General features: G+C 53.1%; 43 protein-coding genes and 1 pseudogene (1 of these 44 running past the window's edge). 21 read left to right on the top strand and 23 right to left on the bottom strand.

All coding sequences use genetic code 11. The features are described 5' to 3' along the window. Positions 1-589, bottom strand: the 5' portion of a protein-coding gene (locus tag KKG35_16270) for a M20 family metallopeptidase (GenBank protein MBU1739684.1). Its footprint begins 542 nt before the window's first position; 589 of the gene's 1,131 nt are visible here — the first part of the coding sequence; the start codon lies at positions 587-589; the stop codon falls past the left edge of the window. Between the two features lie 162 nt (positions 590-751). Here KKG35_16270 and KKG35_16265 point away from each other — a divergent pair, with 162 nt between their 5' ends. Continuing rightward, a complete protein-coding gene (locus KKG35_16265; protein ID MBU1739683.1) occupies positions 752-1,069 on the top strand; it encodes a cupin domain-containing protein in 318 nt (105 codons plus the stop codon). A gap of 416 nt (positions 1,070-1,485) precedes the next feature. After that, positions 1,486-2,964 (top strand): hypothetical protein, encoded by a 1,479-nt coding sequence (locus tag KKG35_16260; GenBank protein ID MBU1739682.1) that lies wholly within the window; start codon positions 1,486-1,488, stop codon positions 2,962-2,964. A gap of 122 nt (positions 2,965-3,086) precedes the next feature. Here the strand turns inward: KKG35_16260 and KKG35_16255 are convergent, their stop codons facing one another. Next, on the bottom strand, positions 3,087-4,262 hold the full coding sequence (locus KKG35_16255) for an ATP-binding protein (GenBank protein ID MBU1739681.1): 1,176 nt from the start codon (positions 4,260-4,262) through the stop codon (positions 3,087-3,089). Between the two features lie 263 nt (positions 4,263-4,525). Here KKG35_16255 and KKG35_16250 point away from each other — a divergent pair, with 263 nt between their 5' ends. Further along, a complete protein-coding gene (locus tag KKG35_16250) occupies positions 4,526-6,094 on the top strand; it encodes a hypothetical protein (GenBank protein ID MBU1739680.1) in 1,569 nt (522 codons plus the stop codon). 87 nt (positions 6,095-6,181) lie between these two features. On the opposite strand, the gene KKG35_16245 is transcribed toward KKG35_16250, so the two are convergent. Further along, complete coding sequence (locus tag KKG35_16245) at positions 6,182-6,652, bottom strand: Smr/MutS family protein (GenBank protein MBU1739679.1); 471 nt, start codon at positions 6,650-6,652, stop codon at positions 6,182-6,184. Positions 6,653-6,825: 173 nt separating this feature from the next. Continuing rightward, the gene (locus tag KKG35_16240; GenBank protein ID MBU1739678.1) at positions 6,826-7,251 is read right to left on the bottom strand and encodes a cytochrome c family protein; all 426 of its coding nucleotides are present in this window, start codon (positions 7,249-7,251) and stop codon (positions 6,826-6,828) included. Positions 7,252-7,509: 258 nt separating this feature from the next. Between KKG35_16240 and KKG35_16235 the strand changes: the two genes are divergently transcribed. Together KKG35_16235 and KKG35_16230 are read left to right on the top strand one after the other, a co-directional pair. After that, on the top strand, positions 7,510-8,457 hold the full coding sequence (locus KKG35_16235; protein ID MBU1739677.1) for a helix-turn-helix domain-containing protein: 948 nt from the start codon (positions 7,510-7,512) through the stop codon (positions 8,455-8,457). Next, positions 8,454-8,867, top strand: coding sequence for a hypothetical protein (locus tag KKG35_16230; protein MBU1739676.1), 414 nt, complete (start codon positions 8,454-8,456; stop codon positions 8,865-8,867). Before KKG35_16235 ends, KKG35_16230 begins: the two co-directional genes overlap by 4 nt. An 11-nt stretch (positions 8,868-8,878) precedes the next feature. Here the strand turns inward: KKG35_16230 and KKG35_16225 are convergent, their stop codons facing one another. Further along, positions 8,879-11,593 carry a PAS domain S-box protein gene (locus KKG35_16225; GenBank protein ID MBU1739675.1) on the bottom strand — a complete coding sequence of 905 codons (2,715 nt, stop codon included), beginning with the start codon at positions 11,591-11,593 and terminating at the stop codon, positions 8,879-8,881. A 69-nt stretch (positions 11,594-11,662) separates the two neighbouring features. Continuing rightward, positions 11,663-12,667, bottom strand: a complete 1,005-nt coding sequence (locus KKG35_16220; GenBank protein MBU1739674.1) for a hypothetical protein — start codon at positions 12,665-12,667, stop codon at positions 11,663-11,665. Positions 12,668-13,053: 386 nt separating this feature from the next. Here KKG35_16220 and KKG35_16215 point away from each other — a divergent pair, with 386 nt between their 5' ends. After that, the gene (locus KKG35_16215) at positions 13,054-14,493 is read left to right on the top strand and encodes a hypothetical protein (GenBank protein ID MBU1739673.1); all 1,440 of its coding nucleotides are present in this window, start codon (positions 13,054-13,056) and stop codon (positions 14,491-14,493) included. Positions 14,494-14,573: 80 nt separating this feature from the next. Here the strand turns inward: KKG35_16215 and KKG35_16210 are convergent, their stop codons facing one another. Next, positions 14,574-15,797, bottom strand: coding sequence for a hypothetical protein (locus KKG35_16210; GenBank protein ID MBU1739672.1), 1,224 nt, complete (start codon positions 15,795-15,797; stop codon positions 14,574-14,576). Positions 15,798-15,957: 160 nt separating this feature from the next. Then, positions 15,958-18,075, bottom strand: a complete 2,118-nt coding sequence (locus KKG35_16205) for a patatin-like phospholipase family protein (GenBank protein ID MBU1739671.1) — start codon at positions 18,073-18,075, stop codon at positions 15,958-15,960. Between the two features lie 333 nt (positions 18,076-18,408). On the opposite strand from KKG35_16205, the gene KKG35_16200 reads away from it, so the two are divergent. Continuing rightward, positions 18,409-20,547 (top strand): mechanosensitive ion channel, encoded by a 2,139-nt coding sequence (locus KKG35_16200; GenBank protein ID MBU1739670.1) that lies wholly within the window; start codon positions 18,409-18,411, stop codon positions 20,545-20,547. A 19-nt stretch (positions 20,548-20,566) separates the two neighbouring features. Next, on the top strand, positions 20,567-21,541 hold the full coding sequence (locus KKG35_16195; protein MBU1739669.1) for a zinc transporter ZntB: 975 nt from the start codon (positions 20,567-20,569) through the stop codon (positions 21,539-21,541). A gap of 444 nt (positions 21,542-21,985) precedes the next feature. Here KKG35_16195 and KKG35_16190 read toward each other — a convergent pair whose 3' ends face one another. Next, complete coding sequence (locus KKG35_16190) at positions 21,986-23,329, bottom strand: TrpB-like pyridoxal phosphate-dependent enzyme (GenBank protein MBU1739668.1); 1,344 nt, start codon at positions 23,327-23,329, stop codon at positions 21,986-21,988. Positions 23,330-23,685: 356 nt separating this feature from the next. On the opposite strand from KKG35_16190, the gene KKG35_16185 reads away from it, so the two are divergent. Then, complete coding sequence (locus KKG35_16185; protein ID MBU1739667.1) at positions 23,686-24,474, top strand: amidohydrolase family protein; 789 nt, start codon at positions 23,686-23,688, stop codon at positions 24,472-24,474. 24 nt (positions 24,475-24,498) lie between these two features. On the opposite strand, the gene KKG35_16180 is transcribed toward KKG35_16185, so the two are convergent. The 3 genes from KKG35_16180 to KKG35_16170 are packed head-to-tail and all read right to left on the bottom strand — an operon-like array spanning position 24,499 to position 27,332. Beyond that, on the bottom strand, positions 24,499-24,822 hold the full coding sequence (locus KKG35_16180; protein ID MBU1739666.1) for an AF1514 family protein: 324 nt from the start codon (positions 24,820-24,822) through the stop codon (positions 24,499-24,501). Position 24,823: 1 nt separating this feature from the next. Then, complete coding sequence (locus KKG35_16175; GenBank protein MBU1739665.1) at positions 24,824-26,407, bottom strand: 4Fe-4S binding protein; 1,584 nt, start codon at positions 26,405-26,407, stop codon at positions 24,824-24,826. Between the two features lie 10 nt (positions 26,408-26,417). After that, positions 26,418-27,332 (bottom strand): DUF362 domain-containing protein, encoded by a 915-nt coding sequence (locus tag KKG35_16170; GenBank protein MBU1739664.1) that lies wholly within the window; start codon positions 27,330-27,332, stop codon positions 26,418-26,420. A gap of 416 nt (positions 27,333-27,748) precedes the next feature. Between KKG35_16170 and KKG35_16165 the strand changes: the two genes are divergently transcribed. The 4 genes from KKG35_16165 (at position 27,749) to KKG35_16150 (ending at position 32,136) form a co-directional block, all read left to right on the top strand. After that, positions 27,749-29,131 carry a sensor histidine kinase gene (locus tag KKG35_16165; protein MBU1739663.1) on the top strand — a complete coding sequence of 461 codons (1,383 nt, stop codon included), beginning with the start codon at positions 27,749-27,751 and terminating at the stop codon, positions 29,129-29,131. 141 nt (positions 29,132-29,272) lie between these two features. Beyond that, complete coding sequence (locus tag KKG35_16160; protein ID MBU1739662.1) at positions 29,273-29,929, top strand: response regulator transcription factor; 657 nt, start codon at positions 29,273-29,275, stop codon at positions 29,927-29,929. A 418-nt stretch (positions 29,930-30,347) separates the two neighbouring features. Continuing rightward, positions 30,348-31,112, top strand: coding sequence for a hypothetical protein (locus tag KKG35_16155; GenBank protein ID MBU1739661.1), 765 nt, complete (start codon positions 30,348-30,350; stop codon positions 31,110-31,112). Positions 31,113-31,326: 214 nt separating this feature from the next. Further along, entirely contained in the window at positions 31,327-32,136 is an 810-nt protein-coding gene (locus KKG35_16150) for a methyltransferase domain-containing protein (GenBank protein MBU1739660.1), read from the top strand. Between the two features lie 56 nt (positions 32,137-32,192). On the opposite strand, the gene KKG35_16145 is transcribed toward KKG35_16150, so the two are convergent. Both KKG35_16145 and KKG35_16140 read right to left on the bottom strand, forming a co-directional pair. Beyond that, a complete protein-coding gene (locus KKG35_16145) occupies positions 32,193-34,166 on the bottom strand; it encodes an HD-GYP domain-containing protein (protein MBU1739659.1) in 1,974 nt (657 codons plus the stop codon). Positions 34,167-34,169: 3 nt separating this feature from the next. Then, on the bottom strand, positions 34,170-36,227 hold the full coding sequence (locus KKG35_16140; GenBank protein ID MBU1739658.1) for a hypothetical protein: 2,058 nt from the start codon (positions 36,225-36,227) through the stop codon (positions 34,170-34,172). Between the two features lie 441 nt (positions 36,228-36,668). Here KKG35_16140 and KKG35_16135 point away from each other — a divergent pair, with 441 nt between their 5' ends. The 3 genes from KKG35_16135 (at position 36,669) to KKG35_16125 (ending at position 40,335) form a co-directional block, all read left to right on the top strand. After that, entirely contained in the window at positions 36,669-37,412 is a 744-nt protein-coding gene (locus tag KKG35_16135) for a hypothetical protein (protein MBU1739657.1), read from the top strand. A 318-nt stretch (positions 37,413-37,730) separates the two neighbouring features. Beyond that, positions 37,731-39,248, top strand: a complete 1,518-nt coding sequence (locus KKG35_16130) for a HAMP domain-containing protein (protein ID MBU1739656.1) — start codon at positions 37,731-37,733, stop codon at positions 39,246-39,248. A 10-nt stretch (positions 39,249-39,258) separates the two neighbouring features. After that, positions 39,259-40,335, top strand: coding sequence for a hypothetical protein (locus KKG35_16125; protein MBU1739655.1), 1,077 nt, complete (start codon positions 39,259-39,261; stop codon positions 40,333-40,335). 27 nt (positions 40,336-40,362) lie between these two features. Here KKG35_16125 and KKG35_16120 read toward each other — a convergent pair whose 3' ends face one another. Then, positions 40,363-41,757, bottom strand: coding sequence for a hypothetical protein (locus KKG35_16120; protein MBU1739654.1), 1,395 nt, complete (start codon positions 41,755-41,757; stop codon positions 40,363-40,365). Between the two features lie 495 nt (positions 41,758-42,252). Here KKG35_16120 and KKG35_16115 point away from each other — a divergent pair, with 495 nt between their 5' ends. Both KKG35_16115 and KKG35_16110 read left to right on the top strand, forming a co-directional pair. Beyond that, complete coding sequence (locus KKG35_16115) at positions 42,253-42,465, top strand: hypothetical protein (protein MBU1739653.1); 213 nt, start codon at positions 42,253-42,255, stop codon at positions 42,463-42,465. Positions 42,466-42,530: 65 nt separating this feature from the next. Beyond that, on the top strand, positions 42,531-43,145 hold the full coding sequence (locus KKG35_16110) for a YceI family protein (GenBank protein ID MBU1739652.1): 615 nt from the start codon (positions 42,531-42,533) through the stop codon (positions 43,143-43,145). A 258-nt stretch (positions 43,146-43,403) separates the two neighbouring features. Here KKG35_16110 and KKG35_16105 read toward each other — a convergent pair whose 3' ends face one another. Then, positions 43,404-44,417, bottom strand: coding sequence for a CsgG/HfaB family protein (locus KKG35_16105; protein ID MBU1739651.1), 1,014 nt, complete (start codon positions 44,415-44,417; stop codon positions 43,404-43,406). 263 nt (positions 44,418-44,680) lie between these two features. On the opposite strand from KKG35_16105, the gene KKG35_16100 reads away from it, so the two are divergent. After that, entirely contained in the window at positions 44,681-46,906 is a 2,226-nt protein-coding gene (locus tag KKG35_16100) for an NADP-dependent isocitrate dehydrogenase (GenBank protein ID MBU1739650.1), read from the top strand. A 374-nt stretch (positions 46,907-47,280) separates the two neighbouring features. On the opposite strand, the gene KKG35_16095 is transcribed toward KKG35_16100, so the two are convergent. The 6 genes from KKG35_16095 to KKG35_16070 all read right to left on the bottom strand — a co-directional run bounded on the left by KKG35_16095 (position 47,281) and on the right by KKG35_16070 (position 56,479). Continuing rightward, complete coding sequence (locus KKG35_16095) at positions 47,281-47,592, bottom strand: type II toxin-antitoxin system PemK/MazF family toxin (GenBank protein MBU1739649.1); 312 nt, start codon at positions 47,590-47,592, stop codon at positions 47,281-47,283. Beyond that, positions 47,589-47,822, bottom strand: a complete 234-nt coding sequence (locus KKG35_16090) for a ribbon-helix-helix domain-containing protein (GenBank protein ID MBU1739648.1) — start codon at positions 47,820-47,822, stop codon at positions 47,589-47,591. Before KKG35_16090 ends, KKG35_16095 begins: the two co-directional genes overlap by 4 nt. A 636-nt stretch (positions 47,823-48,458) precedes the next feature. Next, positions 48,459-50,048 (bottom strand): TolC family protein, encoded by a 1,590-nt coding sequence (locus tag KKG35_16085; GenBank protein MBU1739647.1) that lies wholly within the window; start codon positions 50,046-50,048, stop codon positions 48,459-48,461. A gap of 8 nt (positions 50,049-50,056) precedes the next feature. After that, on the bottom strand, positions 50,057-53,149 hold the full coding sequence (locus tag KKG35_16080) for an efflux RND transporter permease subunit (protein MBU1739646.1): 3,093 nt from the start codon (positions 53,147-53,149) through the stop codon (positions 50,057-50,059). Continuing rightward, positions 53,146-54,351: an efflux RND transporter periplasmic adaptor subunit gene (locus KKG35_16075; GenBank protein ID MBU1739645.1), complete on the bottom strand. Its 1,206-nt coding sequence runs from the start codon at positions 54,349-54,351 to the stop codon at positions 53,146-53,148. The genes KKG35_16080 and KKG35_16075 overlap by 4 nt, the downstream gene beginning before the upstream one ends. Before the next feature lie 169 nt (positions 54,352-54,520). After that, positions 54,521-56,479 (bottom strand): cation:proton antiporter, encoded by a 1,959-nt coding sequence (locus tag KKG35_16070; protein ID MBU1739644.1) that lies wholly within the window; start codon positions 56,477-56,479, stop codon positions 54,521-54,523. A gap of 200 nt (positions 56,480-56,679) precedes the next feature. Here KKG35_16070 and KKG35_16065 point away from each other — a divergent pair, with 200 nt between their 5' ends. Then, complete coding sequence (locus KKG35_16065; GenBank protein MBU1739643.1) at positions 56,680-56,931, top strand: type II toxin-antitoxin system Phd/YefM family antitoxin; 252 nt, start codon at positions 56,680-56,682, stop codon at positions 56,929-56,931. A 3-nt stretch (positions 56,932-56,934) separates the two neighbouring features. After that, entirely contained in the window at positions 56,935-57,201 is a 267-nt protein-coding gene (locus tag KKG35_16060) for a type II toxin-antitoxin system RelE/ParE family toxin (protein ID MBU1739642.1), read from the top strand. Between the two features lie 55 nt (positions 57,202-57,256). Here the strand turns inward: KKG35_16060 and KKG35_16055 are convergent. Beyond that, positions 57,257-57,529: pseudogene (locus KKG35_16055) on the bottom strand (type II toxin-antitoxin system RelE/ParE family toxin). Positions 57,530-57,671 lie beyond the last annotated feature (142 nt).

The following is a 57,671-nucleotide window of genomic DNA, read 5'->3' as shown; positions in this document are numbered from 1 at the left end:
GGTGAGATGAGTGGGCGGCAAGACCCCGGGTGATGATCCGGCACCGGTACACCCCCTTGTGGGCCCGGATGATCTGCAGATTGGTGGGTTCCAGGGCGATGCAGAGAGCGAAATCGTCGATCTCCCGGGCCAGGCTCTCTGCCCCGGACATCGTGCATTCCTCGTCGACGCTGGCGGCGAAGGTAACATCGTAGGCGGGGACAATCTTCTTCCCGTGCAGGGCAAGAAGCGCCGACAGGCCGGCGGCAAGCGGCCCCTTGTCGTCGCACGAACCGCGTCCCATGATTCTGCCGTCTTCCATCCTGCCGCTGAACGGTTCGTCCATGCCGCGCGCGCTGACCGTGTCCATATGGGCCACGATCAGTACTTTGGGCGCACCCGGATTCGGCAGCCGGACCAGCAGGTTGTCACGGCCCGGCAGGGCTTCTCTGGTGCAATGCTCAATCCCTGCCGCCAGGCAGAGTTGCCGCAGGTAGGCGACGACCATTTTTTCGGCAGAATTCGTGTCGGTTCCTACCGGGTCTGATGATTCGCTGGGGATTCCGACCAGTTCCCTGGTCATCGTGATTACATCGGGTATGGATGGCATGCGGTTTTCCGTTTATTTTAATTTCTCGGCTCAGGACTGATTCTGCCAGATGAGAACCCTTCTGGCAAACAGATAATTTCCGGATTTTCTTCACGATTGATCTGGGTCAAGGAATAATGAACACGGTGTGATAGGATAAAAAAAAACAAAGGAGTGATGAACATGAAAGTTACCGATCTGAACGAAACACGAGTTTTCGATGAAAAAGGCATGAAAAAGATGCTGATCCACGATTCCGCCTGGTTCCGGATCATCAACTTCAACCTGATGGCGGGGCACACCTTCCCGGTCCACTCCCACAGCCTTGACGGCCAGCTCTCCATCCAGGTCCTTGAGGGCAAGGGTGAATATCTCGGCGCCGACAATGCCGCCATCCCGGCAAAACCGGGCGACATTCTGGTCTGCGACATCAATGAGCCCCACGGGGTCAGGGCCGAAACGGATATGCGGATCCTGGTGACCATCGCCCCGCCGATCTGAGCGCTGTCGCTTGCCTTCCTCTTTGGTGCGGAGACGATTACCGGCCCGGATGGCTTCAGGCCGCTGTTTCCTCCGGTTCCTGCAAAAACTTGTGCCGAGAACAGGGCCGACTGTGGCCTCGAAGCATTTCCGGCATGCAAGGCCGGTTTATTCTGCCTGCTGCAGCTTCAAATCATCCCATTTCCACTTGTTTTCCCGCTCCCCCCCACTCCGTTTAACCCACCGAATCCACGAGATTTATAGGAGTTATTCCTGAAAAGAGATTTCTCTTGTCAGAGATTCGGAAATCTGATTAATAGTGCGAAAAAGGAGCGGGAGCATCAGCCCGACTCCGAAACTATATGATACATCTTTCACTTCCGTCCTTTTCCTGGTCGCAACAGTAGACGAAACATTTTACTTGTGGGTGGGGAATCATGAACAACGTCCGAAAATCATGCGTCACCGCGGTTATTACGCTCCTGGTCTCAACCCTGGCAACCGCCGCATGGGCGGCAACGCCCCAGATCAGCGTCGGCACGTTACACACCATAGCCCTGAAGAGCGACGGCACCCTCTGGGCCTGGGGAGAGAATTCATACGGTCAGCTCGGCGACGGCACGAGGGTACAGAAAATCGTTCCGGTCCAGATCGGAGCCGACCCCGATTGGACACAGATCTCATCAGGTGGTAACCACACCCTGGCTCTGATGAGCGACGGCAGCCTTTGGGCCTGGGGCTCGAATACTTTTGGCGAAATCGGCGACGGCTCATCCGGCAGCAACGCTTTCAAGACCACACCAACCCGAATCGGCAGCGATACCGACTGGACACAAATCTCGGCCGGAGGACAGCACTCAATCGCTCTGAAGAGTGACGGCTCTCTCTGGGCCTGGGGGTATAACTATTGGGGTCAGCTCGGCGACGGTACAAATGGCAATTATACTGACAAACTTACCCCAACTCCAATCGGCAGTGACACCGACTGGGTCCGGATATCAGCCGGAGTAGGATACACCTTGGCTCTGAAGAGCAACGGAACCCTCTGGGCATGGGGTCTTAACAGTTATGGACAACTTGGCGATGGCACGAATGTAAACAAAAATATTCCGGTCCGGATCGGCACCGACACCGACTGGGCCAGGATCGCGCCTGGTCATTTTCACACCTTGGCCCTGAAGAGCGACGGCAGCCTTTGGGCCTGGGGAAATAATGCAGCGGGACAGCTCGGTGACGGCACGAATGTTGACAAAAACACACCGGTCCGGATCGGCACCGACACCAACTGGACCAGAATCACAGCCGGCGGCAACCATTACTCCATAGCCCTGAAAAACGACGGCTCCCTCTGGGCATGGGGGCATAATCTATATGGTCAACTCGGCGACGGGACGAACATATGGAGAAACACTCCATTCCATATCGGTATCGACACCGACTGGTCTAGAATCGAGGCAAGTGGTGCTTGGAGCACCCTGGCCCTGAAAAACGACGGCTCCCTCTGGGCTTGGGGAGACAATCGTTATGGTACACTCGGCGACGGCACAACTATAGATAAATACATGCCACAGGAAATCATTTTCCATCTCGACTTCGATACCGACGGAGATAGCGTTTCAGACGGCTTTGACGCCTGTCCTCAAGCCATGCCGATCCGGATCGCCGGAAAAACCGACCACTGGCAGGGGCTCCAGTGGGTGTACGACAACCCTCCCCTGGCCTCGGGCGACACCATCCGGGTCCAGAGCTCCTTTGCCGACGGCCCGCTGGTCTTCGACCGGGCGCTCGCGGTCACGCTCCGGGGCGGTTTCGACTGCGACTTTACCACCAATTCCGGAGCGCCGACGGTCATCGAGTCTCTGACAATCTCCTCCGCAAGTTACGCGGTCACGATCGACAGCATCTCGATTGAGTAGACAAAGACGGGAGATAGGAAAAAAAAATTGAGTTCCGGCAAATGATCGCTCAATAATTTTTCCCGTCTCCTGAAAAAATCATAACCGGGTCCAGTAATAAGGATTCCCTGGGAAATTCGCTTTCAGACCAATATCTCCCCCGCATCTTTCCAGGCAATCACTCGGGCCGTGGAGCGTTGCTGCGAGGCTTCGCCGCCATAGACCACTATATTGTCAATATCCTTCGGCAGGGTGGTGTTGCTGATTCTCTCGGCAAAAGGGGCAAAACATTGAAGAAAATCACCAGCCACCGTGGCGCCCGACTTGACTTCAACGGCACTGAGTCGATCTCCGCGATTGACCAATAAATCCACCTCGACCCCTCGGCTTTCCCGGTAGTGATAGAGATCCGGTTGCTCTCCTCGGTGAACCAGCGTTTTATAGACTTCCGAGACAACCCAACTCTCGAAGACGGCCCCTCGCAACGGATGATGACGCAACTGCTCCGGCTCCCTGATGTTCAAAAGATAACAGACCAGACCACTATCCAGAAAATGCAGTTTTGGTGCTTTTACCACCTGTTTACGGATATTGGCATGCCAGGCCGGAAGTCGGAATACGAGATAGCTTGCCTCTAGAACTGAGAGCCAGGTTCGGGCGGTATTGTGGGAGACGCCGGCATCGCCGCCCAGCACTGAGAGGTTGATTTCCTGGGCGGTACGTCCGGCGCAAAGCTTTAAAAATCCGGAAAAAGAGGATAGGTCGCCAACATTGAGTACTTGCCGGACATCCCGTTGGATATAAGTCATTGTGTAGTCGGCAAGCCATAGATCGGCAGGAATGTTCCGGTCGTATATCCGTGGATAGGAACCTTGCCAAAGCAAAGAATACAGATCCTCCGGCACCGCAGGGAATAGTCGCAGTTCCTCCCAGTCCGGGGGCAGCAAAACCAGCATGCCGCTCCGGCCGGCAAGGGTCTGAGATACTGTTTGTGAAATGCCGAAATGTTGCGAACCGGTCAAGATGAAGCGGCCGGGAGTCGGCTTTTCATCGACCTCGGTCTGCAGATAACCGGCAAGCTCAGGAACATTTTGGATTTCGTCAATGATGGCTCCGGCATGGTACTCAGCGAGAAAACCGCGAGGATCGTTCCGGGCATAATCACGGGTGTCCATCGATTCGAGTGATACATAGGCCTTGGCTGGGAAGGCGGCGCGACATAATGTCGTTTTCCCGGCCTGCCTCGGCCCGGTCACGACGACAACGGGGTAGTAGCCTGCAAGCTTCAGGAGAGTTGAAAGCAGTTTGCGGGGAATCATGTTCCCACACTACCCTCCAGTGCATAAATTGTCAATCTCATTTACAATCCATGAAAGATGGGTGGTGTGAGAATCAACCCCGGCAGCCTCTGGATGGGCAGCTGCCTCGTTGGTCTGGGGCATGAATCCGGTCAACCTTCCTGAAGAACTATCGCGTCAAATAACCGCTTTATTTTTTTTCTGCTTGACGTCTTTTATTCGTGGTCACAATCGTATTACAATACTGGGAATCAGATAAATTTATTATGAGTGGATGGGGAAACATGAACAACTTGCGGAAATCATGCGTAATCGTCGCCCTTCTCCTGACCTTGATTGCAGCCCGGGCATCCACTGTCTGCGCGGCAACTCCGCGGATAGTCTCGATGGGAGATCATACCGTTGCCCTCCATGAAGACGGCAACCTCTGGATCTGGGGAAGTAATTATGCCGGTCAGATCGGCGACGGGACAACTGCGGACAGAAATGTGCCGATCCGGATCGGCACTGCAGGTTGGGCGCTGGGCTCGGCCGGGGGGTCCCACACTCTGGCCCTGAAGAGCGACGGCAGTCTCTGGGCCTGGGGGAGCAATCTGGATGGCGAACTCGGCGACGGGACCAATGTCAGTAAAAAAGGTCCGGTTCATATCGGCACCGCCACCGACTGGGCGAAAGTTTCGGCTGGTCTTGAATTCACGATCGCCCTGAAGAACGATGGCACCCTCTGGGCCTGGGGCAATAATATCGATGGCCGTCTGGGTGACTCCACCTATACCAGCAAAAACACCCCGGCTCAGAACGGCACCGCCACCGACTGGGCGCAGATCGCGGCTGGTCTTTACCACACTCTGGCCCTGAAGAATGACGGCACCCTCTGGGCCTGGGGCAATAATCCAAACGGCGAACTCGGCGACGGCACAACCAGCAGCAGGAACGCTCCGGTCCGGATCGGCTCTGCCACCGACTGGGCGCAGATCGCGGCCGGTGCTTTTCACTCCCTGGCCTTGAAAAATAACGGCACCCTCTGGGCCTGGGGGGATAATATTACCGGCCAGCTCGGCGACGGGACGAGTGTCGACAAAAAAAGTCCGGTTCAGATCGGCACCGCCACTGACTGGGCTTTGATCGATGCGGGAAAGGCGCACAGTCTGGCCCTGAAGAGTAACGGCACCCTCTGGGCCTGGGGGAGTAATTATGCCGGTCAACTCGGCGACGGGACGACCGTCGACAAAAATGCTCCGCTCCGGATCGGCGCCGACACCAACTGGGTGCAGATTGCGGCCGGCATGGAGCACTCCGCAGCCTTGAAGAGCAACGGCAGCCTCTGGACTTGGGGGCATAATCAATATGGTCAGCTTGGCGACGGCACGAACACGAACATACACATTCCGAAGAATATCTTTTACCTGTTAATCGACATTGACAGCGATTTCGATGGCGTGCCGGACATCAGTGATGCCTTCCCGAATGATCCCGCCGCCAGTGTGGACAGTGATGGTGACGGATCTCCCGACTACTGGAATTCCGGCAAAAACGAGAGTCATTCCACCACCGGCCTGACCCTTGACGGCTGCCCCAGCACCTGGCCGATCCGCGTTGGTGCCACAGCTTACTGGAACGGCGGTTTACAGGCGGTTTATGATGATCCTGCCGTCATTTCCTTCGACACAATCAAAGTCCAGAGTTCTTATGTGAATGGCCAACTGGAACTTGACCTGGCAAAGGATATTACGATCCAGGGTGGTTTTGACTGTGACTTCACGGGCAACTCAGGGCCACCGACAAACATCGGGGTTCTGTCGATTTTTGGCTCGAGCGGACCGGTCGCGATCGACAACATCGCGATTGAGTGAGTAAAGTCAGGAGTCAGGTATCATTTTTTAAGAGTTTTGTTCGTCATCTCATTTATTCTGAATTCTGACTACTGCATCCTGTCTTCTCTATTTCAGATAAACGATCACCGCACCGCTTTTGTATTTTACCTTTTTCTCCCATTGATAATGGAACACGGTACCGGAAGACTTCAGCTCCTCCAGCACCATTTCGGTTACATCCGGAAGGACGGCAGGGCCGTTGGAATGCAAGCCTTTGCCGGTAATGATCCTGACCGTTTTTATTTTCTCTATGGCCGCACCGCCGAGAAATGTTCTAACCCTTCGCTCCGCCGCTTCGGAAGTCATCCCGTGCAGGTCCAGCTCTTCCTGGGGAGGAGGATAGACAGCGATTTTCTCCCGCCTTGAAAGGCTTCTTTTCCGGGGTTTCTTTTCCTTGAGGATGACCTGCAGATCCTGGCCGGCAAGACTTTCTTCCAGTTCTTCGGCAAAGCTCGGGACCGTTTCCGAAGCCGCCCCGAAGGATTGGTACAGATCTGTATCGTCAAGCTGTGGCAGATTTTTTTTCTTTCGGGCCATCCTGGCTGTTCTCCTGATTTCCGTCCGCGCCAGTATAGCCAAATTTTCCAAATGACAAAAGAAAAGGCGGATTGAAGCACGGAATATGTGCCTCAACCCGCCCGTCCTTCAGAATCTACCCGCTCGCAAAGTGGCAGACGTAAAAGATGTGACGGTCTAGAGTTGACGTGACCCTAGCACCCCTCTACTGCCTTTTTCTTCTTGTCGTGGCACCCGGTACAGTTGGTCGGCCCCTTTTTGCCGTTCACTTCTTTCCCATGACAATCCTTGCAGTTGGTATGAAATATATTTTTTCTCTGCTGCAGTTCCGCGACCGCAAAATCACTGTTATGGCAGGTGGCGCATTGAAGTGCGTCAGAAGAAGGCAAAGCGCCGATACCCTCTGCGGTTAAGGGCTCGTGTTTGAGATCATGATGACATTCTCCACAGGCCACCCCGAGTTCGAGATGAACTGCGTGCTTGAATTTCACCGGCTTTTTCCCTTCAATAATGATGGTGTCTTCCGGTGCCGTAAGCGGGCTGCCGGCTTGAACGCTGTGCAAAAAAAAGGTACTGGCCATCACGGTTAAAGCGATTGTAACGATTGTTGAGTTTCTCATGTCTTTTGTCCTCGTTTCTGTTGACGTTTGGTCTGTGGAACATCATCCTCTGGTGACTCCCACTCTATAACGAAAGCCAAGCCAAAACAGCGGACATGACCCGATGTCTACCAGACATTTCAATGATTTCAGATAGTTACACAGCAGAGGATAAAATTGTTGATGATTACACTGGGCAGAAAATGATATATCTGTAATTCTCTGGGGAAAGCATGAAGGAAACATTTCTCCTGCCATGACATATTCGGATTTGAATTTATGAACGAAACCAGCCAATACGGCGGGCCGCAGATGGTCCGGATCGACGGCGAAAAGGTCCGCCGGCTCCGTGAACAGAGAGGGCTGACCCAGCTCTATGTGGCCACGGTGGTTGAAGTGACCACCGATACCATCTCCCGCTGGGAAAATCGCCGTTACCCCTCCATCAAAATGGAAAACGCCGAAAAACTGGCCGAGGCCCTGCAGGTCGGGGTGGAAGACTTTCTCGATCTCCAGGAAACAGCGGAACCAGCGGAAAAAACACTACCGGAACAGGAAATTCCCTACCAGCCGCCAACCGTTAAAACATCCGCACTTTCCCGCCCTCTGCTTTTCCTGCTCCTTTTTGTTGCTGTGCTCATCACCGCCTATCTTTTCAGCAAGAATTCAACCCCGGTTGATCCCGCTCCCTTCATCCGGGCGGAAAGAGTTGTGCCCCCCCATGTCCCGGCCGGGCAGTCTTTCCCGGTCATTATCAAGGTCACCAGCACTTCATCGCAACCTGTCTCGGTGGTTCTCCGGGACACGGTCCCCTCCGGTTGCAAAGCGATCAGCGGGCAGCCTCCCATCTCCAGCACCGGCAAGGATCAATCCCTGGTGAAATGGGTCACCCGCCTGGAAGGCAGCAAAACCTTTGCCTATCTGGTAAAAAGTCCGCCCGGCGCAACCGGGGATACCGAGATGGTATTTTCCGGCCAGATTCTTTCCGGCCCGGGCTCAGGCAGAACGATTGAGCTTTCCGGGAACAACACCCTTCGGATTCGCAATTTTCACTGGGCGGACACCAACCTGGACCTCAGAATCGACGATGAGGAGATCCTTGCGGTCTATGATCTGTTCAGCGAAATCACCGGCTTCGAATTCAAGGGCGAACAGCTCGATGAACTTTGGGCCGCAGACCGATATTCCTATGACACCAACAATCACCGCTACGAGGTCAGTCAATGAAAACCCTTCGTCACAATCTAATTCGCACCATTCTGGCGCTGACCGCACTGCTCGCCAATTTATCGATTCCTGGCCACGCCGTGAGCGAGGAGTTGGCGAGCGGCAGATACCTGAGCGGTTCCGGTGCGAGAATTGAAGTGGAGCTCGACATTTCGACGCCGGCTCCGCCGCTGGTCATTGTCATTCAGAATCTGCCCCCGGGAACACGGGTGACCGACTCCACCCCGGAGCTCATGAAATATGATGCCGATAAAGGGGTTGCCAAGTGGCTGCTCCGGGGCCTGAAACCGGGAAAATTCAGGATCACCATGCAGCTTGACCGTTCATTGCATCAAGGAGAAGTAAGCGGTGAGATCAGGTGCCGGGACAGTGGCGGCAATATGGTCAACAGAAAAATCAGCGGAAATTGACCGACAGCTGCTCAGGATAAAATTTCGCGAACCGTGTTGCTGAGTTCCCTCAGCTGAAAAGGCTTATGGACCGCCGCAACGAAACCGTACTTCCTGAAACCGGCCATAACCGGGTCATTTGAATATCCCGAGGCCACGATCACCCTGGCCCCCGGATCGAGCTCCAGAAGTTTTTGCACCGCCCTCTCCCCCCCCATCCCATTCGGGATTGTGAGATCCATGATCACCAGATCATATGGGCTTTCGGTGCCCATTGCCTGCCGGTACATCGCAATGGCCTCTTCTCCGTCCCGGGCTCCGGCTGCTTCATAGCCGGAAAATTCAAGCATCCGGATGGCAATGGTTCTGACGGAATCGTCATCGTCCATGACCATTATCCTTCCTTTGCCGCTCGGCACCATCTGACTGGAAATCATATCCGCTTGTTTTTCCAGAAGAACCAGCGAGGCGACCTGATCAGCAATGGCCGGCAGATAAATGGTAAACGTTGTCCCCTCTCCAGGGGTTGAAGTGACCGAGATATGGCCCTCATGCTTGTTGATGATTGAGTGGGTTACCGCAAGGCCGAGACCGCTGCCCATCTTTTTGGTGGTGAAATAGGGGTCGAAGATCCTGTCCAGATCAGTCGGCTTGATCCCGGGTCCGTTGTCGGTGATATAAATCACCAGATAGGCGTTGCCGGTCAACCGGATTCCGCTGATCTCGGACCCTTTGATATTGCCGCACTTCACCTCGACCCTGCCGCCTTCCATGCCCATGGCCTGGGCGGCGTTGATGATGATGTTCTGGATCACCTGGCTGATCTGCCCCTTGTCGATATCGGCCAGCCAGAGGTCTTCCGGCAGATCAAACCGGCAGACCACATTGCTGCCCCGCAGAACAAAATCGGCCGAATCCTTTATGACCTCTGCGATAGAAGCGGCATGCCGGATGGGCTCGCCTCCCTTGGAGAAGGTGAGGAGCTGCCCGGTCAGGGCCTTGGCGCGAAGGGAAGCTTTCTCCGCCTCATTCAGCAATGAATACACCTCATCTTCCTGATCAACAATATACTTGGCCAGACTGATATTCCCCATGATCGCGGCAAGCAGATTGTTGAAATCATGAGCGATACCGCCCGCCAGAACCCCGACCGACTCAAGTTTTCTGATTTTCAGCAACTCCAGATCAGTCCTGACCTTTTCGGTGATATCCCGAAAAACCAGGACCACGCCGATAGTCCTGCTCTTCCGGTCATGGATCGGCGCGCCGCTGTCGGCAATCTCCCTCCTCGTGCCGTCTTTGGCAATCAGGCAGAGGTTGCCGCTGAAATTACTCACCTGGCCGGCACCAATTATTCTCGGCACCAGCGCCCCGATCTTATCGCCGGTTCTCATGTCGACGATATTGAGCACTTCCTCAAGGGATCGGCCAAGGGCTTCGCTCTGTTTCCAGCCGGTCAATTCTTCGGCGACCTTGTTGACCAACATGACCCTGCCGTCGATGTCGGTCGTTATCACCCCGTCGCCGATACTGCGCAGGGTGACCGCAAGCCGCTCCTGCTCGGCGGCCAGTTTCTCCTCCGCCTCCTTCCGGCTGGTAATGTCGGTTGAAATCCCGCCCACGGCATAAATGTCGCCGTTTTCATCAAACATCGGAAACTTCACCGAAACATAGGTGTGAAGAAGCCCGTCATCGTGGGGAATCTGCTCTTCCAAAACCTGCGGCATCTTGCCGGCAAAAATCCTCCGGTCATTCTCCCGCAAGGCATCGGCTACATCTTTCGGAAAAATATCATGATCATTCCGGCCGAGAATCTCCTCCTGCCTGATATGGAAGACTTCTTCATATTGCCGGTTTATGGAGAGATAACAGCCCTCGATATCTTTCAGGTAGACTACCGCGGTTGAGTTATCGAGTATCGCCTGCAGCTGGGCCTCGCTGTGGAGCAGAGCTTTATGGGCGATATCAAGCTCCGCCTCCCGCTCACTGATCACTTCCAGTTGATTCTCCGCTTCTCCCATTTTATTGACCAGGTCGGCCACCATGCTGCAAAGCCCGGTTTTCAAGGTGCCGAGCTCAAAAAGAAATTGTCCGGGAACATCCGCCTTATAAACCTCCTGCATCACTCCGGTAGTGAAGTCGGCCAGCCTGATCAGCGGAGAAATGATCAACCGCTGCAGGAAGATCATTAACAACACCGCCAGGAGTATGGTCCCGGCCAGCACCAGGGCATTGATCAGGAGAAACTTGTTGCGGGCGGCAAACAACTCGGCATGATCAATGCTGATCCCGACATAGCAGTCCCACCTCTCGAACAGGGTAAAGATTGCGAGTTTATTATGCCCCTGGGCCCGATAGTTGACACTTTCCCGCCCGTCTGCCATTCCGGCAAACAGGTTTGCAAATCCCGGTTCCTTAGCGTTTGCGAAGTCGTTTGAAAGAAGGATCGATCTGTCCCGGCCGATCACAAAAATCCTGCCGGTTTCAAGATAGCGAAACCTCGCAAACGAAACCAGAGCCCTCTGCCTGATTTCATCCAGATGGATTGTGCTGTCTTCCAGGCCGATCATTTTCAACCGCTCGTAACTGCTTTCCACCGGCATGATCTGGTGAGCCAGCTTATCGGTGAGAAGTTCAGTACCAAGGAGATAAGTGCTCCTGTTCATCAGCTTGTAACCGGAGATGATCAGTGGAAAAGAGAGGACGACGATGACAAAGATCATGGCCGACAGAAAAATAAATTTCACCGAATTGAAACGAGGAAAAACTCGTTTGAACAGTTGGCCTGCTGGTGAAGGAGTCTTTCTGGGCATGTTTTATTTTATAATCACGTCAACCGTTTCCAGTACTTCAACAGAAATCGGCCGATTAAGATTTGTTGCCGCTTTCAGGTTTACGAAGGCAACCTGCCTGGCGGCTCTGGGAACCGTGTTTTCAATGGAGTTCAGGCCATCAAAGATATCGGCGGTCATTTCAGCGGCCTGATTGCCGCAGTACCTGAAAGGGTTGAACAGACCTGCCAGGGTATTTTCATCCAGGAAATCCGGCAAGGATTCCTGTTCAATATCCAGAGTGAGAGATGTAATCACCGGAACTCCGGAACGAGCCAGTTCCCGCTGGTTTTTAAAGGAACCGACAATCCCGCCGTAGGCTTCAATTTTCAGCTCGGCCATGGCCTGCCGCACCCTCTCCACCCCTTCGCCCAGGTCAAGGTAATGGATGGAAATGCCATGCATCTTTTCCGGCGGCAGATCCTGATAGGCTGATTTAAAAATCAGATCAGCGGGAATCCTCGAATCGTACACATAGGCATAATTTTTTATTTCCGGGATGACAAACCTGGCTATCCGCAGGATCTTTTCCGGGGGATACATCAGATAGATACCGCTCAAGTTGGTCTGCGGCGGTTCGATCAGCGAAGGCAACATTTTCAAGGCCACCGATTCCAGGACCGGCACAAAAAGCTGCGGGACCCCGGACTCTTTCAGCATCTCCCGGGCCTTCATCGAGACCCAGCCGCAGGTGATAAACATGTCGGCCGTGTCCTTATGGCGATTGACTCCATCGATCACATCGGGCAGAGAGGTCTGATCGGCGCTTCTGGTCAGGATATCAACATAGTTGACATTCCGGCCTTCAATAAAGCCCCGGCTTGCCATCTTCTCCTTAAACCCTTTGAGCACCGTGGCAAAAAAGGCGGGTTCGATCCGGTAGCGGATAAACACCACCTTTTTCGGTTCTTCCGCCCTGGCTTCATGATAAAACCCAGCGATAACCAAAGAGACAGCCAGGAGAACTGCCACAATCCTAAAACGCCACATTCACCAGAACCTCCACCCCGACATCATTACGCCCGGGCCGAAACTACAAACGCATACCGCAGCATTCGTAATTGGCTATACCCTGTCGGATACAGGGTATGGCTGAGTTGAGCCGCTTGCCTGCAGGCAAGAAAACTATACCAGAAAGGTGAATTCTTCCTTCATCTCCCTTATCCTACCGCAGCCGGAAGCCGACTATCAAGAAATAAGTACCCGGCACATTGTCGCACAATCCCGGCTGGATTTATACCTCCTCCCTCCATTGACATTCTCATTCCACGGGGGTAATAAGGGTTAGGTGAACAATGGCAGGCGCTCTCATTTTATTGAATGATACAGGGGGCTTACAAATGACAGGGCCGGAAATATTATGAAAGGAGGGCAGGATGAGTGGTTTTTACAAGCTGTTAAGTATCGGATTGGCGGTGATGGTTGCCTTTTTGCTGTATCAATCAAAACTGACCAAAGGTGAACTGGAAAAATTGGCCGCCCGGATCGACAACTCCGAGACAACCGAACCCACCGCCCCGTCCTGGGACGATCCGGAGCTCCAGAAACCCTACCCGGAAACCATTCCCCAGCAGGTCGCGAGCCTGATCGACGCCTTCGAGCCTCTGGACGGCAAGTATGATCTCACGCGGATCAAACAGGTCATGGAGGAAATCGACGACCGGAACTTAAAAGACGTACTCGATTCCATCGACTGGCAGTCCGATACCGGCAAGGCGTTGGCGGATGAACTGATCAAAAGGAAAGCGATCGATCCCGGCATGTTCAGGGACACCAATCTTACCTTCGGAAGCGACAGCCTGAACCAGATCCGTTTATACTGCACCACCGATCTGCGATGCATCGAACTGTTCGAAAAATGCTGCCTGTCGCTCAAATGCTGTTTTCACCGCTGCTGCGCCACCCTGCCCTGCAAAAGATGCTGCTGGTCCTGCTGGACCCCCTGCTGCAGTAAAACCATTCAGATCGGAATGATAGGTGACCCACCCGCCTTTAAGATCGTAAAGAAAATAAAGTTCCAGACCGGCGACACTTTTTCAGTGGAAATTGACGGAACCGATACATACCTCGGCATTGTCACCATTCCATCGGGATCGGGAACTGGAACAAGCCCTCTCACTCCTTCTGATGCCACTAACCTGTTAAATCATATAAACACTTCTATTTCCACAAACCCACATGGCACCACCAAGAGCGACATTATCTACGGGCCAGGCAATCTGATAACCAGTGCAGACATTAATGATGGCACCATTACAGCTGACGACCTTGGCACCAATTCTGTCCACTCGGACGAGATTGCCGATAATGCAGTTGGATCTGGTGAAATTGCAAACGGAACAATCACAGCTGATGATTTGGGAACAGACTCTGTCGGCTCCGACGAAATAGCCCTGAACGCCGTTGGTACCGATGAAATAAATAACGGCAGCATCACCAGCGATGACCTTGGTACCGACTCAGTGGGATCAGACGAAATTGCAGCTGATGCAGTCGGGACAGGTGAAATCGCAAACGGCACAATTACCATCGATGATCTGGGCACTAATTCTGTGGGATCAGACGAAATTGCTGATAATGCCGTTGGAACCGGTGAAATTGCCAATGGTGCGATACTCGGAGAAGACATTACGAACTCCGGTGCACCTACGGATAAAATTCAGGAAGGAAAGATCAATTACCCTGCATCACCAGGCCATGGTCATTCAGGGTATGCCCCAACCATCCATACTCATGATGGAAATGTATACAAAAAATCTGGGGCTACCTGTTACACCGTCAATAATACATATTGGGAACCGGCATCTTGCCCCTAATTCATTATATTGAAAAGGCAGGGACAGCTCAAATATTGCTGTTCCTGCCTTTAATTTAATTAGGTTGTGATAATTTTGATTTACTGAAATCTGTAAACAAAAGAGATGTTTATTTCCTCAACAAAGTCACCGCTGCTCCCTGCAATATCAAACTGCAGATTTTCTGACAGAACCCCTCCGATACCTACTGAAAAAATATCGTCATCTTCACCCTCTTTCATGGTGTCCTGATAGTAGGCAATTGATGTACCTACATAATGGATAGCATGATCCGGTTTGTGAAAATAGCCTCCCCGCAATGCAAAAGGAGTTTCTCCGATAGAAAACACATACTCAAATCCCGCATGAACCTCAGTTGTATCATTTGCTTCAAAATCACCGGTATTTAAAGTCCACTCCGCATTTATTACTTTATTTGGATCAAAGTAATAGTAGTTTTCCAAAAGATCAGAATACTTAATTCTGTTTGCATCAACCGCCAACGTCAGACTGTTGAAAAATCGATACGAAATTCCAATCCCATACATATCTGGAACTTTTAAAGTATTTTCTAACCTCCTACCATAATATGTGAAAGCTGTGTTTAATTCAGGACCGACTCTATACACCAGTCCTACATTCAAATCACCAAAAGGATTAGCTAAAAGGGAAAGGCTGTATTGCTCATCCATTGCAGAATCACTCACTTCATTCCTGCTGTTGGTAATGTCTAGGTATTTTCTATCAACGCTATAATGATAGTTCAGCTGGGAAAAACCTATAGACCCGCCTATTGAAAACTTGTCATGCAGTTTCACGCCCAAACCCGCACCATAGGTTGCACCCCTAATATTTAGTTTTGTCTCATATGTAGTTCCTGCCAACTCCCCTAAAATTGCTGGAGAAACAAATGTAAACTTATCAAGTTCAATATTTATAAATTCATGCCTGAATAAAGCAAAAGTGCTTTTACCCGAAGGTTTTGCATAACTCAGGAATGATACCCCGTCTGTTGAATTGTTGAGCTCAAGAATCGTCTGATCTTCCTGCCTGATTCTCGTGGTAATTTCAGCTGATTTAACTTCTACGGATGCTTCTGTCTGAGTAAGTATTGTCAGCCCAGCAGGATTTGTATAGGCAGCGGTGGCATCATCCGCAACGCCGATAAAAGCCCCTCCCATCGCGTTGGCTCGTGCACCTGGATTGCTAAAACTCAGGTCAATATTCGGGTCAATTAAACTTGTGACAAGAGCCTCAGAATTTGCAGCCATGAAAACAGAGCAGGACAACAACGACAGAGTCAACAATGATTTTCTTGCCTTCATCTTTCTCTTTTCCTCCATTTATAATTTTATCAGGACACCTTGATGGTTTGTCAGGTTATGGCCTAACAATAATTTCTTTCTTTGACAACTGAAAATAAAAAAGGGAGGCAAAATTCGCCTCCCGGTGTCTTTCTTTTACCAGCTTAAAAACGTTACATTATTATTGCTTCAGTAAATCCACCAGTACTTGCTCTGCGTGGACATTCTTCTCACGACATGTTTCGGGGTTTTCTTTATATGTTGCGCGAAAATAATCTCTAATCGTTGCCTGCGCTATATCGGACAAAGCCCAACCCAGGGGCGGTTCCCCGACTTCACCGTTTTTGCACATCCGGAAATAATAGAAGGAACCCTGGACATCCTCCATTGTGTTCTTCAGTTGAGAAGCCAGTTCCGCCCCCCGGCCGACCCGGACCCTTGCGTAGGTGCGGAAGGTTGAGCGGACCTCATAACCGAAACCGAGGGGCGGGTTGTTCTTCGGGCTCTCGGCCAGATCCGCTGGCAGGGTCGGATCGCTGCTGATCAGGACCACAACAGGTTTGATCCGGGGACGCTCTGCGGTCACATCTTCATCGAAACAGGCAAATTTACTACAGGCCAGGCTGATGATTTCCAATGCCGTTTCCGCACCGTAATTTTCAAAGAGACCGCCATCCTGTAATCGTCCGGCAATTTTTTCGTCCTTATCTCTCCACATCCCGGGAGGACTGACGAACGGGAAGCGGGCGCTGTTATGGGCGGCGGTGGAAAGGCGCAGATCGTGGCCCAGGATCGCCAGTTCATCATTGGAAAGGGAAAAGGCGTGCGCCTCGTTCGGATGATTACCGAAACGAAGATTGCCGGCCACGATCCGCCGGCCGTTATCTGACCAGGTGGAATTCAGAAACAGAGAAGGTTTCCAGTTGTTTTCTGCAACCTCCAGAGACCCCAGGGAGTATTCGAGACCGGTTTGATCTGTCACTCCCAGCTCCTCCGTTACGCTCCTGAACGCCTGCTCCAGGCCGTTTTCAAAGGCCGTGGCCCGGGAAAGCAAAACCGGGAAAGGGATAAAGCGCTGGGCCAGATCCGGATAGAGCAGCGCCGCCACCAGTGGACTGAGCAGATCATGATCGATTACTTTCTGCGCGCTGTCGGCCATCTTTTCCGCTGCCGGCTCAAGGGTGTCGAGCAGACGCCGGTACACCGTAGCCCCCACCGAACCACCGGAAACCCCGCTGATCGCGAAAACCTTCCGGGAAAAATTCTCTCCGCCGTCATCCTGCAGCTTGCCGAGGACGGTCGCAGTCCAGTAGGCCGCCCGGATACCACCCCCGGCGGTGGCGACCACCACGAAGGGGGGCGGACCATTCTTCGCATCATCAATATTCGCCTGATACCAGGCATCCATCGCCTCGGAAACGGTTGGTCGCAAGTCGCTCTTCTTCTCCCATGCGAGCCCGCGAATTTCATGATTATCATTCGTGAAACTCGAAGCCAGGGCGGCAACAACCAGCACCGTCAACAGGGGAATACCGATCCGGTCGCAATGATAGCTGAGCCAGCTGCCAAACGGTAGCCAGGTGCTCGCCCAGAGAAAAAACAGGATCAGGGCGCCGGTTCCAGTATTCATCCAGAAAACCGGATAGATATTGCTGATCACCGCCAGAATAAAAAACGTAAGGAACATGGCGATGGCAGCCAACGACCGATACGACCAGCGTTCTCCGGTAAAATGGCCTTCCCGCCACGGGATACCGAGCATCTCCGTGAAGCTCTCGTGTTCAGGGCGGCTGGTGTCGGAAATAACCTCCCTCCGCAGCTTGACCTTGCCGAGCCTGGCGGCAACCATATTGGTAACGGGTTTCCGCTTGATAACCACAACCAGAAACAGCAAAAGCATTGCTGCAGCCCAAACCGCCAGTTCATGTTGTCCTATCTTCCCGGCGCTGATTCCGAAAACTGCGAATGCAAGACTTCCGAGAACCCGCGGCACCCATTTACGCCAGAAATTATAGCTTGCCGGATTGTGCGGCGGATTGTCCCAGTTTACATCGAGCAGCATACGGCTCCAACCCCACACACTCCAGGCCCAGATTGCCTCGGCCACCGCAAGACTCCGGGTCCTGCCGTCTTCTCCATAGGCGACAATGACATCCCGACCCTGGTCGGAGAGAAGCAGGCCCAGGCCCGCCAGCAGAATCAGCACACTGAAACGGCAACGGGCAAGACAGAAAACGAAGGCCTGAATACCGGCAACCCGGTCGGGATTCTTTTCAATCAGTTTCTTTGCATTGATCATTTTTCATTTCCTCCGGTTTGAACTGCTTGAACCCTAACTCTCAAATAGATTTTTGACTACTATTATTTGCAGCGCTTTTATCGTTAGGTAGCACTTGCGCCCCATCCCGGTTTTTATAAATTGTTTCCCAATGGAAAACGAGGCGAGTAGAATATCAGGGAAATACACAATTGATACCAAATGGACATCACCATGAAAATAACCGCCAGACCTGCCCGCCTTCTGCCAATTCTTTTGCTTCTCACCTTTTTCTGTTTTGGAAGCCCGGCGCAGGGGGAAAATGGCACCCCGGAAAAAAAATCACTCCAGGAACCGCCACCGGAAGAATTAATTATGAGCAAAGTTGATGATCTGCAGAAACGGATCAAAAGCTTTGCCGACTCGGAAAATGAGGATATTGCCAAGGCGCTCAATGTAACCGTTGAACAACTCAAAGAGCGAACGGAAATCCTCCAGGAAACCCTCGCCTATTACAACCAGCAGCTGCAGGCACTGCGCAAACATGACTCCCTGCTCCAGGAAAAGCAGGCCTTACAGGACCGGATTGCTACCGGGGAGGCCCTGAAGCTTGAAGAGTCACCGCCCTATTCCCTCAAGTTCTATGATGACTTCAATGTCCGGCTTGCGGAAAACCAGAGAAACCTGGAAACCGCGTTACTTGCCGTCTCCGTCAGCGAAAGGGCGCTGCGCGATGCCAAAGACCGGTTCAAGGAGGCCGGCGTCAAAATCAGGCAGCTGAAGAGCGATTCCGCCCAACTCAAAGATCATCAGGCGGTCCTGCAGAACCAGTGGCTGCTCGAACAGGCCGAAAGGGATGAAGGACTGGCCGGAGGTGTTACCGGATACCAGGAACTGGCCCTGACCAATGCCAGGGAAGAAGCGGAGCTGGCCGCGATCAGAGCAAATCTGAACAGTCAGGTTCGTGAACGGATCCGGGAAAATCTGCATTTCGATCCGGCGGACCTCGACAAACAACTGGCCGCCATTGATGAACAGAAAAGAGAACTGCAGGAACGATCAGACGCGATCAGGAAAAACCTCCGCCAGGCCAACCGGGAAGTGGACAAGGTCCAGAAAAAAGTCGAGCGGGCACAAGGCGAAAACGAGATCAATAAGGTAAAGGCAACGCTGGACGTTGCCGAGCAGTGGCGCCAAACCTACCGGATCCAGCTTGAGCAGGTTGAAAACATCATCCAGCAGCTGAGTACCAGAAAACAGCTCTGGAAACAGAGATATGATCTCATAAAAGGCGCGATTGAGCGTAAAGAGTTTACCGCTCTCAAAGAGGGGGCGGTAAAACAGCGGGACCGTTTGCAGCAGAGTCTGGCTCTGGAACAGGAGCGACAGACCAGTCTCCAGCTGCAGATCGGTAAACTTGAAGAACAGCTGCGGCAGGAAGGGCTCTCCTGGGACGCGAAAGGAAACCTGAACGAGCAGCGCAACGCCCTGGTTGGCCTGGTGAACAGCACCATCAATTTTATTACCGCCCTGAACCACACCAACCAGATGAACCTGAGATTTATTGATGAACTGGAAAGCGCCCGGCGCTCGTTATCACTTGCCGAAATGGTTTCCGTGACCATCGCCAGACTGCAGGGCTGGTGGAAGGCGGAACTTTTTGTCATCGATGACCAACCCCTGACCCTGGGCACCATCACCACCTCCCTGGTCATCCTGATCCTCGGCATTATCCTGACCGGCTTTGTAAGCCGCCTGCTGCAGAAAAGGCTTCTCGTCCGCCTCAACATCAGCGCCAGTTCCGCTGCCATTGCCGGCAAGCTTGTTCATTACATCATTCTGATTCTGGTGGTTCTTTTTGCGATGCGGATTGTCAACATCCCCCTCACCGCCTTTACCTTCTTCGGCGGCGCCATCGCCATCGGCGTCGGTTTCGGGGCCCAGAAACTGATCAATAATTTCATCAGCTGTTTCATTATCATGGCCGAACAGCCGATCCGGGTAGGTGACCTGATCATGATGGACAACGAGCAGTGCTGGATCGAGGACATCGGCGCCCGCTGCACCAAAGTCCGGACCTATTCAAATATCAACATCCTGGTTCCCAACAGTTATTTTCTGGAAAACAATATCACCAACTGGACCCATAGCGACAACATTGTCCGCGGCAAAGTGACGGTCGGGGTCGCCTATGGTTCACCGACCCGCACCGTCAAGGAAGAGTTGCTGAAAGCGGCGGCTGAACACGGCGAAGTCCGTAAACATCCGGAGCCCTACGTTTTTTTCGGCGATTTCGGTGACAACGCCCTGGTCTTTGAACTCTATTACTGGGTTACGGTCACCCAGAGCGTCGGGATCCAGAGAATCTCCAGCGACCTTCGCTTCATGGTCGATGAGCGACTGCGCGACGCCGGGATCACCATTGCCTTCCCGCAACGCGATCTCCATTTTGACAGCGGCAAACCGCTGCAGATTGAACTGTCCCGAGCAAAACCGGGGAAAGAGAAGGAATAGATAACAGGAGAACCGTATCATGCCTGAGGAAAAAAAACTGGTCATCGCCTTTATTCTTGACGCCAAAGGCGGCGGCCGGAAAATCGGCTGGGACGAGATCAGAACATGGACCCCGGCGGAAGGGATCCTCTGGTGCCATATGGACTATACCGATCCCGAAACCCGCGCCTATCTGGTTGGGAAGAGCGGCATCGAAGACGTGGTTGCGGAGTTATTGCTGGCCGAAGAGACCAGACCGCGGAGCACTTTCTTTGAAGAGGGTCTGCTGGTCGCGCTCCGAGGGGTCAACCTGAACCCCGGCGCGGATCCCGAGGATATGGTCTCTTTACGGATCTGGCTTGAAAAAAACCGGATCATCACCACCCGGAAGCGGGAATTGATGTCGGTGCAGGACATTATCCATAACCTTGGAAAAGGCAAAGGCCCGACCAGCGCCGCAGGCTTTCTGGCCGATGTCGCCGCCCGGCTGATGATGCGGATGGGGGATGTGATCGATGAGGTTGAGGATGAAGTCGCCGAGATCGAAGAAACGGTGCTGGTCGCCGAGAGCCATGAACTGCGGGGATTGATCGCAACGATCAGGCGAAAGGCCATCAGCCTCCGCAGATACATGGCCCCGCAGCGGGAAGCCCTGGCCAGACTCCAGACCGACGAATTGCCCTGGCTCGGCCGCAAAGAACTGATCAGGCTCCGGGAGGTCTATGACCACATGACCCGCTATATCGAGGATCTCGACCAGGCGCGGGACGGCCTGACCGTAACCCATGAGGAGCTCTTGAGCCGGCTGTCGGAGCAGTTGAATTCCCGGATGTATGTGCTTTCCCTGGTGGCGGCAATCTTTCTGCCGCTCAGTTTCCTGACCGGGCTTTTGGGCATCAATATCGGCGGCATTCCCGGCGCGGATTACCACAACGCCTTTATCATTTTCTGTGTCTTTCTTGTTGCCGTCGTGGGTGGAGAAATCCTGCTGTTCAAAAAAAAGAACTGGCTTTGATCATTCCTCAACTTTCTGAGTTTGGCTAATCTTTCGATAATAAAGGGGTTTTGGCGATTTGTTCGAGTCTGTGTTCAACAAGAAGCCAGAAGCCAGGAGTCAGAAGCCAGGAGAAAAGATTTAAAATCAGTCATTCTGGCTCCTGACTCCTGGCTCCTGAACACGCTCAGCGAGTGCATTCCCCGCAGCTCGGAGTGTCGCAGGCTCCCTTACCTGCTGCGGGGTTAACGAGCGAATTCGATGTGTAACTTCCTTACGTACGGAGATTCCCCACGGCTTGCCGCGGGGAGGCTTCAATTCTCATCATGGAATGCCACTATGGCACTGATCATTTTATGACAGCAATCCAACAACATAAGACAAGTCAGAAAGTTGATATCATTCCATAAAAAAGGGATGGCAGATTTCTCCGCCATCCCTTTTTTCGTTTCTGACCCGACTGTTTCAGACTTTCGGCAGATGCCTGGTCGCCTCGGCAATCGCCTCGGCGGGATATTCGTAGTTGTGCAGTTCGCCTGCATGATACTGTTCGTAACTGGCAAGATCGAGCAGACCATGCCCGGAAAGATTGAAAAGAATGGTCTTCGGCTCGTTCAGATCTTTCGTTGCTTCCATGATCGCCGCCCGGACCGCGTGGCATGCTTCCGGGGCCGGAATGATGCCCTCGGTCTTGGCGAAGAGCACCCCCGCCTCGAAGCATTCCAGCTGGTGCAACGCCTGGACCTCGATCAGCTTCTCGCGGTACAGCGCACTGATGATCGGTGACATCCCGTGATAGCGCAGGCCGCCGGCGTGAATTCCCGGCGGGATGAAATCGTGGCCCAGGGTGTACATCTGCAGCATCGGGGTCCGTTTGGAAAGATCACCGAAATCGTAGGCATACACCCCTTTGGTCATCGACGGGCACGATGCCGGCTCAACCCCCATCAGCCGGATCTTCTTGCCTTCCAGCTTGTCCGGCAGCCAGGGGTTGGCGATCCCGGCAAAGTTGGAGCCGCCGCCGCAGCAGCCGATCACCACGTCGGGGTAATCCCCGGCCATCGCCATCTGCTTCTTGGCCTCCAGACCGATAATGGTCTGATGCAGGCAGACATGGTTCAGAACCGAACCGAGCGCGTAATTGGTTGATTCGTGGGACACCGCATGCTCCAGCGCCTCGCTGATCGCAATCCCCAATGAACCCGGAGAGTCGGGATCCCTGGCGAGGATCATCTGGCCGGTCGGGGTGAGAGTGCTGGGGCTCGCGACAACTTCGGCCCCATAGGTATGCATCATCGCCTTGCGGTAAGGTTTCTGGTCAAATGAAACCCGGACCATATACACCATGCACTTCAGGCCGAACTTCTGGGTGGCGAAGGAGAGGGCGCTGCCCCACTGGCCGGCGCCGGTTTCGGTGGCCAGGTTTTTGATCCCGGCCTGCTTGTTGTAATATGCCTGGGGCACGCTGCTGTTGGTCTTGTGACTGCCGGAAGGGGAAACTCCTTCGTATTTATAGTAGATTTTTGCCTTGGTGCCGAGCGCCTGTTCGAGAAAGGTCGCGCGAATCAGCGGCGAGGGGCGCCAGATGGCCAGGATATCCTGCACTTCCTGCGGGATATCGATCCAGCGCTCCGGACTCATCTCCTGCTCAAGCAGGCCGCCAGGGAAAATAGCGCCCAGTTTCTCGGGGGCTACCGGCTGATTGTTCTCCGGGTCAAGGGGCGGCTGCAGGCCGTTTGGAATATCCGGCAGAACGTTGTACCACTGGGTCACCCTATCCTCATAAGGCAGAAAGATCTGTTTACTCATGATAACCTCTTCTTTTATTTCGTTAAATTGCCACAGGCTGCGATCAAACGCCTGCCCCCTCTTTTCTGGTACACCGTTTTTTTTTAAAGGCCCGGCCGGACCGTGTCAAGGACAATCAATCTCACTAACAACCAGATAGGGCATGAGAGACAAGAAAGTGGTAAAACGGTTTGAAGTGCTTGAACTTATAAGCATCTAAAGTTTAAAGTGCCCGGAGTGAATGGTGATTGCATTAAAAACCATCTGACTGAATCGAGCCAAGGGGAATGAGTTTTTCTTTGCATGTTCAGAGAATCCAAAAAATTCTCCTGCTAGCTTCAGGCTCATTAAACCTATACACTTCAGGCACACGGTCAATGAAGATCATAGATTTCCATGCCCACGCCTTCCCCGACAAGGTCGCTGAAACGGCAGTTCCTGCCTTGGCGGCGCGGGGCAAGGTCACCCCCTGCCTGGACGGCAGAATCGACTCTCTGCTGAGGTCAATGGACACCTCCGGGGTGGATAAATCGGTTCTCTGTTCCATAGCCACCCGGCCCGGTCAGTTCGACTCAATCCTCGCCTGGTCAAAAGAGATCCGCTCCGAAAAACTGATTCCTTTTCCTTCCTTTCATCCCGAAAATCCCAAAGCCCTGGAAAACATCCGGATCATCAGGGATGAAGGGTTTAAAGGGGTGAAACTCCACCCCTATTACCAAGATTTCAAGATCGATGAAGAGCGAATGTTCCCCTTTTACGAAGAGATCACCGCATCAGGCCTGATTCTCGTGATGCACACCGGCTATGATATCGGTTTTCCCCGGGAGGACATCGCCGGGCCCTCCCGGATCAGGCGGGTGATCGAAAGATTTCCCGACCTGAAAATGATCGCCACCCATATGGGGGCCTGGGAGATGTGGGATGAAGTCGGGAAATTGCTGCTCGGGAAGAATATCTATATCGACATCTCTTTTTCCCTGCAGTATCTGGAGCACGAGGCCGCCCGGAAGATGATCCAGGCTCATCCGGCCGACCGGGTTCTGTTCGGCACCGATTCTCCGTGGGCCTGTCAGGATGAGGTTGCGGAAATGCTCCGGGAGCTGAATCTGGGCCGGGAACTGGAAGAAAAAATATTCTGCGGCAATGCATTAAAACTGCTTGGTTGAAACCTTCAAGCGTTTGATCGCTTTTCACCACTCCACCGGGGTATAAAAGAAGACAAACCTGCCGCTCTCGATATCGACCATCAATTTTGCCCCGTGACTCAAGGCATAATGGATATAGCCGTCCTTTTCCCCGTCCCCCGGCTTTTCGGTGGTATGCGGGGGGGATTCGAAATCGCGGTCCCGGTCATACCAGGAGATCAGCATGAATTCGTCAAACCTCCTGGCCGCGTAAAAGTTGGCGACCACCAGCGCGTCGGAATAATCCTCGATTTCTTCCGCATCGGGCAGAGAAATAATCTCCACTTCCGACAGATCCGGCAGATCGATGTTGCAGCTTTTTCCGTTCATCTTAACCTCCCAAATATCCTGTTCCACCGGTTGTGGGGATGATACTGTCCGGGTCCCGACTCTCTCCGGCGCTGGTCACCCGCACCGCGGAAGCACCGGGCAAGGGGCATTTTGTTTCGCAGATGCCGCACCCGATACAGAGCGAATCGACCAGATACGGCTGTTTGAGAACCACCTCCGTTCCGTTGTCATCAAGAACTACCGCCTCACGGAATTTTATCGCCTTTTCCGGGGTTGGGCAATGTTCCTCACAGACAATGCAAGGGATACCGCTCGCATAGGGCAGACACCGGTTCTTGTCGAACCAGGCGTGACCGATCCTGGTCCGCTGCTTCTCTTGCAGAGCCAATTTCCGGATCGCCCCGGTAGGACAGACCTGGCCGCAGAGGGTGCAGTTAAACTCACAGTAGCCGGTGCGGCCCCGTAATTTGGGCGAGAACAACCCTTCAATGCCCGCCTCAAAAAATGTCGGCTGCAGGCCGTTGCCGATACAGACCTTCATGCACTCGCCGCAGCGGACGCAGCGCCCGAGAAATTCATCTTCGGGCAGCGCCCCCGGAGGCCTGATCAGAAAAGGGTCCGGATTTACGGCCATACTTCTGCCCTTCAGGAAAAAAGGCAGAATCACCCCTGCGCCAATGGCGCTGACCAGAGCCCGCCGGGAAAGATTGAAGGGTGTTCTGGCTTCGGATCGTCCGGCAAAGGCGAAGGAGATCTTTCTCCCGGGACAGACGGCAACACAGTCAAGGCAGAGATTGCAATCGGATCTTGAGATCTTCCGCTCCTCGTCAATGGCCCCCATCCGGCAGACTTCCCGGCAGTTCCGGCATTTTCCGCACTTGCTCCCGCCGATTCCCCGCAGCAGGGAAAACCTGGCGGTTACCGCCAGCATGGCGCCGAGCGGGCAGAGATTCCGGCAGAAAAACCGCCTCTCCACCCTTTCAAGAAGAATCACCGAAATCAGAATGAAGAGGGACAGCAGGGCAAGGTCATAATATTTCTGATCAAAGGGAAGGATCGTGTATTTGAGAAACGCATACACCGGTTCGGTCATGCTGTTGAGCCAGTCCGGGCCGTGCTGGTAGGTAAAAGTGAAGAAGGTGGTGTTCAGGGCATTGAAAGCCGGATACACCGCCAGGGTCAGCCCTCTGACCAGAATTGAAAAAGGATCAAGGTACCCTGCGGCAGGCAACCCGAACCAGGCCGCAACAAGAAGAAAAGCCAGCAGGTAATACTTGGTGTTCCGGTACACTCCATCTTTTCCGCCAACAGGTGGAACCAGCCGGTGGCCTCCATCGAGCAGCGCCCCCAGCGGACAGACCCAGCCGCAGAAAAACCGGCCCAGAACAAAAGTGAAGAGCAGGGTGAAGAGGGCCGGCAGCATCAGGGTGATAAAGGTCCGGGCGGCAAGAGAGGCCGTTGCGGCAAGGAGCGGATCGATCCGGAACAGGAGATTCACCGCATAGGCGATCTCGTCTGCGCCCGAATAATCGGTTTTGATGAACAGAAAAGAGAACAGAACAAAGCAGAAAATCTGACAGAGCCGCCGCCAATAGAAATGCGGTATCTTCTTGCCGCCAGTCATCGTTTCGGCATCACGCGCTGATGATCCTGATCGCGTCAAGGTTCATCTCGCCAAGACCCATCTTATAGGCGGCGACCGTCGACTCAATGTCTTCCGGTATTAAATCAAACAGGGTGGTGGTATAGGCATCCGCCGCCACCGGGTCCGCCGAGGCGATGAGGGTGTCAAGGACTTTGACATCGTCAAGATCGCCACCCTGCGGCCCGTTGCGAAGGAGAATTCTGGTGGCGTCGATGACCGTCAGTTTCGGGCGGATCACCGTGGCGAGATCGGCAAGCTTCTGGCCGAGATCGTGATGCATATTACCCCTGCGCCCGCCGAGCACCCCCATACTGTTCTTGATCCCCATGGTGAGCCGGCTCAAACCATGGTGTTTGGCGATTGGCACATTGATATAGGTGTCGGCCTCCAGGGCGTCTTTGTAGATTTCGAGACGGCTGACGGCCTTGCCCCGTTTGATATCCACCGGAATGAACTTTCGCGGATCGGGATGAAAATAGGTGACTTTTTTATCCTTGATCCGGTCAAGAGCGTCCTTGATCCCGCTGTTGACATAACAGCGCCGCTCCTCGTTGCAGGTCCGGTCAAACACCTTGATCTCGCCCGCACCTGCAGCAAGGGCTTGTTCAACCAGGGTTTTCACGATCAGGGGATGGGTGTTGGCGGCCTGCTCAGGGTTTCTGTCCCAGCCGATATTTGGCTTGATCACCACCTTGTCGCCCGGTCTCACAAATTTCCCCATCCCCCCCAGAGGATCGAGAACTTTCGTAACCAGCGCGACATAATCCTTGCCGGTGGCTTGGGAGACAACCGCCTCCGGGCGCTCGGCGGCAACCGCCTCGCCGGTGATCCGGAACCCCGGAACACCAAGGGTGATGCCCGCCGACCACAATGAAATCTGCCTGAGGAACTCTCTTCGGTCCATATCCTCCTCCTGGATCAGGTGATAGGCATGTGACGCTCATTCTTTCTTTGTACAGGCAAGTATAGGCAAGATCGCGCAAAGATGCAAAATGAAACGAAAGACCTGCCTGAATAGAAAAACCCCCGCTCCAGGCAAAGGGGGGGCCTGAAGCAGGGGTTCAGAGAAGAAGACCGCCGGGAAAAACTCCGTGACAGTTGTTTTTGATGGCGGTCTTCCTCGGCCAGGTGAACAGATACATAATTTCTTATGTATCTATTGGTGGCTCAGTATTGCTGAATATGAAACCTTTGTCTGTAGGGAGATTTTGATAAATGAAGAATAATTGCATTTATCTTGTCCAGAGACTAGTTTATTCAAGGAATGACGGTTCGATAACAATGATGTCGACATCAACACATTACCTCCCGGATACATCTGTGAGAAGATTCACCATCCTGCAGCTGCTGGTCACAACCACCCTTGCCGCATTACTGCTGCTGACCAGCCTCTCTGTTCTCGTCTTCTATCCGGCTTTCACCGAGACAATCCCCGAAGAGCAACAGGCAAGAGCCTGGGCAGCCTTGGTTATGTACCTGTTCACGGTTTGCATCCTCGCCGCCTTAATCTTTTATTCTTCGCTCCGGGCACGAAAGCTGATCGCAGAGCTTGAGAAAGCCGAAAAGAGCGCGGCAGCATATCAGGAAACCCTTGCAACACGAAAACGTCTGTACAACGCCATCCTGGCAGTTCAGACCCCGGAGGCAGTCGCTCGGATCGCCGTTCACCACCTTGCCTCCCTTGGATCCTGGGAAAATATCGCGGTGTATTCATACGATTTTGACGAGCAGCTGGCCTTTCTGCTGGCAGCCAAATCCAGGCAGGAACCACCGGCAGATATTGTACCGACAGATGATATTGCCGGTCTTGAAATCCTGAACCCCGGAAATATTTTCAGGCAGAATCCGGAAAACAATCGCGAACACCCTGGTCTTTGCACCATCAAAACCCCTCTTCTGAGCGGCAGCATGCTGGTCGGCTCCGTTGATCTGGTATGCAAAAATGAGACTGATATTTCCGCCCTGCTTCCTGCGATCGAAGAACTTTCCGGCCCACTGGCCATCGCGATCCAGAACGCCAGATTGTTTACATCCGTTGACCGGCAACAGCACCAGCTCCGCTCCCTTTCCGCCCGCCTCACCGAAATGGAGGAAGCTGAAAGAAGAAAAATTGCCATCGAGCTGCACGACCGGGTCGGCCAGAATCTCTCGGCCCTGAATATCAACCTGAACATTATCAAAAGCCGAATGAAAGCCGGTCTCATTGACGGAGCGGAATTGTGTATCGCCGACTCATTTCTCCTCATCGAAGGAACAACCGAACAGATCCGGGATATCATGTCCGACCTGCGACCTCCGAATCTGGATGATCATGGACTCTTGTCCGCGATTCGCTGGCACGCCCAGCAGCGCACCAAGAGGACCGGCCTTGAGATTGTGGTGGAAGGGAACGGTTCAGCCCCGAGGCTCCCCCTTGAGATTGAAATGGTTTTATTCCGGATCGCCCAGGAGGCGTTGAACAATATCATCAAGCACGCCAAAGCTCATAGCGCAAAGGTCGTCGTTGAGAGACTGGCGGAAAGAACCATTATGATCATCAGTGATGATGGAATCGGTTTTGATCCGAATACCCTGGGCAGACACCATCGTGAACACTCGGGACTCGGTCTGATCGCCATGCAGGAAAGAGTTTCGGCCCTTGGCGGCACTCTCTCCATAGAATCGGCCAAAGGCAAAGGGGCAAAATTAATTGTTGAGGTGTAAAACTGAAGTTGATGCGCTTGTCTGCTCATACCGATTAGTTAAGTTAAGCAGCGTGCCTGCTTATCCGAAACTTATGCCCCCTGGGCGAAAGAGAGTTCACGAGACATCGAGACGTATACCCGAAGGATGAATAGAGACATTATGAAGAAAATTAGAGTTCTGCTTGTCGATGACCACCGACTGGTGCGTGAAGGCTTGAGCAGTCTTCTTGCCTCCTATGAAACCATTGAAGTGGTCGGCGAGGCCGCCAATGGCCGACAGGCCATCAAGATGGCCGAAAACCTCCGTCCGGATGTGATCGTGATGGATATTGCAATGGAGGAAATGAACGGCATCGAGGCTACCCGAAAAATTGGTGAACTCTGTCCGGACTGCAAAGTGGTGATGCTTTCGATGCATGCCACGGCGGAATATATTCATAACTCATTCAATGCCGGCGCCTCCGGCTACCTTCTCAAGGAATCCGCCGGGCAGGAGGTCCTTGAAGCGATCACCATCGTCCATCGCGGCCGGAAATTCTTGAGCCACCGACTTTCAGAAACCCTGGCCGGAGAAATGCTCCTTGATGGGAAAAAAGCTCATGCCGAAGGTCCCATTCAATCCCTGAGTCCGCGGGAAAGAGAGATTGTCCAGCTGGTGGTTGAAGGCAAATCAAGTTCCGAGATCGCCGACATTCTTTTTCTTTCCGTGAAGACCATAGAATCGTACCGGAGCCGGCTGATGAAAAAACTGGGAACCCCGAATATTCCCTCGCTGGTAAAATTCGCCATCAAACACGGCCTGACCCCACTCGAATAATATGAATCTCAACTTTCTGACTTGCCTTAAGATGTTGGTTTGCTGTCATAAAATGATCCAAAGTCATGGCTGCATTCCATGATTTGGAATCCAGAATCCAGAAGTCAGGAGCCAGAATGACTGATTATTTAAGCTTTTCTCCTGGCTTCTGACTCCTGGCTTCTGACTTCTTGCGGGATACAGGCACGAAAAAATCGCCAAAACCCCTTTATTATCGTGAGATTAACATAACTCAGAAAGTTGAGTAAGAATCAGCAGGATTTAAAACCTTCCCCACAGCACAAATCAAAATCTCCCTACAGACAAAATTCATGATTTAGCCGATAGTGAACCGTCAAGGTGAGGTTTTTTAAGGAAAATCAGTGTTGATGGATCAGGTGCCGGGCTGAAAGGAAGCGCCTGACAGAGGGTAAGGAATATGATCAATAACACCAGGGAATTGCTCGTCAATATTGCCAAAAAAGCCCCGTGGCTCATCGAAAGCACGGAGAACTGCGCCCCGATGCCAATCCGGGAAAACAGCCACCAGGTCATTGATGATATCAGAGACTATCACCTGACCATCATCGCGGACAGCGGCCGGGTATACAGGCAGTACCTGACGATAAAGATTGAAAACGACCGGCTGAAGATTGACAAGCCCTTCAAATGGCAGGACTCCACCACCTCATTCCACGTTTTTTTCCGCAACAACAGCAAGGTCTGGAAATTTTTTCTGGTTGAAGATGCTGAGAATGGGGCAACAGTACTTTCCGCAAGGATTCCGGAAAAAATATACACCCTCCTGAAAAGACGTCATCGCCGGGTTCCCGCCCCTGCCGGGACCAAAGCGATCTTCAAGAACCATAATAACCTGATCGATATCGTTCACGTCAAAAACATCAGTGAAGGCGGCATGTTGATCTGTGACAATTCTTCCGTCTCCAGGTACCCGATGCATTCAATGATCAACGAAATATTTCTGACCATTCCGCCGGATGCCGGCAGCAAGGAGAACGGCACCACCCATCGGGTTCTGCCGTTTATCACCAAGGGAAAAATCACCCGGATTTATCAGGACATCAATTCATCTATCGTCCATTACGGGATTTCTTTTCAACACGAAAACGCAAACCTTTATAAAAGATTCAACCAGGTGGTAAGCGATTTTGAAAATCATTTACGGCAAAATGTTACCTCGTAAGACTTCTGTTCCTGCTGAAAATCAGTCATCCGCTTTCTTTCGGTCCTGCACCGGGGTCTGCCCGGTTTTTTTCTGACTGTTTCCCGTGAAAAGAGTATAAAGCTGAGTTGAGCAGCTTATCTGCTCTTGCGAAACGTATACCCGAAGGGTGAAAACAGTGCGCCTCATGCAATAAGACACCTTCTTCACAGGAGACAACAATCGCAGCCCCAATATGACAAATCCAAATTATCTCATGGAAAGCGAGGACGAGTCTCTTAGGCTGGAGCTCAAGACCGATGAAAACAAGGTCCTTGAGCAGGCAGTCTGGGCCGGCATAAAAGCCGGGATGCAGGTCGCCGACCTGGGATGCGGCCCCGGAAAAACGACCCTGGCGATCAGCAAAATTATCCAGCCCGGCGGAGAAATCACCGGGGTCGATTTCTCGGAAGACCGGATCAGATACGCTCTTGAGCATTACAAAGCCCCCGGAATGAATTTCTGCTGCCGGGATATCAGGATGCCGCTGGATGATCTCGGCCGATTCGATTTCGTCTGGGTTCGATTCGTCCTCGAATACTACCTGACCGGCGGCCGGGAAATAGTGGAAAATGCCCTGAAGATCCTGAAACCGGGCGGGACCATCTGCCTGATCGATCTCGACAACAACTGTCTCAATCATTACGGGATTCCTGCCCGTCTGGAAAGAACCATCCGGGAGATCATGTCTCTGCTGCAGGAAAGAAGTAATTTCGACCCTTACGCCGGCAGAAAACTCTATTCATTTCTCTATGATCTCGGATTGCAAGAAATCGATGTAAGCGTGGCGGGACACCATGTTATCTATGGCAGACTTGAAGATGCAGACGCCTTTAACTGGTTGAAAAAAGCTGAAGTCGCCCCGAAAAAAGTCGGGTACGGATTCGCTGAGTACCCCGGCGGATACGATGAATTTTTAGAAGAGTTCAAAAACTTTTTCCACAGCCCGAGAAGATTCACCTATTCACCAATCATCCTCTGCAAGGCGGTAAAACCCTCTCCATAAACCAAGAAACTCCCCGTTTCGAACTGCATGGAGTGCGTTTCGCATCACATGTTCAATCAAACGCCTGACGGAATCTTCACATCTTTTTCAGACACCCCGGCAGCCGCCGGATACCTGTAGGGAGAGCCGGTCTCCTTTTTATTATGGCAGACGATCAGCGCCTCAACGGCTTTCCGGTCATAATAGCTGCCTATTCGCGAAACAATCTTGTTCAGGGCCTCTTCAGCCGGGACCGGTTCACGGTATTGCCTCCTTGAGGTCAAAGCCTCAAACACATCCGCCACTGCGATGATCTTTGAACCCAGAGGAATTTCAGACCCCTTCAGGCCTCTGGGGTATCCGGTGCCGTCTATTCTTTCATGGTGAGAACCTACAATGGAAGGGACCTCCTGATAAATTCCCTCAAATTTGATCTTTTCAAGAATCCGTCTCGATTTATCGGCATGGGTTTTGATGGCTTCATACTGCTCGGGACTCAAACGGCCAGGTTTTTTTAGAATCTCATCCTCGACACCGATCTTGCCGTAATCATGAAGAAGGGAGGCAACCCTGATCATCTCGGTATACTCGGTAGAGAGCCCCATTTCCCGGCAGATGCCGGTGACGAATTCGGTCACCCGTATCGAGTGCCCGGCAGTGATCGGATCCCGGGCATCCGTTGAGGCGACAAGCACCTCCAGAATCGATTCAAACTGTTTTAATCTTTCGTCCATGAGTTTCGCATTCCGGATACTGATCGCAATCTGGTTCGCCACCCCCATGAGCAGATTCTTGTCCCGCTCCAGAAGCGGTCTCTTCGTATCAATATTGTCAACCGCGAGAATGCCGAGGGACTCATCTTCATAGACAATGGGGCAGCAGATAAAGGATTTTGCCCCCATTTTCACCGCAAATTCGTAGCTCTTGGCCGAAAGTTCATCTTTCACCTCATCGATATCATTCATCAGAAATGGACGCTTTTCCTTGAAGGAACGGACAAACATCCCTTTCGATCCCGGTGTGTCCAGATGAAAACTTACCTCTTTGAGCATCTCCTGCTGGTTGTGGCTGTATCCATAGCCGGTTTGAAAAACAAGCCTCGTCCCTTTCCTGTTTGCCATCAGGATCAGCCCGCGGTCGTAATCGAGCCATCTTTTCAGGGCCTTGGCGATATTCTCCAGCAGCCCGGAAATTTCAAGCTCCTTGTTGAGTGCCTGCCCGATTTCATTGATCAGCAGTGAATTTTTATAATTGATGTTGGTCTGTTCTATCAGTTCATCGGAAGATTCCTGGAGGCTCCTGACCGCGCCCTCCAACTCCTTTACTCGCAGCAAAGAAATGATCAGACTCAAAAGAAGAAAAATCGAGATCGAAACCGGAACCAGAACAGTGTTAAAAAATTCATGGGGCGAGAAAAAGTAGGCAAGTGGAACAGCAATCACCAGAGCGGGGGTGACAACATTCCTGATCTTCTGCCAGCGCCGGAAAGGCGACTCGTTCCAGGATACGATATAACGGCAGGCCACTCCCCCCTTGAACAAACACTCGGGATGTTCAATCTTCGGGGGCTTATAATCGAAAAGCCGGGCAATGGCTTCGAGATAGCCTAGCCTGTTGCGGCATTGAAATGGCGCTTCGGTAACCCCCTTGAAGGGAGTCACGACATATTCAATCTTGTTGTGTCCGAGTTTCCGGGATTCGTATCGGGAGGAGCGGGTGAATTTGCCGGTAAATCTTCCGACCAGAGCATAGGCCTTGGCAGGGCTCGCCAGACCGAGCAGATATCTCCTGATTCCCCCCATGACTTCGGGTGAAGCGGTAAATATCCCTGCTTCCCTCGCAATATCTCCATTGCCGGTAAGAGAGACCAGCTTCTGCTGGAACCTGTTGACCTGCTCCTGACTGAACCAGTGCCCCTCGTCTTCAACCTGGTAGGGCTCCATCCCGGCGTATTGCAGCAGCCCGGCAATATCAATTCCGGGATACTTTTTCCGCACCAGTTTCAGGTAGGTGTTTGTGATCCTGCTGTTATAAAGAGGTTTTCCCACCATCGGTTATGTTTTTGCGAGACGCAAAGGGGACCTTGTAAGATTTTCCATATACTCAAGAAATCGGCTGATATATTTCAGGTCAAGAATACCAAGGGTATAGATATTATCATACTGTACCTGCTGCTCATCTGCGTAGGATCGTGGAAACAAGAGGACTGACGCCTCATCGCCAAACTCGCCGCAGAGGGTGCCGAGAGCCATACTTATCTGACTGAAGCAAACCCCGGTACTGTCGAGAACAATCACCTGAATGCAGTTGGTGAGCGAGGACATGTTCAGTCCGGTATCCGAATGGTTCAGGATAAACATCACCCCCAGTTCCCCGACTTCGTTTTTCAGGGAGAAGAACTTCCTGCATCTTTTAAACCCGAGCTCGCGATAGGTCTCATCGATCTCTCTTTCATGCTCCAGAGCGTCATTATTCAGATCCAGCCCTTCCAGCATCAGTCCGCCGGAAATCTCATGATAACAACTCTCAAGAATCGCAAAATCATCACGACAGCTCTCCATCAAAAGCCAGCCGGGCGGCAATCTGTTGATCCTGTCTCTGGCATGATAATGAAAATAGGCAAATTCATCCAGAGAACTTTTCCTGGGGTCCTCAAGAGATCTGGATGCCCCGCCGAATGATTTGTTGGCAAAGCGATTGTTCGGCCTGAAATAGCAGGCGATATAGCGCATCGCCGTCGCATTGAGGTTATGGACCTCATTGATATGCTGGAGAATATGGTCCATCACCACCAGACCAGCCTTATGCCTGGTGGATCGCACCGCCGCATGGTGGTGGAGAAGCCAGGTACGGTTGTAATACCTGAACATTGAAACATGCCCGTAGATGATTCCCTTGTCCTTGTAAATGATATGACGGGCGATGTCCGGACAATCGTTATACAGCCGGGCATATAGATTCTTGAACTTGTCACGCTGCTCCTCGATGGAACCATACTTTTCGGGATAGATGAAACCGGTATCAAAAAAGAAATCCCAGAGATCGTCAAGATCAACATCGCCACCGACATAAGAGCTTTCATTTTTCGCCTGATAAAGAATCGATGACAACTGCAGCTGGTTTTCCACATCCATATCCAGATAAACCAGGCCGCACTTGCAAGTTTCACATTTCTGGTCGGCAATATTGAACAAAACCTGCGCCTTGCACATGATCTTGAAATTGCCGGAAAAAGTGATCGCCGCATCCGGGATGATCATTCCCGGCATCAGCAAAGTGTTGCTGGGCTCTTCTTCTACCGCGAGGCCGGAGCCGGAAATATCAAGGGTCTTCAGGGAAATTTTCTTTTCCAGAAAGGGATGCCTGAAAACAATGCTCGGCTGCGGGCTCAGTTTCTGCCGCACACTGCGGGACTGTTTTGACCTGAACCGCTGAATATTGCGCGAACCCGGGCCGAGAACAACGGACCTGCCGGAACCATGGCTTTCGACCCGAATGACTCTGCAGACTTCGGCGAAGAGAATTTCATCATGATTGCCGATCATGATATAGACCGGATTTTCGATGTTCAGACTGTGCAGCAGATCGAGACTCTCATTACTGACATCGACCGCAAAACCCGCCGCATTGAAATCCTTCAGGACCCCGTGCAGCTCAAGATTGCTCTGGGTGATCCGGGTGGCGATTTTCATGCACTGAAAGCGGCGAAAAGCGCGGACATTGACCTCGAAGCTCGCATCGGTCAGTTCAAGCTCAACGCCTGTTGCGGAAAGAGTCTTCATTGCCGCGCCGACCCGAACCTTTTTCAGGCCATCCGTATAGAAAAAATTCCCAAATTCATACAGCGCAAGATTGTCCGGCAATTCTTTGTCAGGCAAACACCAGAACAATGTGACTGTTCCACCTCGGCATGGCGCAGGTCTTGCCGACAAGGTGATCTGCGACCGATACCTGCGGCGCTTCAGGGTCACATAGACAACGCTCCCCTGAAAATTAATCCTGTTCAGGGCATTGACGACTTTTGCTTTCTGAACCGGGGTCGCGTTCCTGGCACCAACGTCAGAAACCAGCTTCTTTACAATTTTCAGCGTACTTGATTCCTGTGCATTCATACCTTACCTCCTTGAGGTTCCTGCAATACTAGTAGCTGAAGCGCTGTCGCATGTCAAGAACATGTGCCACATTGTAGGATAGACCTGGACACCCCTTTTTTGCATGGCAAAAAGTTGTAGCGTGAAATGCATGCTTCCGGAATGAGTTTCTTGATCCATATGGATTTTCATGGATATAACACCTGTTTCCAGACACAACACCCTGACATGCAAGTTGTGCGTTTTTGAGAACAAAAGCACCTTCCCCCGGTCAGAAACGGTTGATTAATACAATGTCCCCCACACAACAAATCCAAAACCCCCTACATACAAACCCCGATTTTTCCCCGAAAATTATAGATAATGAAGAAATCAGGAAACCAGGTGTCGACACGGATCTCCCTGCTTTCATGTGTTAGAAAAGCTTCACCGCAATCCGTTTTCAATAATAGGGAAGAAACGATGATGAACAATCGCGCAGAACTGCTGGTCAACATTGCAAGAAGAGCTCCGTGGCTGCTTGGCGGCAATGAAGCCTTTTTCCCGGAGATCGTGGATATCGATATCCGGGAACTCATCAAAGACAAGGATGAACACCTGACGATCATCTGCGATAACGGCCAGGTATACCGGCAGAAACTCTCGCTCAGTATCATCAATGACGAACTGAAAATTGACAAGCCGGCCAACTGGGAGGACTCTTCAGACTCATTCCATGTTTTTTTCCGCTGCCCTGAAAGAGGCCGTTATTTTTTCCCCATCACCAATGCGGTCTCTTACCCGTCGGTTTTTTCAGCTCCCGTTCCCGGAACTATCTATACGCTGCAGAGAAGACGCAGCCGACGGATAGAAACCACCGGCAATATGAGCGTCATTTTCAGAGACGAGACTAATGTTCTGAACAATGCCCATATTCAAAACATCAGCGTCGGCGGGATGATGATCTGTGAAAGCTGCACCTCAGACAGATATCAGATGCATTCCCTGATCAGGGATATTTTCATTTCGGTAAATACGGCTTATGACAGGGATACGGACACCGCATCGAGAAAAATCTGGCCCCTGATCAGCAAGGGTCGCATTGTCCGCTCGATATTCAACAAAGAAAAATCCCTCGCCCAATACGGCATCATGTTCATGCACGAGAGTTCATATGTGAAGGAAACTCTGAATCTCCTGATCAACGGCTTCACCCGGGAACAGTAACGTCTGTATCTTTAATCCCTTCCCCGCAGAGGAGGGCTTAAGGGGGAGATTTCACGCTGCAGTTTTTTTTATACCCCGGGAGAAAATAAATACCCTTGACTTACCCGAACCATCACTCACCGAGTAAAGAATTCCGGGAATACAGTTATTTTTATAAGGCAGCAGGGGCATGTTTGAGGTAGTATCCTCTTCTGACCATGTTTGTTTTATGAAGGGGGATTAAAACTTTAAATGGGCCTGTCCGGCCCGTAGTTTTTTTCCGGGGAACCCACGATCATGCCGTCCAGACCATCTGAATCCATACTTTCCATGCCCTTAATGCGTCAAAACATAAAAAACGCGACCGCAGGGCTGTTGCTGCGGATCCTTGCCCTTTTCCCGGACCATCTGCCGATTGTCTATAAAATATCCCTGTTGATCGCCGGACTCATTATTGTCTGCAGCGCCACCTTGAGTTCGGTCCTGGTCTATGACCAGGGGCGGATCATGGAAGACCAGATCAACGACCTCGGCAACACGGTGGTCACCCATCTCGCCCGCGCAGCAAGGGAACCGCTCCTTGCCGAGGACAAACTGGCGATGGGCGTACTGGTCTCAAGCCTGGTAGCGGGTGAAAGTGTGATCGGCACCGAGATATTTTCACCTGAGGGAGAAAGCATCGTGAAGGCGGGAATCAGCCCCTTCGCGTATGAATCCCTGCAACCGGGCTTTTCACCGGGAGATATGATCGCCGGCGCCGGGAAAAACCAGCGCTGGTCATGGCACCTGTCGTTTTCTGAAAAACACAAAGTCAATGTGGTTTCTTTTGTCAGCCCGATCATTTTCAACGACCTCACCGCCGGATACGCGATGGTGACTTTCAGTCAGCAGGCCCTTGACCTTTCCAAGGAAAAAGCGCTGATCTCAATTGCTGTCGCCACGGTTATCATCATGATTCTGGGCATCATTCTCGCCCATCACTTAAGCAAACATATCTCGAAACCGGTAGACCACTTCATGGAAGCGATCGAGGCCTTTGACAGCGGCAATTATCACTTCCGCTTCAATGACCGGCGGCGCAATGAGGTCGGGCAGCTTATGAATGCGTTCGATAGAATGGCCGATGGCATGGTACAGAAAATCCAGGTCGAAAAGGCGCTGGAACGCTACCTTTCACCCCAGATAGCCAGACAGGTCCTGTCAAATTTTGATTCGATAAAGCTTGGCGGCAAGCGAATTTCCGGTTCCGTCCTTTTTGCCGATATCGTCGGCTTTACAAAAATCAGCGAGCGGCTTGCTCCGGAAGAACTGGCAGAGATCCTCAACCGTTTCTTCTCTCTCATCACCCGGGCCTGTGAGGTCAATACGGGAGTGGTTGACAAATACATGGGAGATTGCGTCATGCTGGTCTTCGGCACCCCGGAAGAGGATGAGGAGCATGCCTTTCATGCTGCCCTCTGCGGGCTTTTGATCAGAAAACTGGTGGAGCATGAAAATGGCATCCGGGAAAAAGCGGGGCTTTTCCCGATCAAGTTCCGGATCGGCATCAATTCCGGCAGTATGCTGGCCGGAAATATGGGCTCAAAGGAAAAAATGGAATACACCGTGGTCGGCGACTCGGTAAATCTTGCCTCCCGCCTCTGCACCATAGCGACCGCGGACCAGATCGTGGTCAGCAACGAATTCTACAACCAGAAATATATCCGCCAGAGAGTTATCGCCAGAGCCCATATCCCCATGCAGCTTCGCGGTGTGGAAGAAATGGTCGCCACTTTTCTCGTAAAAGACCTCGCCGCCGACTATAAAGAGATTCTCGCCAGGCAGTTCCAGTCGGTAATCGACAGTGACTTTTCCTGATTCATATTTCATGACGGAATACCCGATAAAAAAAGCGCTGCTGCTCATGATCTGGCTTCTTCTTGCCACGGGCTGCGCTGTAAAAACCCATGCCCCGGATCTGACCACCACTCCTGATACCGTTTTGCTCCTTGATCAACTTGTCTCCGAGCAAGAATACACCAAGGCCCTGGAGACTCTTGAAGCCCTGGAGAACAAGATTGCCGGCGAGGATTATGACTCCCGCAAACGGCAGATATCCAGGCTGATCAACGAATTTGAAAAAAATACTATTGCTGCCGCCACAGCCATCGCGGACCGGGAAGACATGCCGACCGCAATATCCCTCATCGATACCGCCCTGATGAAAGTACCGGCAAGCAAGGAGCTTTCAGATTTCCACCTGCGCCTGATCCGGGAAAGAGAGCGCAGAATGGAAGAAGCGCAGACCCATCTTCTTTTTCTTGAAGCGGAATACCTTCTGGGCCGCCTGAAATGGTACAAGGAACAGAGCCGCCTGATAAAACCGTCCCTGATCACCCGCTGGCAGATGAGCAGCATGGAAGGTTCTCTTGATCATCTGCGGGACAGGTTTCTTGCCTGTGAAAAAAAACAGCAGGGAGCAGGAAATCCGGAGCTTGCGGCAAAATGTCAGTTGATGGCCACCAGGATTCATCCGGAAAGTTCCACTGAGAAAAACATCCCCCCCGAACCGGAGCCCGACCAGGTCAAACCGGAAGAACTCTTCAAGACGAAAAAATCGAGGCCCGCCCAACCAGTTGCAGCGCCTCCCGCCCCCACCGCGGATCCGGCAGCCAACCAATCTCCGGAGCAGAACACAACCTCGGTCGCGAGGGAAATCAAGGGTTCTGAAGCAACTGAAGAGAAACCAGAAAATCCTACCCGAATGATGATCGAACAATACATGCAGGAGGGCGCAAGCCTTTACCGAACCGGAAAAATCAGCGAAGCCCGCGACACCTGGCTGAAGGTTCTTGACCTGGACAGTGAGCACCAGGCCGCACAGGAACAGATCGCCCGGGCGGAAAAGGTCCTGAAGCGGCTTGACAGCCTGAAAAAAGCAAACGAAACCAGCGAGAAACAATAACCCCTGTCGATCAACGGCTCCCGGCTTTTACCTGTTGCATCTGATCTTGATCAGATCCCGTTCAAAATCATGACTGTCATCATGTTCCGGCACATGACAGCGAACACAGACCTTGCCGGAGACCTTTCCTGTTCCGGAACGACCCTCGCTTGCAACATGCTCTTTCCCCGGTCCATGACAAGCCTCACACCCTACCGTGCGCAGGGTATCAGTGAGAGTTAGGGCGCTGGCGACATTGTCAAAATCAATTCCGGTAAGGTGACAGGGAAGACAGTCAAAGTCATTCTGCCTGTTCTTCCTGACCAGGGTCTCATAGGCCCCGGCATGCCTCGTTTCTTTCCATGTCGAAACAGCCCCCCGGTGACAATTCAAGCAGGCCGGCCAGCCGAGATATCCGGGTGGCGCCACGACATCGGACTCCGCAACCGGGTCTGTTCGTTCCCGGCTGAGCGCCGCTACATTTTCCCGAATCTGCATGACCACCGCCTGCACGCCGGGGTCGTCGCTGACCGTGTCTGACATTTCATAGAAACTGTTGGTATACAGCGAAAGTTTCCGGCTCTCTATTCTGCTCTTCAGCTGGGAAACTTCACCGGCCAGCACCTCTTTTTTTCTTTCCAGATTGCCGATCCGGGTCCTGTTTTCTCCGTTTCCCGCCATTTTGTTCAATTGGGACATGGTCCGGTCAAGATCAGCCCCCTTCTCGATGAGGAGAAGGGTGTCTTCATCGGGCTCTCCCCATCTCCCCCCTCTGATCCAGCTGACGGTAAGCGCTCCCACATATTTCCCCTGCCGGCCGGTGGATGCGATCAGGGTGGAAGGGGCTATCGCTCTGGGCGAGTGGTTCTCCAGGTCCCCGCTCGCCCTGATGATCAAATTCACCTCGGGGTGGCGTCTGGAGATGGCTGCGCAGAGATCAGGGGCAAGATCGGTCAACAGGATGATGAACTGATGATTTTGTTTCAGATTGCTGACCAAAGGCGGAAAAACTTCTTCCCAGTTCCTGATCGCTGCACCTTCATCAAGCAACCGGGCCTCCGCAATCTCCGGCGAGGTCAGACCGGTTATCGCCACCCTGACCCCGCCTACCTCTTTGCTGATATGGGTCTGGAAATATGGCAGGCCGGATTCTTTTTCGACAAGATTACCGCTCAGCCAGGCAAAATTCGATTTCCGGGCAAGCTCCTGCAGGAGCGAAAGACCGCCGGCCAGATCCTGTCCGGCAACTCCCACCGCGTCGTAACCGATTCTGTTGTAGGCCTCCACAATCCCGTGATCCTTGGCCCTGATCTGTTCAAATTTATAGCGATGAGGCCTGATACTGTCGAAAAACAGTGCCCCTCCATCGACAATCACCCAGGGTTCATTCCCGTTATTTTTCAACTGGCCGAACTGGAATGCTTTTTTGGACAGACCGCCCAACTGCTGGACTTTTCACCCGCAGGGTTCTGTTTCCCCATGGACGTTGTTTGAATATAACACTCTGAAACTGTTCGGCATTCCGGCATAAGCCGCCGCACAACAGCCTGCCGCCGCAAGAACCGAAATGATAATCATGGATATCTGTTTGTTCATCACACCTGTTTTCCTCTCCCCAAAAAAACAAGAAGGCAAGCAACCTGCTGCCGGTTAAAGGACAATAGCATATTAAACACCCCGCCAGAACAAAAAACAAAAATCGGATGCCTGATACCTCCCGGGCGTGTTGTGTGACAGAAGTCACACTCGACAAATCTTTTTCATCACCCGCCTGAATAATCATTATAATATGGGAAAGGAAAACGGATACACCCCATAAACCGTTGCGGGTTTCCTTGAGATGAATTTCCTGCGCCTTAAACCATCAGGTTGACGGCTGTCTGCTCAAAGGAAATGTTATCCTGCATTGAACATAAAAATATCTGCAAGGAGGACATCATGAAAAGCTGCACCCTGAACGATTTTATGCAGGAACTGAACCCCTGGCTGGATAAAGACCATATCCGCGAAGCCTTTATCGACAATAAAGGCCATTTTGTCCTGATGTTCAACGACGGCATGAAAAACGTCTACGATATAAACGACTGTAATGAAACCCAGATTATGGAAGTGCTGAACGACCTGAAGAGGAAAGGTGTGAACGTGCATTAACGGTTTTCGAGAATCTAAAAATAAAACCTTCACCAAAAATGAAACCAACCAAAGGAGAAATGAAGATGAAGAAATTACTCTTCGTTGTTTTCGGATTGCTTTGTTTGACCTTCCCCATACAGGCGTTGGCTGCCGACACCACCTGGCTGGTGGACGAGGACCATACCGCATCACATTTTGCCGTGGAGCACATGGGGCTCACCATGGTCAGAGGCAGCATCAATGATGTGAAAGGCAAAATGGTCCTTTCCGACGACCAAAACCACCGGGTGCAGCTTGATCTCATCATCGACCCGTTCAGCCTCTTCACCGGGATCAACAAAAGAGACCACCACCTGTTAAGCCCGGACTTTCTCGATGCGGCCAAATACCCAGCCATTACTTTCGTGTCAACCGCCACCTCAGCTGCCGGCAAGGGAGAATTGAACCTGACCGGAAACCTTACAATTCACGGAATCACCAAAGAGGTAACGCTTCTCTTTACCGGCCCCACCGAGGAAGTGACTGATCCCTGGGGAAACAGGCGCAGGGGCGGCAAAATCACCGGCATCCTGAAAACGGCCGATTTTGGCCTGAACTGGAACAAACCGATGCCGAACGGTAAAAGTATGGTGATCGGTGAAAATATCGAGGTAACCCTGGACCTGGAAGTCGGCATCCCGGCTGAAAAGAAACAGTAGAGAGACCGGCTTCAGAAAAGACCGCCTCATCTTGCCGGCGGTCTTTTCTGATTCAATGTTTGAACCAGAGTGAGGCTGAAAAAATGGATTACAAAATCAGCAAAGTGCAGATGGAGGATGAATTTAAAACATGCCCGTCATGCGGGTACACAGATGGTTTTCACTCGATGTTCAAAAAGGAAAAAGGGATCTCCAGATGGCTCTTTATCTGTCCTTCCTGCCATACAGTTTTTGATATCGGCCTCACCGCGGACTCGGTCACTGCACGGAAACCCTGATAATCTCAACCACATCTTTTACCGTTCCTTCACTCTCCTCATCTCCGGCCTCGATTTCAAAATGCCGGATATCGTCGGGATTAAAAGTTACGTCGTGGGCCTTTTTCTCCTTGCGCCACCAGTCGGGCACCCGCATTCGGTGATGCGGCGCTTCAATCTCGACCGCCACCCTGCCGATATCGACCAGTTTTTCAACGGGCACCAGTGACTCGTCGTCATCCTCTTTACTGAAGCCCGGCACAAAAGAATAGAACCGGACGTAGAGCGGATGACCATTTTTCGCCCGGCAGGTGATCAGCAGGGTCCGCCCTTTGATTTCATGACTGTCCAGATATCGGGTGAGCCCCGCATAATCCTCTGCACCGTCACTGACCCGGTACGACCAGCTGCCGCCGCCTCCAGCCTTTTCAAGAAACCTGCTGTGCGAGCCATCGGAGGCAAACGCCTCCCAGCTGCCCTCGACTTGTTTCTTGGCCTGAAATATGCCATCCGGGCCGAAATTCCTGCCCAGCATCTCGGCCAGATTACGGGCCACCTCTTTCAGATCATCTTTTTCATGGTAGGGAATATCCTCGGTGGCAACGATGACCCCGGTCCGGACATCGATCAGCCTGCCGCTCAAGTCGGAGGTCTCGTCAGGCCGCAGGTCGCTGCCGCCCAGGATATAGTCCACCCCGAGCAAGGCCCCGACCGCCGCCGAATCTCCCGAGGTGAGGCCGGCCATCGCCATCTTCTTTTCCTCGAGAATCTTTTTCAGCAGAGTGCGCTCAACGACCTGGATCCTCCCCTGCCGGACCAGTTCTTCGGTCAACAGCTCGGCCAGCATCGCCCCCAGTTCAGGCACGGAATGGCCTTTCCCCTCCAACGCGAAATCAGCCACCGCAACTCTTGCCTTTGCCGGGTCGGCGAAGGCATCGGAGATCATGGCCCCGGAGCAAAGCACAAGTGACAGGCCAAAACATATTCCCCCGGCAATCCACAATCGGCTCAACATGATCCATCTCCGCATAAAATTTTCACCGTCACTGGGAACAACCGGCGCCTGAAAGCAGTAAAAAAAATTATAGCACAGGGCGCCCCCTTTGCAATTGTCTAAATTATGACAAACCGGTCTCTTTCATGGCCCTCCTTCAAGATGCTGTTTGCATTCCCAACCCGTATATGCTAAAAGCTTTGCTTCACATTTTTCATATTTTTTGATCACATAATCAGTACCTTGGTTGCACCGTGAGGCACTGTTTCTTAAAAGGAAAAATTATGACGACCCGGAAAATCATCTATACCGAAATCGACGAAGCCCCGGCCCTGGCCACCTATTCCCTGCTGCCGATCCTGAAGGCATATTGCAAAGGGTCCGGGATTGATATCGATCCCTGGGACATCTCGCTCGCCGGCCGGATCATCGCCAATTTTCCAGACAACTTACGTGAAGAGCAGAAAATCCCCGACTATCTTGCGGAACTCGGCAGGCTTGCCAAACTTCCGGGCACCAACATCATTAAACTTCCCAACATCAGCGCCTCGATCCCACAGTTACAGGAAGCTGTGAGAGAGCTGCAGGAGAAGGGCTATGATATTCCGGACTATCCGGAAGAGGCGAAAACCGAGGCCGAAAAAGCCCTGCAGAAAAGGTTTGCCAAAGTGCTGGGCAGTGCGGTCAACCCGGTTTTACGTGAGGGGAACTCCGACCGCAGGGCCTCGGCATCGGTGAAACGGTTCGGCCTCAAAAACCCCCATAAATTAATGAAGGAGTGGCCTGCCGATTCACAATCTCGGGTCGCCCACATGAGCGGCGGCGATTTTTACGGGACCGAGATCTCCGCTACGATCGGCAAGGAATGTGAGGTCCGGATCGAATTCGTCGCCGAAGACGGCAAAACAACGGTCCTCAAAGAGAAGACCGCGTTGCTCGCGGGCGAGGTGGTCGATGCCTCGGTCATGAATGTTCGTTCCCTGCGAACCTTCTACCAGGAGCAGATCAAGGCGGCAAAAACAACCGGCGTTCTCCTCTCTCTGCACCTGAAAGCAACGATGATGAAGGTCTCTGACCCGATCATGTTCGGTCACTGTGTGTCGGTTTTCTATACGGACGTTTTTACGAAACACGCAGAGACCATCAAAAAACTCGGCGTAAACCTCAACAACGGCCTCGGTGACCTCTACGCGAAACTCGAAAAACTTGATGCCGCAAAGCGCGCCGGGATTGAAGCAGAGATCATGGCCGTGTATCAGAAAAACTGCGAGCTGGCGATGGTCGACTCCGGCAAGGGGATCACCAATCTGCATGTGCCGAATAATGTGATCATCGATGCCTCAATGCCGGTGGTGATCCGCGACGGCGGCAGGATGTGGGGGGCAGACGACAAACTCCACGACTGCATCGCCATGATCCCCGACCGCTGTTACGCGACGATCTACCAGAAGGTGATTGAGGATTGTAAACAGCACGGCGCCTTCAATCCTGCCACCATGGGCAGTGTCGCCAATGTCGGCCTGATGGCGCAGAAGGCGGAGGAATATGGTTCGCATGACAAGACCTTCCAGGCCCCGGGCAACGGGACGATCCGGATCGTCGACACTTCGGGAGAGACCCTGCTGGCGCAAAAGGTTGAAGAAGGAGACATCTTCAGGGGCTGCCAGACCAAGGATGCGCCGATCCGCGACTGGGTGAAACTCGCGGTCACCAGGGCCCGGGCCGCCAACACCCCGGCCATCTTCTGGCTCGATGAAAACCGGGGCCACGATGCCGAGATTATCGCCAAGGTCAAAAAATACCTGCCGGATCACGACACCACCGGCCTTGATATCCGGATTATGACTCCGGACGAGGCCATGGCGTTCACCCTGGGCCGGGTCAGAAAGGGCGAAGACACCATCTCGGTCACCGGCAATGTGCTGCGGGATTATCTCACCGATCTCTTTCCGATTCTGGAGCTCGGCACCAGTGCCAAGATGCTCTCGATCGTGCCCTTGATGAACGGCGGCGGGCTTTTTGAAACCGGGGCCGGCGGCTCCGCGCCCAAACATGTCCAGCAGTTTCTAAAGGAAGGGCATCTGCGCTGGGATTCCCTGGGTGAGTTCTGCGCCCTGGTCCCGTCGTTTGAGCATATCTACTCCACCTTCAAGAATGATAAGGCCAAACTCTTTGCAGACACCCTTGATCGGGCCATCGGCAAGCATCTGGAAAATGAGAGATCGCCTTCCCGAAAGGTCGGCGAGCTGGATACCCGGGGCAGCCATTTCTACCTCGCCCTCTACTGGGCTCAGGCCCTGGCTGAACAGGATGACGACCAGGAGATCCAGGCCCGTTTTGTGCCGGTGGCAAAGGCGCTGGCCGACAATGAAGAACAGATCATCGCCGAGCTGAATGGCGCCCAGGGAAAGCCGGTGGACCTCGACGGCTATTACCGCCCGGACCAGGAAAAAACCATCCAGGCGATGCGCCCCAGCCCGACCTTTAACACCATAATCGATGGGATGTAGTTTTTTTTCAATCGTGCAAAATGTGAAGCCGCAGCGAATTTCCCGCTGCGGCTTTTTTTTATAATGCCACTCTTATCCTTCGCCGGGCTCAGGATGAACGGTATAGCGGGATATAACGGTAATTTCGCTCACCCTGAGCCCGTCGAAGGGTCTTCCTGGGCCTGGGCAGTTCCGCGGAACGTTGGGCAGTTCCGCGTTGTTTAATTGTTGAATCAAGAAGCCCTTATTCAACAATTAATGTCCCGCGCCTCAACAATAAGGGACGATTTTTTTGATCATTAAAGCAATCTCACCGTAGGGTGCGCTCAGCGCACCACATTGTGCTGAGGAAAAACATGAAATCATAAACCCTGGAATACGCCCAAAAGCGCTCCTTAAATATCGAGTGCAAACCGTATTGCCCGCCCGACCTCCAACATTTTCGTCCGGGGCAGGGATGTGATCAATGCGCCAACTTTTCCTTTGGAAACTGTTTGCAAATGATCACAATTGACAGCACAATCCTTTGGCATACCGTCAATCGTCGAGAGAAACACTTCTGATGGGATATCGCGTACGGTAGTTGTGATGGGTGCGATAGTCACCTCTCCCAGATATGCTAACACGGAATCACGCGTCAGAATAAGGACTGGACGTTGTTTATCCGGGGCCAGGAATTTATACCAACGTATTTCGCCGTGTTTCATTCATCCCCCCAGGCCTGCTCTGTTTCCCAAATTGAAAACTCTTCCGAGGCTGGCGGATTTTGTTCGTACCCACGACGATGCTTAGACTCAAGCAGCTCGATCTTATATCGGTCCAGTGCATCCTGCAGAGCCTTTCTTGTAAAAGCGGAACGACTTGTGTGGAGTTCCTTTGCAATGCGATCGACCGCTTTGACGAGATTATCATCAAGGGTCATTTGAATTGTTCTCATATCTCACCTCCATAATGTGGCTTTTTATAGCTATATTAATCCACATCAGGGGAGAAGTCAAAACAACCGATGCTACGGCTGAATTGTGGTCGGTTCGAATGGATCAGGTCGGCTGATTATTAACAACCCTGTGATCCTCTTCCATCTCGGAGGCCTCGATCTCTATCCCATCTTTTTCTGAGGAGACGAGCAACAGAAAAATTGAAAAGGACGTCCCGCCCCTTCTCTGCAGGAATCGCCCCTGCAACCGATGATGAATGCTGCGCCTGGCCGGTTGGAAGTTGCACTTCGAACTTGAATCCGCGTTAGATAAACTGACCCCTGAATCCAGGGCTCCGGATGAGCGGTATAGCGCGATATAACGGTAACTCCGCTCACCCTGAGCCCGTCGAAGGGTCATGGCCCGAAATTGAAGCTCCCCGCGGCAGATAGCAAACGGAGTGCGACTTCGAACCACGGGGAATCTCCGTATGGAAGGTTACTTGCATCAGATTCGCTCACTAACCCCGCAGCAGATAGTGAACAGCGTGAGACTCGGAGTCTCCTTTGCAGTCGCTTACCTCGAGCTGCGGGGAATGCGTTTCGCTGTGCATGTTCACCCGTTTTCCGGCGAACAAGACCCGCTCAACATTCCGCTCAGGGCGTCGTTGCGAGCCCAATCCCGCGCCGTTCGAGAAGACTTCCTTCCACGAGATAGAGGGCGACCAGCGCCTGCCGGTAGTTGACCACCGCTTCGACCTCGCCGATGGAACTTTCCAGGAGGTCCCGCTGCGCCTGGGCGACCAGCAGGGCGGTGGTCGCGCCGACATCGAAGCGCTCCTCTTCGGCCTTCGCCGTTTCCTCCTGCAGGATTCTGGTCGCCCTGGTCGCAGCGATCAGCTGCCGGGTCCGTTCAGCCTCGTTCACCGCGAGCCGCACGTCGAGCTCAACCAGCCCCTGAAGATTTTCCACCGCTTCCATAGACTGCTGCCAGGTGGCCCGGGCCGCCAGATCCCGCCCTTCGGCCTGCCGGTTGCCGAGAAAATGGCTCAGGCGGATCCCGCCGGACAGGTCATGACTGTTTTCATCGAGATTGCGGAAGGAATCGGAAAAGGATTCGCCATAACCCGTCTTGCCGAGAGAAATAAAGAGGTCCAGTTTCGGCAGCAGGCCGTTGCGGGTGGTGACGATTTCCAGGCGGTGCAGCTTCTGGCGCAGACGCGCTTCGTTCAAATCAGGACGGGCTTTCCTTGCCAGCTCCAGCCGGTCCTCCAAATCGCTGATCGGTACAGGGTCGATCAGCGGCTTGCTGGTGGCGGTGATTTGAAAATCGAGCCCACCGGCGGCCCCCCCGCCGGGATTGATCAGGCGCAGAAGCCGCAGTCTTTTTTCTTCAAGGGTGCTGCGGGCATCGATCAGGGCTTGCTGGCGTCTGGCGACCTCGGCATGGGCTGCCGCCACTTCAATCTTCGGCAGAATGCCGACCTCGATCCGCTGACGCACCTCATCCAGCTGCCGCCGGGCAATGGCCAGGGAGTGTTCAAAGATCTCAATCTTCTGCCGGGCCAGCACATAGTCCCAGTAGGCGGTTTCACTTTCGGCGAGAAGCGCCTCGGTGACTCCGTGCAGTTCATGGATGGTTGCCTCGGTATTGAGTTCGGCCTGCCGGACCCTGGCCAGATTCACCGCCGGACCGAAGCCGCGCAGCAGAGACTGGGTGACGCTGAGCCCGAGCCGGGCTTTCTGGTCCAGGGCAGAAGCCCCCGCTTCGCTGCGGTCATGGGCCAATGACGCCTCCACCATGGCCCCGGAAGAGAGTTTCTGTCGCACCCCGACCACCGCCTCGCTGCCGTCCTCTTCAACGGTGTCACTCGTTTTCTCCGAGGTAAACTGAAGTTCACCAAACAACTCCGGATCAAAAACCCCCCGTTCAATCTGCGCAAAAGTCCCGGCAAGAACCGGGTTGATCCGGCTCACCCGGAGGTCCCGGTTATTCTGCAGGGCCAGGATGACGGCCTGCTCGACCGAAAGTTCAAGGGGTTTCCCTTCGGAAAATTCAAAGCCTGGATCATCTCCGGTCCGCGGCTGCAGTTCTTCCGGAATGGCAACCGGCACCACTTGTCCCAGGGTGTTGTAACGGATGCTTTCCGGATCCGGAGCAGCCCCTGCCCGATTCTCCGGCAGGCTGCAACCAAAGAGCAGGAGACCCGGGATGAACGGGAGGATGGCCAACAATCTGTGCAGCATTCCGCTCTTCATCGGCCACCCGCTTCCGTATCCGGATGAAAGAGGGAATACACCGCCGGGATCAGCACCAGGGTAATCAGGGTCGAACCGGTGAGGCCGCCGATCACCGCCCGGGCCAGCGGGGCCTGGGCATCAGCCCCCTCGCCGATCCCCAGGGCCAGCGGCAGCAGGGCGAGAATGGTGGTCAGGGTCGTCATCAGGATCGGTCGCAGCCGCCGCCGGCCTGCTTCCGCAACCGCCTCCCTGACCTGCATCCCGCCGGAAACCAGCTGCCCGGCCTGGTCCACCAGCAGAATCGCGTTGTTGACCACGATCCCGCCCAGCATGATGCACCCGATATAGGATTGCAGATTCAGGGTCGTCCCGGTCAGAAAGAGAATGAGCAAAACCCCGATCAGGGCCAGGGGCACGGAAATCATGACCACCACCGGGTCGATCAGCGATTCGTACTGACAGGCGAGTACCATGTAGACTAAAATCAGGGCCAGGATCAGGGAAACGACGAGCTCCCGGAAGGCTTTCTGCTGTTCCTCGAAGGTCCCGGAGACCCGCAGGTCATAGCCCGCTGGCCGGGAAATCCGGTCCAGCACGACCTGGGCATCTTTTGCCACCGAGCCCAGGTCCCTTCCGGAAACGTTTGCCTGGACGGTCACCAGCCGCTGCTGGTCCTTCCGGTCAATCAGGATCGGCCCACGGCCCGCCTCGGTGCTCACCAGGTTGCGGAGCACAACCTGCCCCCCCCGGGAAGTCGTCAGGGTGAGATTGAGAATCTCGTCCAGCGAGCGCTGCTCGGCATCCTTGAGCTGGACGAAAATACGATACGAGTTGCCCTCCGACCTGAACTCCCCGGCTTTTGATCCGGCCACCGCGGTTTCAATGATCCTTGCCACGTCCCGGATACTGAGCCCCATATCCGCCACCTTGGCGCGGTCGATACTAATCTCCTGTTGCGGAATTCCGGCCAGGAGATTCCCGGTTTCGACATCGGTGACGCCGGGCACCCCGGCCAGCGCTTTCCCGACCCGGTCGGCCAGGGTCTCCAGCCTTTGCAGATCAAAGCCCCGGATCTCAACGGTGAGCCCGTCGTCACCGCCCAGAAGCCGTTCCAGCAGAAACTGGCCCTGGGGGGCACGGGTCCTTATTTTCATGCCGGAGATCTTGCCGGTCAGGCGTTTACGCAGATCTTCGGCAATTTCCACATTGGACCGTTTCCGCGCCGCGGCCGGAACCAGCGAGAGGGTGATATCACCACGGGAAATCGCGTTCGCCCTCCATCCCGTGGAACCTACGGTCGCCACCGAAGAGACCGCCTCCGGAACACCCCTGGTGACAATCTCCTCCATGAGCCGGCTCTGCCGGTCAACCAGTTCCAGACGGGTGCCGATCTCCATTTCACCGCTGACCCGCACCTCCCCTTCGTCGCTCGGCGGCAGAAACTCGGTGCCGATAAAGGGCAGCAGGAGCAGGCTGAGCCCCAGGATTCCTGTGGCCGCAAACACTGTCCGCCACCGGTTTTCGAGCACCAGGAGCAGAAGATCGCGGTATCTGTTGTTGAGCGCCAGGAACGCATCCTCCGACGCGGCAATCAGTTTACCGATCCGAGCGCTGTAAATTTTTTTCTCCTGAGAAGGTTGTTTCATGAGCTTTGAGGCAAGCATCGGCACCAGGCTGAGCGCCACCAGCAGGGAGCAGAGCAGCGAAAAGATAATCACATAGGCCAGCTCCTGAAACAGGATCCCGGTGACCCCCCGGACAAAGATCAGCGGCAGAAAGATCACCAGGGTGGTGATGGTGCTCGCGATAATCGCCGGGCCGACTTCAACCGCCCCCCGGACCGAGGCGTCATCGGTTGACTCATTTGCCTCGTCGCGGCGGCGGAAGATATTTTCCAGAACCACGATGGAGTTGTCGACCATCATCCCGACCCCCAACGCCAGCCCGCCCAAGGTCATGAGGTTTAAGGTAAAGCCGCCGAAATAAATCAGGGCGAAGGTGGCAATCACCGAGATCGGGATCGCCAGGGAAATGACCATGGTGCTGCGAATATTGCGCAGGAAAAAGAGCAGCACCAAAAGGGCCAGACCGCCTCCGTAGAATACTGATTTGATCACGTTGGCGATGGAGCGCTCGATAAAATTTCCCTGGTTGACCACCGGCACGATTCTGATCTGCGGAAAGGCCTCGTTGGCCGCCTCGATCTCGGCCAGGATCTGCTTGGAGACCTCGACTGTATTCGCGTCTGCCTGCTTGCGGATCGCGACCCGGATCCCCTGTTTGCCGTTCACCCGGATGATCCGCGACAGTTTCTCGTAGGTGTCCTTCACTTCCGCGATCTGGCCGAGGGAGACCGTGGCCCCGTTTTTTTCCATGATGACCGTGCTGCGGATCTGGTCGAGATTGACGAATTGTGACGGCGCGCGAAGGGTCACCTCGAACCGGCCCTGCTCGATCTTGCCGGCCGGCAGGTCGAGGTTCGCGTCACGGATCGCCTGCATTACCTTGTCCAGCGGGATGCCCAGGGCATTGACCCGGTCCGGGTCAAGTTCGATGCGGACCTCCCGGGTAAAACCGCCCCAGACATCGACCTGGGCCACCCCGGGGACCCGGGCGAAACGGTAGCGGATCTGATCCTCGATCAGCTCGGTCATTTCCACCGGGTCAAGATCGCTGGAAATTCCGAGGATGACCACCGGATAGCTGCCGATATCGTATTTTCTGACCCGGGGCCGGACGATGTCGTCGGGCAGTTCGTTGATCTCATCCTCGATTTTCGAAAGAACATCCAGGGCCGCGGTGTCGATATCCGTCCCCCAGACAAAGCCCACCCGGATGCTGCTGTTCCCCTCCGACGACTGCGAGGTCATCTGCTCGACGTTCGGCACCGTGGCCACGATCTCCTCAAGGATCTGGGTGATCAGCCGTTCCATGACCTCCGGGCTCGCCCCCTCATAACTGGTGCGGATGGTCAGGGTCGGCAGTTCGATGGTGGGCAAGAGGTCGATCCGCAGACGGCTTAACGAGACCAGGCCGATGATGATGACAATCATGGTCACCATGGTGGTGAAGATCGGCCGCCGAACGCTGAAAAGCGGGAGGTTCATCTCTTTTCCACCTTTTTCCCGGTTGCAGCGCCGCTCTTTTCCTCATCACCGATAATGATGGCAGAGCCGTCATCCACCAGCTGGTGACCGAGGGTGACCACCCGTCCGGAAAGCCCCTCGCCTTCAATCTGCACCCGGCCCCCTTCACGAATACCGACCTGCACCGGTTTCCAGGAAACGGTCAGCTTCTCATCGTTGACCAGAAAGATACCGGCCTCTTTGTCCCGGACAACCAGCGCCTGTTCCGGGATAATGACCGCATCAGAGACATTCTGAAGCTCAACAACGGCCCGGATGAACATCCCCGGTTTCAGCCGGAACTGCGGGTTATCGATGGTCAACTCAATCCTTGCCTGCCGGGTTGACTCCTGGAAAACCGGAGAAATCCGGTCGATTCTCCCCTCAAAAAATTCTCCGGGATAGGAATCGGTTGTCAAGCTCGCGATCTGACCCGGCTGCATCCGGGCGTAATCCTGCTCGGTCACAAAGATGATCCCGGTGATCGGGTCCAGGGCAACAATCAGGATCAGGGGGGCATTCGCCGAAACCGTCTGTCCTTCATCCACATAGCGTTCGGCGACCACCCGCCGGTCATCATCACCGGACCAGTTTGCGCTGACCTTGGTATAGCCGAGCCGGATGTTCGCTGTTTCCAGTAACGCCTCAGCCCGTTTCACCTGGGCCCTGGCCACCGCGAGCCCGGCCTGTTTGGCCGACTGGTTCGACATCACCTCATCAAGCTGGGATTCAGAGGCGATGCCCCGCGCCTGCAGGGTTTTGACCCGCTCAAATTCCCGGTCGGCAACCGTGAGAGCGCTTTCCGCCTCACCCAGATTGGCCCGGGAAACCGCGAGATCCGCCTTGGCCTGGGCAATGGCCTGGACGTACTCGTCGTTGTCAAGTTCTGCCACAATCCGGCCGTTTTTCACGGTGTCGGCAAGATTCACGGTCAGCCGCTCCACCCGCCCGGCAACCTTCGGCGCCACCACAAACTCGGCCCTGGCCTCCAGGGTGCCGTTAAAGGTTCTCCGCAAAGAGATCGAACCCCGCTCGATCGCGGCAACTTCAACCGGGGCGGACTTCTCTTTCTTGCCACCCTTGGTCCGCCCGTTCTGTTTCTGCATATTGGTAAAAAGAAACCAGGAACAGATGGCCACGATGAGAATGACCACCCAGAAGCTCTTTTTTTTCATGATATTCATTACCACGACAGTCGGCCCTCTTCTGTGAAATTGTCGCCCGGCGCAAACCCGATCCTAAGCTTGAGCTTTTCAGGTCGCCGGACAGAACCGGAGATCATTCCGCCTATTAGGTGGAATATAGTCTCTCTCAACGGGCGAGTACAGAAAAGATTCCGCCGGTCCGCCCTACTTAACACACCCCGGCCAGGTTCCTGAAGGCAGTCCGCTCCTGCAGATTGCCGACCACCGCCACCATATCTCCCTCGCGAAACGAATACTCCGCCTTGGGATTGTGGTGGAACACCTCACCCTGAATAACACCGACAATGGAGGCGCCGGTTGTACTGCGAACGGCGGCGTCCTTGATGCTCCTGCCGAGCAGAGGACTCTGGGACACGATGGTCACCCAGGAAATTTCCAGCATGTCCTTGATGTTGTCAAGCTTGGCCAGAAGCTGATGGGCCTGGCTTGCCTGATAGATCGGGGCATAGAGTTCCTGGCGCACCGCATCGGTATACTGCTGGATCGCCGCCACCGGGATTTCCAGATGGATCAGGGCCTGCCGGGCAATTTCGAGCCCCGCCTCCATCTCCGGCAGCACCGCCATATACACCCCGTTTTCATACAACTCCCTGGCCTGCCTGACCCCATCGGCCCGAACAATGGTGTGCAGTTCAGGCTTCAGACGATGAGTCTGTTTAACGATGGCCTGAGCGGTCATGACCAGCGGCGTGGTTATCAGCAAAAGCCTGGCTGACTGCACTTTTGCAACTTCGATTACCGTCTGCTGGCTCATGTCACCATAGATCACCGGAAATTTCGCCTTCTTGCACTCCAGCATCCGCTCGTGATTCAGTTCAACGATGACAAAGGGGAGGGAAAGTTTAGTCAGGACCTGGGCGATGTGCTGCCCGACCCGCCCGCCTCCTGCAATCACCACATGATCTGCAAGCCCGATATGCGGAATGTTTTCCGTTTGCATCGGCTCATACTTGAACAGTTTTTTCCTTAATTTATAGAGAGGGGTCGCCAATGCTGCGGCAGAAGGAGTTAAAACCATGCTGATCAGCGAGATGGCGAGAACCAGCGAGTAGAGATTCTGGTCGATCGCTTTTGCTTCCATGCCCACCCGGGCGAGAACAAAAGAGAACTCCCCGACCTGAAAAAGACCGAGACCGACTGCGATCGGGACAATGTTGATATACCTGAACAGGGCGCTTAACACGTAAAAAATAAAACCCTTGAAGAGCGCCACAATCAAGACCAGAGAAAGGACCATTCTCCAGTTGGCAAAGAAAAAGGCCGGGTCGAGGAGCATTCCCACCGAGGTAAAAAAGAGCAGGCCGAAGATATCCCGCAGCGGCACAATATCGCTTAAGGCCTGGTGGCCATAATCGGACTCGCTGAGCACCATGCCGGCAACAAAGGCGCCGAAAGCGAACGAAAGCCCGAAAAGATAGGTGGCATAACCGATCCCGAGACCGATCGCGGTGATCGATAAAACAAAAAGCTCCCGGGAATTCCACTTGGCCACGTACGACAGCAGCCGCGGCAGCAGCCGGCGCCCGAGATAGAGCATCAGGGTGAGAAATACCACCGACTTGATCACCGCGATGGCCAGCAGCGGCAGTCCGGCCTTCGGGTTTGAAAGCTGGGGCAGAATAATCATCATCGGGATGACCGCCAGGTCCTGCACAATCAGCATCCCGACCATCACCCGGCTGGAAAGGGTCCCGATCAGTCCTCTGGCCATCAGGGTTTTCAGGGTCACCATGGTGCTGGACAGGGAAATCAGGGCACCGAACCAGAGAGCGCTCGTCCAGGACCAGCCAAGATAAATTCCCAGAGCAAACCCCACCCCGATGGTGAGGACTATCTGAATCGGCGTGCCGATCAGGGCGATATAGCGGACCGGTTTTAATTTACTGAACGAAAATTCCAGGCCGAGGGCGAAGAGCAGAAGGGCCACCCCGATTTCAGCCAGCAGTTCAATTTCATGAATATCAGCAATCAATCCGGTGGCGTAAGGCCCGACAATGATCCCGGCAAAAATATACCCCAATATCAATGGCTGCTTGAGCTGTTGGGCAACAAGCGCGCCAAGCAAAGCAGCCACCATGAGCGTGACAATATCCGCAGCGACTCCCATATCAAACCCCTCAATTAATTTCTCTGCCCTGTCGAATCAGGCATTCCTATTAAAGCAAAATCCATTTCATTTTGTTACAAATCATTTTGGCTGAAAATACCAGAGAGAATCCGGAATGAAAGAGAACCCGGTTTCCTGATTTGACATTACCCTGTACCTGTTGTACAAATTGTACATAAAGTACAAGAGGGAGGTGACATATGGCTACCACAATTTCTACAGCAGATGCCAGAAAACATTTCGCAGAGATCGTTAATAGGGTTACTTATGGCAAAGAACCTATTGTTTTGACGCGTAGGGGGCAGGAGGTTGCGGCTTTGGTTTCTATTGACGAGTTTGAATTGCTCCAACAGATTGAAGATCATATTGATATTGAAGATGCAAAGAAAGCCCTCGCAGAGCCTGGTGAAAATATTTCTGCCGAAGAAGTATGGAAACAGTTGGGACTTTAGTCTATGCAGTACTCTGTAGAATTTCGCCCTGCCGTCCTTAAAAGCTTGAACCGTTTTCCCAAACGGGACCTGGCACAAATCAGGAAGAAGATCGAAGAACTTGGCAACAACCTGCCTTCCCCAAATACCACAAAGATGAAAGGGGATAACACTTTTCATAAAGTTCGATCTGGTGATTACCGAATAATTTATGAAATTCATGAAGCCAAGTTGGTCATTTTGGTTGTAAAAATTGGGCATAGAAAAGACGTCTACAAAAAACTTCCCTAATCTTCTCTTCCGGGTTGCCGTCCCGCATGATTTTGTTGTTAGCGTTTTTTGATTTTTATAAATCTAATAGTTTTGCACCATGTATGACTCTAAGTATGTACATGGAATCATTTGTAATTTTGTATATTGCTCGATATTGTTTATGGTTAATATGTCTGTAATCGGTGCCGAAAAAACTATTTTCAGGGATATATGCAAAACGTTCGGGAAATGTGTCTAAACTGTATATTTTCTCCTCCAACTCTAGGATAAACTTCTTTGCATTATTTAGGTTGTCGGCAGCAATGTAAAAGAAGATGTGTTCGAGATCGCTTTGGGCATTTTTAGTTACACAACTTTCCGGGTTTGGATATTCTCCCGATAATTAAGGAGTCTCGGCGACTTGATAGTGCATGTATTCCACATGAAGCCAGAATCCAGAAGTCAGAAGCCAGGAGAAAAGCTTTAAAATCAGTCATTCTGACTACTGG

It is taken from the genome of Pseudomonadota bacterium, from assembly GCA_018823285.1.
Taxonomy (GTDB): domain Bacteria; phylum Desulfobacterota; class Desulfobulbia; order Desulfobulbales; family JAGXFP01; genus JAHJIQ01.
This window is presented reverse-complemented; position numbering and strand designations above follow the sequence as displayed.

What these genes read in the sequence shown, in the direction of transcription:
- KKG35_16090 (MBU1739648.1), bottom strand. Translation starts at nt 47,822, where the DNA reads ATGAGAACAATTCAAATGACCCTTGATGATAATCTCGTCAAAGCGGTC.
- KKG35_16135 (MBU1739657.1), top strand. Translation starts at nt 36,669, where the DNA reads ATGATGAACAATCGCGCAGAACTGCTGGTCAACATTGCAAGAAGAGCT.
- KKG35_16240 (MBU1739678.1), bottom strand. Translation starts at nt 7,251, where the DNA reads ATGAGAAACTCAACAATCGTTACAATCGCTTTAACCGTGATGGCCAGT.
- KKG35_16170 (MBU1739664.1), bottom strand. Translation starts at nt 27,332, where the DNA reads ATGGACCGAAGAGAGTTCCTCAGGCAGATTTCATTGTGGTCGGCGGGC.
- KKG35_16250 (MBU1739680.1), top strand. Translation starts at nt 4,526, where the DNA reads ATGAACAACTTGCGGAAATCATGCGTAATCGTCGCCCTTCTCCTGACC.
- KKG35_16105 (MBU1739651.1), bottom strand. Translation starts at nt 44,417, where the DNA reads ATGTTGAGCCGATTGTGGATTGCCGGGGGAATATGTTTTGGCCTGTCA.
- KKG35_16100 (MBU1739650.1), top strand. Translation starts at nt 44,681, where the DNA reads ATGACGACCCGGAAAATCATCTATACCGAAATCGACGAAGCCCCGGCC.
- KKG35_16255 (MBU1739681.1), bottom strand. Translation starts at nt 4,262, where the DNA reads ATGATTCCCCGCAAACTGCTTTCAACTCTCCTGAAGCTTGCAGGCTAC.
- KKG35_16195 (MBU1739669.1), top strand. Translation starts at nt 20,567, where the DNA reads ATGCCTGAGGAAAAAAAACTGGTCATCGCCTTTATTCTTGACGCCAAA.
- KKG35_16235 (MBU1739677.1), top strand. Translation starts at nt 7,510, where the DNA reads ATGAACGAAACCAGCCAATACGGCGGGCCGCAGATGGTCCGGATCGAC.
- KKG35_16210 (MBU1739672.1), bottom strand. Translation starts at nt 15,797, where the DNA reads ATGAAGGCAAGAAAATCATTGTTGACTCTGTCGTTGTTGTCCTGCTCT.
- KKG35_16200 (MBU1739670.1), top strand. Translation starts at nt 18,409, where the DNA reads ATGAGCAAAGTTGATGATCTGCAGAAACGGATCAAAAGCTTTGCCGAC.
- KKG35_16150 (MBU1739660.1), top strand. Translation starts at nt 31,327, where the DNA reads ATGACAAATCCAAATTATCTCATGGAAAGCGAGGACGAGTCTCTTAGG.
- KKG35_16185 (MBU1739667.1), top strand. Translation starts at nt 23,686, where the DNA reads ATGAAGATCATAGATTTCCATGCCCACGCCTTCCCCGACAAGGTCGCT.
- KKG35_16095 (MBU1739649.1), bottom strand. Translation starts at nt 47,592, where the DNA reads ATGAAACACGGCGAAATACGTTGGTATAAATTCCTGGCCCCGGATAAA.
- KKG35_16260 (MBU1739682.1), top strand. Translation starts at nt 1,486, where the DNA reads ATGAACAACGTCCGAAAATCATGCGTCACCGCGGTTATTACGCTCCTG.
- KKG35_16160 (MBU1739662.1), top strand. Translation starts at nt 29,273, where the DNA reads ATGAAGAAAATTAGAGTTCTGCTTGTCGATGACCACCGACTGGTGCGT.
- KKG35_16230 (MBU1739676.1), top strand. Translation starts at nt 8,454, where the DNA reads ATGAAAACCCTTCGTCACAATCTAATTCGCACCATTCTGGCGCTGACC.
- KKG35_16215 (MBU1739673.1), top strand. Translation starts at nt 13,054, where the DNA reads ATGAGTGGTTTTTACAAGCTGTTAAGTATCGGATTGGCGGTGATGGTT.
- KKG35_16140 (MBU1739658.1), bottom strand. Translation starts at nt 36,227, where the DNA reads ATGAATGCACAGGAATCAAGTACGCTGAAAATTGTAAAGAAGCTGGTT.
- KKG35_16245 (MBU1739679.1), bottom strand. Translation starts at nt 6,652, where the DNA reads ATGGCCCGAAAGAAAAAAAATCTGCCACAGCTTGACGATACAGATCTG.
- KKG35_16085 (MBU1739647.1), bottom strand. Translation starts at nt 50,048, where the DNA reads ATGCTGCACAGATTGTTGGCCATCCTCCCGTTCATCCCGGGTCTCCTG.
- KKG35_16190 (MBU1739668.1), bottom strand. Translation starts at nt 23,329, where the DNA reads ATGAGTAAACAGATCTTTCTGCCTTATGAGGATAGGGTGACCCAGTGG.
- KKG35_16220 (MBU1739674.1), bottom strand. Translation starts at nt 12,667, where the DNA reads ATGTGGCGTTTTAGGATTGTGGCAGTTCTCCTGGCTGTCTCTTTGGTT.
- KKG35_16075 (MBU1739645.1), bottom strand. Translation starts at nt 54,351, where the DNA reads ATGAATATCATGAAAAAAAAGAGCTTCTGGGTGGTCATTCTCATCGTG.
- KKG35_16145 (MBU1739659.1), bottom strand. Translation starts at nt 34,166, where the DNA reads ATGGTGGGAAAACCTCTTTATAACAGCAGGATCACAAACACCTACCTG.
- KKG35_16155 (MBU1739661.1), top strand. Translation starts at nt 30,348, where the DNA reads ATGATCAATAACACCAGGGAATTGCTCGTCAATATTGCCAAAAAAGCC.
- KKG35_16130 (MBU1739656.1), top strand. Translation starts at nt 37,731, where the DNA reads ATGCGTCAAAACATAAAAAACGCGACCGCAGGGCTGTTGCTGCGGATC.
- KKG35_16115 (MBU1739653.1), top strand. Translation starts at nt 42,253, where the DNA reads ATGAAAAGCTGCACCCTGAACGATTTTATGCAGGAACTGAACCCCTGG.
- KKG35_16070 (MBU1739644.1), bottom strand. Translation starts at nt 56,479, where the DNA reads ATGGGAGTCGCTGCGGATATTGTCACGCTCATGGTGGCTGCTTTGCTT.
- KKG35_16205 (MBU1739671.1), bottom strand. Translation starts at nt 18,075, where the DNA reads ATGATCAATGCAAAGAAACTGATTGAAAAGAATCCCGACCGGGTTGCC.
- KKG35_16060 (MBU1739642.1), top strand. Translation starts at nt 56,935, where the DNA reads ATGCAGTACTCTGTAGAATTTCGCCCTGCCGTCCTTAAAAGCTTGAAC.
- KKG35_16175 (MBU1739665.1), bottom strand. Translation starts at nt 26,407, where the DNA reads ATGACTGGCGGCAAGAAGATACCGCATTTCTATTGGCGGCGGCTCTGT.
- KKG35_16065 (MBU1739643.1), top strand. Translation starts at nt 56,680, where the DNA reads ATGGCTACCACAATTTCTACAGCAGATGCCAGAAAACATTTCGCAGAG.
- KKG35_16265 (MBU1739683.1), top strand. Translation starts at nt 752, where the DNA reads ATGAAAGTTACCGATCTGAACGAAACACGAGTTTTCGATGAAAAAGGC.
- KKG35_16110 (MBU1739652.1), top strand. Translation starts at nt 42,531, where the DNA reads ATGAAGAAATTACTCTTCGTTGTTTTCGGATTGCTTTGTTTGACCTTC.
- KKG35_16125 (MBU1739655.1), top strand. Translation starts at nt 39,259, where the DNA reads ATGACGGAATACCCGATAAAAAAAGCGCTGCTGCTCATGATCTGGCTT.
- KKG35_16180 (MBU1739666.1), bottom strand. Translation starts at nt 24,822, where the DNA reads ATGAACGGAAAAAGCTGCAACATCGATCTGCCGGATCTGTCGGAAGTG.
- KKG35_16080 (MBU1739646.1), bottom strand. Translation starts at nt 53,149, where the DNA reads ATGAACCTCCCGCTTTTCAGCGTTCGGCGGCCGATCTTCACCACCATG.